Annotated in this window: 54 protein-coding genes and 2 pseudogenes (2 of these 56 only partly in view); 19 read left to right on the top strand and 37 right to left on the bottom strand. The window is 37.0% G+C overall.

What is annotated here, in order from left to right:
- Window positions 1-523: the 5' portion of a peptidoglycan release complex CPBP-like subunit SdpC gene (sdpC, locus tag EL101_RS02695; RefSeq protein WP_096597197.1), read on the bottom strand. 362 nt of this gene lie to the left of the window's left edge; only the first 523 of its 885 coding nucleotides appear in the window; the start codon lies at window positions 521-523; its stop codon lies beyond the left edge, outside the window.
- A gap of 382 nt (window positions 524-905) precedes the next feature.
- Here sdpC and hutG point away from each other — a divergent pair, with 382 nt between their 5' ends.
- Window positions 906-1,835 (top strand): formimidoylglutamase, encoded by a 930-nt coding sequence (gene hutG / locus EL101_RS02690; RefSeq protein ID WP_096597195.1) that lies wholly within the window; start codon window positions 906-908, stop codon window positions 1,833-1,835.
- A gap of 103 nt (window positions 1,836-1,938) precedes the next feature.
- Here hutG and EL101_RS02685 read toward each other — a convergent pair whose 3' ends face one another.
- On the bottom strand, window positions 1,939-2,634 hold the full coding sequence (locus tag EL101_RS02685) for a ribose 5-phosphate isomerase A (protein ID WP_096597193.1): 696 nt from the start codon (window positions 2,632-2,634) through the stop codon (window positions 1,939-1,941).
- A 125-nt stretch (window positions 2,635-2,759) separates the two neighbouring features.
- Here EL101_RS02685 and EL101_RS02680 point away from each other — a divergent pair, with 125 nt between their 5' ends.
- Window positions 2,760-3,416, top strand: coding sequence for an MOSC domain-containing protein (locus EL101_RS02680; RefSeq protein WP_096597191.1), 657 nt, complete (start codon window positions 2,760-2,762; stop codon window positions 3,414-3,416).
- Between the two features lie 60 nt (window positions 3,417-3,476).
- On the opposite strand, the gene EL101_RS02675 is transcribed toward EL101_RS02680, so the two are convergent.
- From EL101_RS02675 to EL101_RS02655, 5 genes are all read right to left on the bottom strand, one after another.
- Complete coding sequence (locus EL101_RS02675) at window positions 3,477-4,502, bottom strand: aldose epimerase family protein (protein ID WP_096597189.1); 1,026 nt, start codon at window positions 4,500-4,502, stop codon at window positions 3,477-3,479.
- 34 nt (window positions 4,503-4,536) lie between these two features.
- Window positions 4,537-4,869, bottom strand: a complete 333-nt coding sequence (locus EL101_RS02670) for a YnfA family protein (RefSeq protein WP_096597187.1) — start codon at window positions 4,867-4,869, stop codon at window positions 4,537-4,539.
- A gap of 151 nt (window positions 4,870-5,020) precedes the next feature.
- Window positions 5,021-6,265, bottom strand: a complete 1,245-nt coding sequence (locus EL101_RS02665; RefSeq protein ID WP_096597185.1) for an ABC transporter permease — start codon at window positions 6,263-6,265, stop codon at window positions 5,021-5,023.
- A complete protein-coding gene (locus EL101_RS02660) occupies window positions 6,258-7,157 on the bottom strand; it encodes an ABC transporter ATP-binding protein (RefSeq protein WP_096597183.1) in 900 nt (299 codons plus the stop codon). The genes EL101_RS02665 and EL101_RS02660 overlap by 8 nt, the downstream gene beginning before the upstream one ends.
- A 333-nt stretch (window positions 7,158-7,490) precedes the next feature.
- Window positions 7,491-8,177, bottom strand: a complete 687-nt coding sequence (locus EL101_RS02655) for a DUF805 domain-containing protein (protein WP_096597181.1) — start codon at window positions 8,175-8,177, stop codon at window positions 7,491-7,493.
- Between the two features lie 179 nt (window positions 8,178-8,356).
- Here EL101_RS02655 and EL101_RS02650 point away from each other — a divergent pair, with 179 nt between their 5' ends.
- Window positions 8,357-8,965: a DNA-3-methyladenine glycosylase gene (locus tag EL101_RS02650; protein ID WP_096597179.1), complete on the top strand. Its 609-nt coding sequence runs from the start codon at window positions 8,357-8,359 to the stop codon at window positions 8,963-8,965.
- 571 nt (window positions 8,966-9,536) lie between these two features.
- Here EL101_RS02650 and EL101_RS02645 read toward each other — a convergent pair.
- The 5 genes from EL101_RS02645 to EL101_RS02625 form a co-directional block, all read right to left on the bottom strand.
- Window positions 9,537-10,877 (bottom strand): Na+/H+ antiporter NhaC family protein, encoded by a 1,341-nt coding sequence (locus EL101_RS02645; protein ID WP_096597177.1) that lies wholly within the window; start codon window positions 10,875-10,877, stop codon window positions 9,537-9,539.
- 172 nt (window positions 10,878-11,049) lie between these two features.
- A complete protein-coding gene (locus EL101_RS02640) occupies window positions 11,050-11,865 on the bottom strand; it encodes a DUF4097 family beta strand repeat-containing protein (protein ID WP_096597175.1) in 816 nt (271 codons plus the stop codon).
- Window positions 11,862-12,419, bottom strand: coding sequence for an HAAS signaling domain-containing protein (locus EL101_RS02635; RefSeq protein WP_096597173.1), 558 nt, complete (start codon window positions 12,417-12,419; stop codon window positions 11,862-11,864). The genes EL101_RS02640 and EL101_RS02635 overlap by 4 nt, the downstream gene beginning before the upstream one ends.
- Window positions 12,416-12,736 (bottom strand): PadR family transcriptional regulator, encoded by a 321-nt coding sequence (locus EL101_RS02630; RefSeq protein ID WP_096597171.1) that lies wholly within the window; start codon window positions 12,734-12,736, stop codon window positions 12,416-12,418. The genes EL101_RS02635 and EL101_RS02630 overlap by 4 nt, the downstream gene beginning before the upstream one ends.
- A gap of 190 nt (window positions 12,737-12,926) precedes the next feature.
- Complete coding sequence (locus EL101_RS02625; RefSeq protein WP_096597169.1) at window positions 12,927-13,712, bottom strand: hypothetical protein; 786 nt, start codon at window positions 13,710-13,712, stop codon at window positions 12,927-12,929.
- Between the two features lie 134 nt (window positions 13,713-13,846).
- On the opposite strand from EL101_RS02625, the gene EL101_RS02620 reads away from it, so the two are divergent.
- Entirely contained in the window at window positions 13,847-14,671 is an 825-nt protein-coding gene (locus tag EL101_RS02620) for an AraC family transcriptional regulator (protein ID WP_096597167.1), read from the top strand.
- A 207-nt stretch (window positions 14,672-14,878) separates the two neighbouring features.
- Window positions 14,879-16,090, top strand: a complete 1,212-nt coding sequence (gene gltS, locus EL101_RS02615) for a sodium/glutamate symporter (protein ID WP_096597165.1) — start codon at window positions 14,879-14,881, stop codon at window positions 16,088-16,090.
- Window positions 16,091-16,126: 36 nt separating this feature from the next.
- Here gltS and EL101_RS02610 read toward each other — a convergent pair whose 3' ends face one another.
- Both EL101_RS02610 and fni read right to left on the bottom strand, forming a co-directional pair.
- On the bottom strand, window positions 16,127-17,332 hold the full coding sequence (locus tag EL101_RS02610) for a GTP-binding protein (protein ID WP_096597163.1): 1,206 nt from the start codon (window positions 17,330-17,332) through the stop codon (window positions 16,127-16,129).
- Window positions 17,333-17,504: 172 nt separating this feature from the next.
- The gene (gene fni / locus EL101_RS02605; RefSeq protein WP_096597161.1) at window positions 17,505-18,536 is read right to left on the bottom strand and encodes a type 2 isopentenyl-diphosphate Delta-isomerase; all 1,032 of its coding nucleotides are present in this window, start codon (window positions 18,534-18,536) and stop codon (window positions 17,505-17,507) included.
- 179 nt (window positions 18,537-18,715) lie between these two features.
- On the opposite strand from fni, the gene EL101_RS02600 reads away from it, so the two are divergent.
- On the top strand, window positions 18,716-19,192 hold the full coding sequence (locus EL101_RS02600) for a thioesterase family protein (RefSeq protein ID WP_096597159.1): 477 nt from the start codon (window positions 18,716-18,718) through the stop codon (window positions 19,190-19,192).
- 58 nt (window positions 19,193-19,250) lie between these two features.
- Here the strand turns inward: EL101_RS02600 and EL101_RS02595 are convergent, their stop codons facing one another.
- On the bottom strand, window positions 19,251-20,237 hold the full coding sequence (locus tag EL101_RS02595; RefSeq protein ID WP_224398531.1) for a PTS sugar transporter subunit IIC: 987 nt from the start codon (window positions 20,235-20,237) through the stop codon (window positions 19,251-19,253).
- Here EL101_RS02595 and EL101_RS13445 point away from each other — a divergent pair.
- Window positions 20,200-20,283, top strand: a pseudogene (locus EL101_RS13445) (hypothetical protein); the annotation flags it as partial. The gene EL101_RS02595 and the pseudogene EL101_RS13445 overlap by 38 nt on opposite strands.
- Before the next feature lie 725 nt (window positions 20,284-21,008).
- Here EL101_RS13445 and EL101_RS02590 read toward each other — a convergent pair.
- A complete protein-coding gene (locus tag EL101_RS02590) occupies window positions 21,009-21,911 on the bottom strand; it encodes an alpha/beta hydrolase fold domain-containing protein (protein WP_096597155.1) in 903 nt (300 codons plus the stop codon).
- Window positions 21,912-22,033: 122 nt separating this feature from the next.
- Window positions 22,034-22,369 (bottom strand): thioredoxin family protein, encoded by a 336-nt coding sequence (locus EL101_RS02585; protein ID WP_014613101.1) that lies wholly within the window; start codon window positions 22,367-22,369, stop codon window positions 22,034-22,036.
- A 160-nt stretch (window positions 22,370-22,529) separates the two neighbouring features.
- On the opposite strand from EL101_RS02585, the gene EL101_RS02580 reads away from it, so the two are divergent.
- Window positions 22,530-23,162, top strand: coding sequence for a hypothetical protein (locus EL101_RS02580; RefSeq protein WP_096597153.1), 633 nt, complete (start codon window positions 22,530-22,532; stop codon window positions 23,160-23,162).
- Window positions 23,163-23,348: 186 nt separating this feature from the next.
- On the opposite strand, the gene EL101_RS02575 is transcribed toward EL101_RS02580, so the two are convergent.
- From EL101_RS02575 to EL101_RS02535, 9 genes are all read right to left on the bottom strand, one after another.
- Complete coding sequence (locus EL101_RS02575) at window positions 23,349-23,945, bottom strand: hypothetical protein (protein ID WP_096597151.1); 597 nt, start codon at window positions 23,943-23,945, stop codon at window positions 23,349-23,351.
- Between the two features lie 15 nt (window positions 23,946-23,960).
- Window positions 23,961-24,602, bottom strand: coding sequence for an ABC transporter ATP-binding protein (locus tag EL101_RS02570; RefSeq protein WP_164715563.1), 642 nt, complete (start codon window positions 24,600-24,602; stop codon window positions 23,961-23,963).
- An 11-nt stretch (window positions 24,603-24,613) separates the two neighbouring features.
- The gene (locus EL101_RS02565) at window positions 24,614-25,168 is read right to left on the bottom strand and encodes a stage II sporulation protein M (protein ID WP_096597147.1); all 555 of its coding nucleotides are present in this window, start codon (window positions 25,166-25,168) and stop codon (window positions 24,614-24,616) included.
- 69 nt (window positions 25,169-25,237) lie between these two features.
- Window positions 25,238-26,626, bottom strand: a complete 1,389-nt coding sequence (locus EL101_RS02560; RefSeq protein WP_096597145.1) for a hypothetical protein — start codon at window positions 26,624-26,626, stop codon at window positions 25,238-25,240.
- A 78-nt stretch (window positions 26,627-26,704) separates the two neighbouring features.
- Window positions 26,705-27,028: a hypothetical protein gene (locus tag EL101_RS02555; RefSeq protein ID WP_096597143.1), complete on the bottom strand. Its 324-nt coding sequence runs from the start codon at window positions 27,026-27,028 to the stop codon at window positions 26,705-26,707.
- A gap of 739 nt (window positions 27,029-27,767) precedes the next feature.
- Window positions 27,768-28,442 carry a thiaminase II gene (tenA, locus tag EL101_RS02550; RefSeq protein WP_096597139.1) on the bottom strand — a complete coding sequence of 225 codons (675 nt, stop codon included), beginning with the start codon at window positions 28,440-28,442 and terminating at the stop codon, window positions 27,768-27,770.
- Between the two features lie 93 nt (window positions 28,443-28,535).
- Window positions 28,536-28,889 carry a hypothetical protein gene (locus tag EL101_RS02545; RefSeq protein ID WP_240622723.1) on the bottom strand — a complete coding sequence of 118 codons (354 nt, stop codon included), beginning with the start codon at window positions 28,887-28,889 and terminating at the stop codon, window positions 28,536-28,538.
- Between the two features lie 661 nt (window positions 28,890-29,550).
- Window positions 29,551-30,945, bottom strand: a complete 1,395-nt coding sequence (locus tag EL101_RS02540) for a membrane-associated protein TcaA (protein WP_096597137.1) — start codon at window positions 30,943-30,945, stop codon at window positions 29,551-29,553.
- Between the two features lie 114 nt (window positions 30,946-31,059).
- Window positions 31,060-31,524 carry a MarR family transcriptional regulator TcaR gene (locus tag EL101_RS02535; protein ID WP_096543182.1) on the bottom strand — a complete coding sequence of 155 codons (465 nt, stop codon included), beginning with the start codon at window positions 31,522-31,524 and terminating at the stop codon, window positions 31,060-31,062.
- Window positions 31,525-31,859: 335 nt separating this feature from the next.
- Between EL101_RS02535 and EL101_RS02530 the strand changes: the two genes are divergently transcribed.
- Both EL101_RS02530 and EL101_RS02525 read left to right on the top strand, forming a co-directional pair.
- Window positions 31,860-32,618: a YdcF family protein gene (locus EL101_RS02530; protein ID WP_096597135.1), complete on the top strand. Its 759-nt coding sequence runs from the start codon at window positions 31,860-31,862 to the stop codon at window positions 32,616-32,618.
- A gap of 140 nt (window positions 32,619-32,758) precedes the next feature.
- Window positions 32,759-34,294: pseudogene (locus EL101_RS02525) on the top strand (AbgT family transporter).
- A 120-nt stretch (window positions 34,295-34,414) separates the two neighbouring features.
- Here the strand turns inward: EL101_RS02525 and EL101_RS02520 are convergent.
- Window positions 34,415-35,104: an ABC transporter ATP-binding protein gene (locus EL101_RS02520; RefSeq protein ID WP_096597133.1), complete on the bottom strand. Its 690-nt coding sequence runs from the start codon at window positions 35,102-35,104 to the stop codon at window positions 34,415-34,417.
- Window positions 35,101-36,165, bottom strand: coding sequence for an ABC transporter permease (locus EL101_RS02515; RefSeq protein ID WP_096597131.1), 1,065 nt, complete (start codon window positions 36,163-36,165; stop codon window positions 35,101-35,103). The genes EL101_RS02520 and EL101_RS02515 overlap by 4 nt, the downstream gene beginning before the upstream one ends.
- A 358-nt stretch (window positions 36,166-36,523) precedes the next feature.
- Between EL101_RS02515 and EL101_RS02510 the strand changes: the two genes are divergently transcribed.
- Together EL101_RS02510 and EL101_RS02505 are read left to right on the top strand one after the other, a co-directional pair.
- Window positions 36,524-37,201: a response regulator transcription factor gene (locus tag EL101_RS02510; RefSeq protein ID WP_096597129.1), complete on the top strand. Its 678-nt coding sequence runs from the start codon at window positions 36,524-36,526 to the stop codon at window positions 37,199-37,201.
- Complete coding sequence (locus tag EL101_RS02505) at window positions 37,194-38,585, top strand: HAMP domain-containing sensor histidine kinase (protein WP_096597127.1); 1,392 nt, start codon at window positions 37,194-37,196, stop codon at window positions 38,583-38,585. The genes EL101_RS02510 and EL101_RS02505 overlap by 8 nt, the downstream gene beginning before the upstream one ends.
- 98 nt (window positions 38,586-38,683) lie before the next feature.
- On the opposite strand, the gene mqo is transcribed toward EL101_RS02505, so the two are convergent.
- Window positions 38,684-40,189, bottom strand: coding sequence for a malate dehydrogenase (quinone) (gene mqo, locus EL101_RS02500; protein WP_096597125.1), 1,506 nt, complete (start codon window positions 40,187-40,189; stop codon window positions 38,684-38,686).
- A 427-nt stretch (window positions 40,190-40,616) separates the two neighbouring features.
- Between mqo and EL101_RS02495 the strand changes: the two genes are divergently transcribed.
- Window positions 40,617-41,792, top strand: a complete 1,176-nt coding sequence (locus tag EL101_RS02495) for a glycosyltransferase family 4 protein (protein WP_096597123.1) — start codon at window positions 40,617-40,619, stop codon at window positions 41,790-41,792.
- A gap of 244 nt (window positions 41,793-42,036) precedes the next feature.
- On the opposite strand, the gene EL101_RS02490 is transcribed toward EL101_RS02495, so the two are convergent.
- From EL101_RS02490 to EL101_RS02480, 3 genes are all read right to left on the bottom strand, one after another.
- Window positions 42,037-43,641, bottom strand: a complete 1,605-nt coding sequence (locus tag EL101_RS02490) for an L-lactate permease (protein WP_096597121.1) — start codon at window positions 43,639-43,641, stop codon at window positions 42,037-42,039.
- 458 nt (window positions 43,642-44,099) lie between these two features.
- Window positions 44,100-44,810, bottom strand: coding sequence for a hypothetical protein (locus tag EL101_RS02485; protein ID WP_096597119.1), 711 nt, complete (start codon window positions 44,808-44,810; stop codon window positions 44,100-44,102).
- Window positions 44,811-44,914: 104 nt separating this feature from the next.
- Window positions 44,915-45,301: a GNAT family N-acetyltransferase gene (locus EL101_RS02480; RefSeq protein ID WP_240622722.1), complete on the bottom strand. Its 387-nt coding sequence runs from the start codon at window positions 45,299-45,301 to the stop codon at window positions 44,915-44,917.
- A 263-nt stretch (window positions 45,302-45,564) separates the two neighbouring features.
- On the opposite strand from EL101_RS02480, the gene EL101_RS02475 reads away from it, so the two are divergent.
- On the top strand, window positions 45,565-46,560 hold the full coding sequence (locus EL101_RS02475; protein WP_096597117.1) for an oxidoreductase: 996 nt from the start codon (window positions 45,565-45,567) through the stop codon (window positions 46,558-46,560).
- Between the two features lie 232 nt (window positions 46,561-46,792).
- The gene (glcP, locus tag EL101_RS02470; protein ID WP_096597115.1) at window positions 46,793-48,136 is read left to right on the top strand and encodes a glucose transporter GlcP; all 1,344 of its coding nucleotides are present in this window, start codon (window positions 46,793-46,795) and stop codon (window positions 48,134-48,136) included.
- Window positions 48,137-48,701: 565 nt separating this feature from the next.
- On the opposite strand, the gene EL101_RS02465 is transcribed toward glcP, so the two are convergent.
- Window positions 48,702-49,901, bottom strand: a complete 1,200-nt coding sequence (locus tag EL101_RS02465) for an IS110 family RNA-guided transposase (RefSeq protein ID WP_338419000.1) — start codon at window positions 49,899-49,901, stop codon at window positions 48,702-48,704.
- Between the two features lie 409 nt (window positions 49,902-50,310).
- Between EL101_RS02465 and EL101_RS02460 the strand changes: the two genes are divergently transcribed.
- Both EL101_RS02460 and EL101_RS02455 read left to right on the top strand, forming a co-directional pair.
- Window positions 50,311-51,339, top strand: coding sequence for an NAD(P)/FAD-dependent oxidoreductase (locus EL101_RS02460; RefSeq protein ID WP_096598701.1), 1,029 nt, complete (start codon window positions 50,311-50,313; stop codon window positions 51,337-51,339).
- 20 nt (window positions 51,340-51,359) lie between these two features.
- Window positions 51,360-51,776 (top strand): GNAT family N-acetyltransferase, encoded by a 417-nt coding sequence (locus EL101_RS02455; RefSeq protein WP_096598699.1) that lies wholly within the window; start codon window positions 51,360-51,362, stop codon window positions 51,774-51,776.
- 480 nt (window positions 51,777-52,256) lie between these two features.
- On the opposite strand, the gene EL101_RS02450 is transcribed toward EL101_RS02455, so the two are convergent.
- The 4 genes from EL101_RS02450 to EL101_RS02435 all read right to left on the bottom strand — a co-directional run bounded on the left by EL101_RS02450 (window position 52,257) and on the right by EL101_RS02435 (window position 56,352).
- Window positions 52,257-52,715, bottom strand: a complete 459-nt coding sequence (locus tag EL101_RS02450) for a DUF2871 domain-containing protein (RefSeq protein ID WP_096598697.1) — start codon at window positions 52,713-52,715, stop codon at window positions 52,257-52,259.
- Between the two features lie 239 nt (window positions 52,716-52,954).
- Window positions 52,955-53,536: a YcnI family copper-binding membrane protein gene (locus tag EL101_RS02445; RefSeq protein WP_240622776.1), complete on the bottom strand. Its 582-nt coding sequence runs from the start codon at window positions 53,534-53,536 to the stop codon at window positions 52,955-52,957.
- 19 nt (window positions 53,537-53,555) lie between these two features.
- On the bottom strand, window positions 53,556-54,287 hold the full coding sequence (locus EL101_RS02440; protein ID WP_240622775.1) for a hypothetical protein: 732 nt from the start codon (window positions 54,285-54,287) through the stop codon (window positions 53,556-53,558).
- A 409-nt stretch (window positions 54,288-54,696) separates the two neighbouring features.
- Window positions 54,697-56,352: a Na/Pi cotransporter family protein gene (locus EL101_RS02435; RefSeq protein WP_096598703.1), complete on the bottom strand. Its 1,656-nt coding sequence runs from the start codon at window positions 56,350-56,352 to the stop codon at window positions 54,697-54,699.
- A 409-nt stretch (window positions 56,353-56,761) separates the two neighbouring features.
- Here EL101_RS02435 and EL101_RS02430 point away from each other — a divergent pair, with 409 nt between their 5' ends.
- Entirely contained in the window at window positions 56,762-57,226 is a 465-nt protein-coding gene (locus EL101_RS02430) for a MarR family winged helix-turn-helix transcriptional regulator (protein ID WP_096598695.1), read from the top strand.
- Window positions 57,223-57,671: the beginning of a magnesium transporter CorA family protein gene (locus tag EL101_RS02425; protein ID WP_096555373.1), read on the top strand. It continues 490 nt past the right edge of the window; 449 of the gene's 939 nt are visible here — the first part of the coding sequence; the start codon lies at window positions 57,223-57,225; its stop codon lies beyond the right edge, outside the window. Before EL101_RS02430 ends, EL101_RS02425 begins: the two co-directional genes overlap by 4 nt.

Genomic DNA, 57,671 nt, shown 5'->3' with positions numbered 1-57,671 from the left:
GCATACCAAAAGCTGTATTGACATCCCAAACTAAATACAACACACTCACGACAATATTTGAGAAAAAGTGCGGTAATTTAGTTTCAACCATGTTCAAAAGATAAGAACGAAAGCCAAATTCAATAAAAAAAGCCATGAGAAGATGACCTATTAAAATCGTCCAAATCGTTTCAGATAAATCTTTAGACTGTAATAAAATAAAACTGTCGGCATATGTGTTGAAACTATACATGCCAATCATAAATATAACGAGTGGTAACGTAAATGCAATCAACAATCGCTCAATCACTTTTAAATTGATTGTAAGTTTTAAACCAGCGACTTGTTCTTTTTTATTTTTAAATATTAATATACATAATACTGCTGCGATAAATGGGCCCAATGAATTTAAAGAAAATACAAATGATTTGAATCCCGACGCTTTTTGAAAATCCTGTAATATGATAGGCGTTGCATAGGATAAGATAAAAAACACAAAAATCGTCAATGCCCACTGAAAGCCAGAGATACGCGTTCGATTCATAATTAATCCTCCATATTAAACAATCACTATTAATGTTCGTATGCATGAGGTGGTCCAGTTAAAGTTCGTATTGCTAATGTCTGTTGGACGAATATCAAGTCATAGAATCTAAAGTACATTATAACCATTTATGGAATGGAAATAAATTAGTAGCTGTTAAATATCATTGAATTGTAATATAAGCGAGATGATTTGTTGAAAGTTTTGAAGAAAAAAACTATAAAATAAAACATAGGATTGCATTGAAACTTCTTTAAGAAAGTCGATATAATGACGTTAAAGCGCTTACTTTTTCCTTGGAATTTCTGTTTTAAAAATAGTAGCATGGAAGTGACACATGGGTTATCACTAAATGTTAGTGAATATGAAAGGGGTCCGATTTATGTATCAAAAACCAAATCAAAAGTTGTGGACAGGCCGTCTAGACAGTGAGACAGACCGCCAAGCATTTCGTCATTTTCAAACTGTTCAATTTGTCGACCTTGAAAATGAAGCGCCTCAAGATGGAGACATTGCGTTATTGGGATATGCAATCGATGAAGGCGTGCGATTAAATAAAGGTCGTGTGGGCGCAAAAGAAGGTCCGGATGCGATTAAAAGTGCATTTGCCGGTTTGCCCGCTTCAACAGATTTAAACATTATCGAATATGGTAACTGGACACACTCGGCCGAAGATTTAATCACCTCTCAACAAGCGTTCGGTCACTATGTCGCACAATTATTACGTCATCATCACCGCACATTTCTACTCGGAGGCGGACATGATATTGCGTACGCACAATATCTCGGTGTTCGCGAAGCTTACCAAGAGCAATCAATCGGTTTGATTAACATTGACGCGCATTTTGACAACCGACAAGAAGGCTATTCTACATCTGGGACAAGTTTTCATCAAATGTTAACAGAAGATGCGCATTTAGACTATTTCGTGTTAGGCATTCAGCGTACAAGCAATACACAAGCATTGTTCGATTACGCTAACAAAACGAATACGCAATATGTCCTTGCAGAAGAATTAATGGGTCAAATTTGTCCGCCAGTCAAAGATAAACTTGATCATTTTATCAATGAACATGACGTCATTTTATTCACAATTTGTATGGATGTCATTGATAGTGCTTATGCCCCAGGTGTCAGTGCGAATGCGGTTCTTGGGCTCACACCTTACACTGTTTTAGAACTGGGACGCCGTATTTTACAATCTGACAAAGTCACTTCAATTAGTATTGCAGAAACCAATCCAAAATATGATATCGACCAACGTACAGCAAAGTTGGCCGCACACTTTTTAGGTCATTTCATCCACTGTTAATGAAATGATGAAGCCATCGTTATTCAATGCGATGTACACAACATTGAAAATACCTATAGTAAAGACTGGGATAGCATGACGTTATCCCAGACTTTCTTATGATTTATTTAATATCTGACAGTTTAATCAGTTTCACACCTTGTTCCGTACCTACGATAGCTTCTTCTACTGTATCTAAAAAGTAACCTGTCTCCAATACACCAACGAGATGAATTAAAAACTCATGCACCAGATACGGATCAATTTCTCGATTCAAAGCACAATCTAAAATATAGTTGCCGTTATCTGTAATAAACGGTGTATCTTCCACCATTCGACGTGTCACTTCAATATCGAATTCTTTTTCGATTAACTGTGCCACTTGTTTCCAATTAAAGCGGTCTACTTCAACTGGCAATTTAAAAGTTTGACCTAAATAATCGACCAGTTTCGATTGGTCGGCAATGACGATAAATCGGTCAGCGAAAGTGTCCACGACTTTTTCACGGAACAATGCACCGCCGCCACCTTTAATTAAGTTCAGTTTTGGATCGATTTCGTCAGCACCATCTATCGCGATATCAATATGTTGTACGTCGTTAATATGTGCAATCGGAATGTTCAATGATTTCGCTTGATTTTCCGTGCGTTCTGATGTGCACACACCAATCAATTGATACCCCTTTTCATGAATCAATTCCGCAATTTTAGGCACAAGTAACTCTACTGTACTGCCTGTGCCAATCCCAACCGTCATGCCGTCTTCAATACGACTGACAGCTTCATCTAGCGTCATTAGTTTAAGTTGTTTATTACTCATGAGCCCACTCCTTCATTGTGACTTATTATATTAACATTATTGTACAACATTTACGCCGAAAAACCATGACGAACACAACAAATTAGGCTAAAATTAAAGTAAGACAAGGATGGAGGGTGATTTCAATGAATTATGCAATTTATGCGATATCGACTGGCAAAATCGAATCATTGCAATACGAAGACAGACGTCCTATGAAAAGTGCTTTGAATAAAAAGCCCATCCAAGCAAAAATGTGGCTTTCTCGGACAGGTTTTGTAGAAGACGAGCAAGAGTACAAAGATCATGGCGGTCCTGACAAAGCGGTTTGTTTATACAGTAAATCGAACTACGCCATGTGGCAAGACGTGATTCACCCCTTACCTGATTCAGCGCTATTTCGCGAGAACATTACTGTGTACGCCATTGATGAAACGGAGCTCTTTTTCGGAGATCAATATCGTTTAGGTGAAGCGATTATCGAAGTGTCAGAAATTCGCGAGCCTTGTTGGAAACTTCAAAGCAAATATGGTTATCCTCAACTCGTTAAAGACATGTCAAAATCAGGGAAAACTGGCTGTTATTTCCGTGTGATTAAAGAAGGCTTCGTTTCCCCAAACAGTAATTTAGCGTTAGTCAAACATGCACCTGAATCTACGCGTTTATCTGTGCAAGCGTTGAATGACATTTATTACAATGACAGAAAAAACAAAGTACGTATTGCTTATGCGCTCAACAACCCTTATCTCACAGAAAAACGTAAAAGCGTATTAGAAAAAATGCTCGCACAATGCTCAAAATAATCAGCATGAAAAGCTAGGGCAACGTAGCATCCCTAGCTTTTCATGCTGATTAACAATCATTTATGCATCTTTTGGCTTTAATTCCACTTGATAACTTGTTTTAGAGTAAAAAGGTGTATGCGCTTTTAACACTGAATGTGCTGATGCCCCGAAAAGATTAATATCATTCGGTATGCTTTGCGTTTCTACTGTAATCCCTGAATGTGGTTTGAAAATATTCATACGACTTTTCCAATCTTCAGAATCATTCAACGTGTACATCACAATTTGCGGTGTAGCCGTCTCAACATGTAAGACTAAATCACGGTTTGAAATCGTCATCTTGCCATCTTTGACTTCAAATGGATGATCGAGGCCTCCACGCGTTGTGACTTGTTGTTGAATACGGGTATCGTCCGTATCGAATAATGTCGCAAGTTCAATTTCATGACTGCCCATTGTTGCTACTAAGTCAATCGGCTCTAATACTGGCATGCCCGACGCGTCCAAAGGAAACATCTGTAGTTTTTCGCTTGCAATGACGTGATTGTCCACGACTTTGTTGTCACGATTCAAATTAAAGTAAACGTGATTCATCGGGTTGAACAATGTATCCGCATCAGACTCCGCAAAATATTCCACTGTCCACGTTTTCGAAGCATCATACGTAAAGACGACTTTAATGTCTATATTTCCCGGGTAATGATCTTCATCTTGCTTCACTGTAGTCGTAAAATGAACTTGCACGTTTTCTTCGGTTTCGTTTTCAATGATTTCATAATCAAATAAGCGGTCAGATAATCCTTGTAGTCCACCATGTAAATGATTGTCACCATCATTTTGTTCTAATTGATATGTTTGTCCATTTAATTCAAATTGACCTTTCGCAATACGTCCCCCAAAACGTCCGACTGTTGCACCGAAATAAAATGGATTGTGTGGATAAAATTCATCCGCTTCCACTTCATTTCCAAGTACAATATTATTATCTCCAATTTTCCAACTGACAATGCGCGCACCATAATTCATGAAAACAATTTTACTTTCCTTATTCTCAATTTTAATGAGTTCAATTCCGTTAGATTGTTGTTCAATGTTAATATTCATTGCGATTCTTTACTCCTTTACGCTCTCCCAAGGTTTACCCTCTTGCCGGCAGCACCATGATTAAAACCCCTATGATACAAACCACGCCGCCGATGATATCAAATTTATCTGGTGGCTCTTTATCAATCCAATACGCCCATAATAGACTCATGACAATAAAAACGCCGCCATAAGCTGCATACACACGTCCAAAAGTAGGAAATGATTGGAAGGTCGCAACGATACCGTATAAAATCAAAACGATACCCCCTATCCATCCAAGCCAAAATGGACGATCCGCACGTAGCCATAGCCATATGAGATAACCACCGCCAATTTCACACAACCCCGCTATGATAAAAATTGCTGTGGGATATAAAAAGTTCACTTCTTCACCTCATATTACTTTTACTCTATTGTATCAGTTTCCGACAAACAAGGGGTAATAATTTCTTATTGTGTCACGCAAACCCTATCTCTATCCATTAAAAAAGACTACCGACACAAGTTACATCGATAGTCTGTCATCACTTCAATTTTTAATCTTCACGTTGAAACGCGCGCTTTAATACATTTTTCCAACCTTTTTCAAACGATAATACTGCATTTTTATATGATTTCGCTGCAAGGAAAAGTAATACACCGATAAGCACAATGTGGATAATGACTGCGATAACCGCTTCAAAGGTAGGTGTCGTCGTTAACGCTAATCTTGAGAACGTCACGAATGGCGAAAAGAACGGTACATAACTCATAATGTTAATAAAAATATTGTCCGGATTGAATGAGCCAAAATAGCCTGCATAGAACGCTGCCATGATTAAGAACGTCATCGGCATTAACGATTGTGCTAAATCTTCAATACGGGCAGTTAAATTACCGAGTATCGCTGCTAAAATAACAAAACTCAAAATGCCCAAAATTAAGAAAATGACACCGAAAACAATCAATCTTGTTAAGTGTGGTGTGAGCGATAAATTCACTGAACCGAACATCGATTGCAAATCAAAAATAAAGTAATTCGCGACAAAAGTTAGGCATAAAATGACGATTTGTGTGAATGCAAGTGCTAGTACGCCTGCAATTTTTGCCATAATATGTGTCGTCGGCTTCACACTTGTAATAATCATTTCTGACACACGTGACGTTTTTTCCGTAGCCACTTCTGTAGCGATTTGCTGTGCATAGTTAAAGACGATAAAGAACATTAAAAATGTGCCTAACATCGTAATAATTTTCGCAAAACCTTGTTCATCCTCAGACGCACTACTATTTTCTTGTCCTGACTTTTGAATGATTGTATTGTCGATTTGACTTTGACTTTGTAATCGTTGCAAATCATTTCCTTGTAAGCCGAGATTTTGTGCGATTTTTTGCGTTTGAAGTTGCGTCAATACAGCTTGTAATGTTCCTTTATCATTATCAGAAGGTGACGATGTACTTAAAATCGTCCCTGTTAAAGCATGTTGCTTATCTTCATGAATGACATACGCTTGATCAATTTCTTCTTGTTTGATCTGCTTTTTAGCCTCATCTTCTGACAATTTTTCATAATGGACCTCTTTATTAATCACCGACAATTGCCCTTTAACTTGTTGGTACAATGTATGGTCTTGTGTCACAATCGCGACATTTTCACTGCCACCATCGAATAGCTTTATAATTTTATCGAAATTCGCGGCGCCTGTGATGAGCAACATCATAATAATCGTTGAAACTATAAACGACCTTGCTTTTAACTTTTTAAAATACGTCAATTTAAACGTAGCAGCAAACTTACGCATCTAAATCACCCACTTTCTCGATAAAGATTTCGTTCATCGTCGGTTCCATCAATTGAAATCTCTTCGTGTAACCTTTTTGTTGTACGACTTCAAAGATAGCTTCAGCCACCGTTTCATCCGACACTGTGAAGAAGTTTTCAGTTTTAACAACTTTATGATGTAATACACCTGGTAATGACGCAACTTCTGATAAATCATACGGTGCATCCACAACGACACGTTTATAACCGACACTTTCCTTGACAGATGGAATGTCACCTTGAACGACCATCTCACCACGATTTAAAATGCACACCGCATCACACAGTTCTTCAATATGCTCCATACGATGCGAACTAAAAATAATTGTTGTCCCTTGCGCATTCAAATCTTTCACCGCTTGCTTCAACAACTCGACGTTCACTGGATCGAGTCCACTAAATGGTTCATCTAAAATCAACAATTCAGGTTCGTGCAACATACTCGCCAACAATTGCACTTTTTGTTGATTCCCTTTTGAAAGTGCTTCAATTTTTTTATGACGATTTTCAGTAATTTTAAAGCGTTCCAACCAATAATCAATCGCTTTACGAATCGCGGCTTTATCCATGCCTTTTAATGTCGCTAAATACGTCAACTCTTCAGTAACTGTTAATTTTGGATGTAAGCCGCGTTCTTCTGGTAAATAGCCGATATGATTGTACATCGTGTGATCAATCACCCGACCGTTATATGTAATACGTCCTTCAGTAGGCTCAGACAATCCTAAAATCATACGGAAAGTTGTTGTTTTGCCCGCTCCATTGCGTCCTAAAAATCCTAACATTTTCCCTTTTTCAAGTTCAAAAGAAATCTGATTCACTGCGGTAAATTGACCGAACTTCTTCGTGACTTGCTCAATTTTCAATGTCATAACTGCACACTCCTTCTTTATTTCGCTTACATTGAATATAGCTTATCCCCATCGATTTGACAAGTATATTTGTCAAAATGACGTAAATACATTACAAAATGAGTGGGATGATTGGTTCAAAAGATAAAGCATCGGGCGTCAAACACCATGCCTTAATGTATGTCTTGTAATTTCAAGCAAACATACGACGCCATAGCTACAGACATGGCTATCATCGCAATATTTGCCATTTTGATCGCTTGTACATCACAATGTTGAGCATTTCTTTGCTGACTCCATATAATAGAAGACTTTTACAGCATCATCACTGCAAAAGTCTTTATCTTCAGTTCATTAATAACGATATGGATCGTCTTTCTTTTCTGTTTCTTCAATATCACGCAGTCCATCTTGTTGCGTCATTGTGTCATTGCGATAATCATGTTGGTACGCCATGCCGGCATGATTTCGATCACCACCTACATATTGGCGACCATATTTTGGTGAAGGACCATATTGATTATCTTGTTCCTTACTGTCTAATAAACAAACAATAAGCGTTACTAAACTTAAAATGATGCTAATAGCCATCAATGTGAATGCAACCCAGCTAGGCAAGAAAGCAAATTCATTCACAACGCTGACATTTGTCGATGTTGCTTCATCCTCGAATAACGTCTCTTTTTGCGTAAATGCACTAGCGATGTTATAAATAATGCCTAAAATAAACGATAAAATCGGAATCAACATCGAAAAGCCGACATCATGAAACCGTCTCACTGTTAATGCGAGATTCGGAATAATGGTTGCTAACGAATATAAACCAATAGCAATAAACAAAATGACTGCAACGATCCAACCTAAAATCGGAATAAACATTAAAACCACGCCTAAAAATAACGCTGGTATCATAATGATGAGATGCCATAACATAACCCACCAATACTCACTCCGACGACTTCTCCCTTTGAAATTCACATAGTTTGTCCAATATAATTTAAATGCTTCAACAAATCCTACTTTAGGTGTCTCCAAATTCAATGACCTCCTTAAATAAGTTGTAGTTCTCTTCTAGTCTACCATAATCCATTTTTATTGCTATAGTATATTAATCATTTTTTTATCGTTTTCCCGTCAAGTTAAATCGTATGACACGTTTGGAATGTCATAGCGATTTCCGGTAAAATAGCATCATATCCTAAAACTAAATGGAGGCGACTATGGATTTTATTCACCCACCGACGATTCAAACCGCCCAAAACTTACTCGGGGTTCAATTGATTTATGAAACACCAGAAATCACCTATAGTGGCTATATTGTCGAAACAGAAGCCTATTTAGGTTTTAAAGATCAAGCTGCACATGGCTATCAAGGACGTCGCACACCGAAAGTCGAATCTCTTTATCGACAGGGCGGGACCATTTATGCACATGTCATGCACCGTCACTTGCTCATCAATTTTGTGACACAAGAACAAGGCGTGCCAGAAGGTGTACTCATCCGTGCCATTCAACCTGAAGCAGGCATTGAAATGATGCAACGTAATCGTGGTCGACAAGGCTATGCGTTAACGAATGGGCCAGGAAAGTTAACCGCTGCAATGCAAATCCCTCGTTCTATTGATGGCAGTCAGTTGAATATGGGGCGTTTAAAAATTGATACGAAAAATCGAAAGTTTCCGCGAGAGATCGAAGTTGGACCGCGTATCGGGATTCCGAATAAAGGCGATTGGACAGCTGCCCATTTACGTTATAGTGTTAAAGGGAATCCGTATGTATCACATCGACGAAAAAGTGAGATGTGGCCTGTTGAGGAAACGTGGCGGTAGAGTTTAAAGGAAATGGGACACAAAAATTTTTGATGCTCATGATACGGTATTTTGTTTAACTTGCCCTCAATAATTTTGGCTTTGATTGCCTTCATGGCTTCCCTTTCCTAGAGGCTGGCCCTTCAACTAAATTCGGCTTGATTAAATCATACATGATATGGAAGCCAAATTGGATTTTGGGAGCAGTACAGAAATCTCATGTGTAACAAAGATTTCGTCGTACTGCCCCCGCAAGGCTGACTAGACTTCTCAAAAGTGCTAACATTGAGAAGTCAGACAGCTACTGCGATAAACGGTAGCCACTTTTAAAGTTAAATGACGTTATTTAGCCTTTAACTTATCCCTCAGGAGTGTCAGCCTTCTGGGCAATCTAAAATCAAATACAGGAAACTGAGGGCAAGTTTATGAAATTAAGAAAACTAATAGCATCAATTTTTTGCATCCCATTTCGCCTTCATTTTTATACTGTTTTATCATCAATAATGGATATAAGTCCATAAATAGGATAGGGACTGGGAAATCTCAATGTCCTAGCCCTTGCTATGCGTATCATTACAACGACGCGGCACCGTTATGCTTGTTCATCAACAGCATTATTTTTCTGTTTTCTAAACATGCCGATATGAATTGAAATGACCGCACATAAAATTAAAATGAGTGGATAATATGAAAACTTCAATACTTCAAAATAAGAAACATGGCCGAACTGTTCAGCCATTAACATCCCGCTGTCATGAGGCAACACCATTAATGCACTAGCAGCAAAAATGTCTAACAAGCTGGCCATTCGTTTTGGTGCAATTTTATACATTTGGCCGAGTTCTTTAGCGATAGGCGCTGAAATAATAATTGCGACGACATTGTGCACTAAAGCTGCTGACAACAGCCCCGATAGAAAGCTCATCGCATATTCAGCGCTTTTCGGTCCATTTGCACGTTTTTTCATTGTTTCTACAATCCAGTCAATACCGCCATAGTATCGAATTAAAGCGACTAAACCTGAAATTAAGAAAGCGATAAGGAAAATGGAGAACGTGCCTTCCATTCCTTCCCCAATTTTAGAAGTCCATTCAAAGACGCCAATATTTCCTCGTGCGACACCAATCATACCTGTCAAAGCCGTCCCCGAAATTAACACGAGCATGACATTCATCCCCGCAATAGCCGCAATGAGGACGAATAAATATGGAATCACATCAATAAAATTAAAACTTAAATCACCTTTAATATGCCCTGTCCCACCAACAATGGCATAAATAATAAAAGTGATGATCGCTGCAGGCAGTGCGATAAGAAAATTCGCTTTAAACTTATCTTTCATCTTCGCACCTACACCTGTTGTTGCTGCAATCGTCGTATCAGAAATAATAGATAAGTTATCGCCGAAGTAAGCGCCTGCAATGACCGCAGCCGCAGCAGCCGCTACATTTAAGTCTGCCGCTTGAGCAACAGCAACCCCAATCGGAATAAAAGCAGCTTGTGTGCCTGTTGATGTCCCTATTGATGTTGCGACAAAAGCACTCATCACAAAAATACCAGGAATCAGCAAACTTGGTGGAATAATAGATAAGCCCAAGTTAACCATCGCTTCTTGACCACCCATTGCTGATGCCGCGCTCGCAAAACCACCTGCTAATAGTAAAATCAATCCAAGTTCTGCAATCCCCGAAGAACCTGCATTTTCTGTAAATATTTTAACTTTTTGCGTGATGGGCGTTTTACGATCGTAGCACGTCCATGCAATGACAATCGCAATAAAAATCGCCACATGTCGCGGTAATAGTTGAAATGCATCTTTTGTGCCGAGCATTGTAAAGACGAGCCCCACACCAATGTACAATACTAAAAAGATGACTAATGGTAATAAAGCAAGTGCACCATATTGTTTTTGACTTCTTAATTCTTTAGACATGTCTTTCCCCTCAATATCTTATTATCATGATAAGGATTATACACTTTTATCTCACTTTGACAAGTCTCGCGTATTATTTTTTATGAAAAGATACGTTTTTTATGCTTAGTCATCTGTTTTTTACTTTTATAAATGTAATCATACCGCTTCACCTTTTCCATTAAATGGCCAGCTATTCATATGCTGAAAATGTCGCATCACCGTCATTTTCAACTTTAATATCGACTTGATGCTCACCACGACCGACTTTATTATTGTTCAGTCCTTCAACACCGTCTAAGTTGACATCCCCTTCATCCCCATCGATATGAAATGCTGTATTCGAAAGTTGACCTACGTAAGTAACCTCCACAGTACTGTCATTAATTTCCCAAGACATCGGGATATCTTGTGGCACATCTTCTAAGCTGACATCGCTAGCACCTACTTTTGCAGTCACCTTTTTAAAATCAGTATGTTCCGTATACAAAGCACTGTCCTTCATAGCTGTAGCGAGTTGTTGAATATGACTGTCATCTACATACAAATCTGCTCTCGTTAGGTTCAAAGTTAAATGTGCGAGTTCAAGGTCATCTACAGTCATAGTTGTATCTGTCCCATTCAACGTCACTTGATCCATTTGTGAAGTAGGTAGAGTAATGATAAGTTGCTTTTTATCTAAAGGACGAAACGGATTAAGATGAATTGAGATATTTTGACGTTTCTCACTGGAAATAGATACGTTCATTTGAGACCCATTTTTCTCAACTTTAAGGTGATCTTCATTTGAGATGTCACCTTTAATTTTCAATGTATCGCCTTTGACAAATGTTACATCTCTACCTTTAGTATCTAGCGCTAACTTTTTTATGCCATTCGTCTTATAAGTTTTTTGTGTCATCTCATGATCTTGCTGGTCATGAAAAAATGTGTAATAAACCGTGCCGGCAAGTCCAACGATAAACATCACACATCCGATTAAAAACACAATGAACAATGCACGTTTCATGCACTTACACCTCTTTTCACCAATTTAACGTTCCATTTTAAATATTTTACAAATCCGATATAACTCCATTTGAGGATAAAAAATAATAATACAATCAAGATGAGCCCCAATCCGAACCAACCCACTGTCGCAAACACGTCATCAATGAGGATGACTTCTGATAAAACGTAATATTTAAACACTAAAGCAAATGGTGTCATGAGAAAGGCAACACTCATTAATACAATACTCAAAAGGATGCCCAGTACAATCATTAATGGTCCCGTAATCAAAATAAAATTCAACAAACTCAACCCTATCACAGTAACAAGCGCTTTTGTGATATTCGATGTTTTTTGACTCTCTTTAGCTTGGTTCACCGCACTTTGTGCATTGATAGCCCGTGCCATCTCTTTCGGCGCACCTAACATCCCGATGATTTCTTGTTCAGATTTGCCATCACGTAACCCTTCAATAAAATGATTTTCATATTCAGCCACAATGTCTCGTTTTTCTGATTCAGGCATGCCCTTTAAGTATTGATAAAGGGTGTTCAAATATTCTGCTTTCGTCATTCGCATTCACTCTCCTCGATAAAAATTTTCACGATACTGACAAATTCATGCCATTCTGATTTCAATTGTTGTAACCGCTGAGCCCCTTCACGTGTGAGTTCATAATATTTACGCGCAGGTCCTTCCGTTGACGGTTCGTAATACGTCGTCAAGCAGCTTTCTTTAACAAGCCGACGTAACAACGGATAAACCGTACCTTCAGCAATCATCATATGCTTAGAAATATTTTGTACGAGTGAGTAGCCATACTGCGGCTCCTTTTTAATAATCAACAGTACAATCATTTCTAACGCACCTTTTTTGAATTGGATGTTCATTGTTGCACCTCCATGAATACATTAATCAGTACTAATCAATGTATAATACTCAAATATAAAATAGCACACACTATTATACATTGCAAGGTACTGTGTTAAATTCTTTCGTATGTCTATTGTCCTCTACTTAAAACTAAATAAAAATGCGTACCAGGGGCTTTTATCACCTTGATACGCTTTCAAATGAATTTTAAACTGTTTTGACATTAATCGGCTCATGTTCGCCATTTGAGTCAATATCATGTGCAATCGTTTCATCTTCAGTCTCTAAAAACAATGTAAAATGTTTCCCTTGCTGTCCGACTAAATGTGCCGGAATAACTAAATGGTAACTACTGTCGATGTCCATTAACCCTTTAGCGAATGTGACGTGCTGCTCGTTTTGTAATAAATAGCTGATTAACGGGGCGCCTTCGATATCTTGAATTTGAATACGTACACTTATATCGCCACGTGCATTTTGGCTCACATCGACAGAATAATCTACAATTCGATCGTTTGCCCTTTCAAGTACGTACATATCGTTAAACAGGTTTTGTTGGGGGGACATCATCGTTTCTGTGGGCACCAGTTCAATGACATTCATTTCACCATGAATAGCATGTGTGATATCAAACTCGATATGCCCTTCATTGCCTTCTACCGTTCCAACAACACTTTGATTGATATAAATCATAAAAGATTGCCGTATCCCTTCAACATTTAAATGATAATCTTTACTGTCATCAAAATCTTCTATCATAAAAGAACGTACAATGTGCAAATCCGACATTTCATTTTTATCCGTTAATGGATGCATGATGCCAGTTTCAGTTTCATAGTGCCATTGTTGATTTAAAGGGGTTACTGCATGACTTAAAAATTTGATATATGGAATCGCAAATACATGACGGCTCATGTACGGAATATAACGCGTTCTTTTCGTTAATTGGTATTGATTAATTCGCATTTCTATCTTTTTCAAATGCTGGTTCATCTCATCACCTCAGTATTAAAATATATATTTTTTTGTGTTTTTAATTTAACACTTTAGACCACAAGATAATATATACCAATCGTCACTGTATATGTTAAAATGTTTCCATATTTAAAGTTATCGGGGTGGGATAAATGCAATTACTCTGGAAGATGTTTAAAAAGAATCAATTCGAAGCCAATATTGATGAATGTGGGATTGAAATTGGAACGCCTCAAGGGGGTTATCAATATGAGGTGACCAAACCAGCAGTGCTCCATGTGGTTATGTCTGGCACGGGTACACTCACATACAATCAAAAAAAGTATACATTGAAACCGGGTGACCTCTTCTTACTTTGTCGCGGCATGAACGTACACTATGAATCCACTTTGGACGAGCCGTGGACATATTATTGGGTGGGTTTTAGCGGAAAACTCGTTTTTGATTATTTAAACCGTACGTCTTTATATGAAACACGCGTCATTCAAAATCAACCAACGAACGCCATTCGCCAAATCATATATCGGATGTGTCACCGTTCCATTGAATACGCCACAGAAAGCTCTGATGATATTCAACATATGCGCGATTTATACGAACTCCTATATGAACTGCATCAACATTTTCCCAAACCGTTTCATGTCGTTAAAAATGAAAAATATTCTAACGTCAGAGAAGCGATTCGTTATATGAATGACAATTATATGCATGCGATTTCGATTAATGATGTCGCCAAACACGTCAATGTCAGCCGTAGCTATCTATATAAAATGTTTATAAAGCACATCGATCAATCCCCGCAACATTATTTAATTCACATTCGGATGTATCACGCATCACAATTATTCAAGGAAACAGATTTGCAAAGCCAGGAAATTGCAGATCGTGTGGGTTATAAAGACCCATTGCTATTTTCGAGAGCATTTAAAAAACATTTTGGTGTCACGGCGACCCAATATCGCGAAGAACATCAGTAAAGCATTGAAAGTACATGGAACACTCAAAAATGGTGATACAACCCAATTATCAACTACTTACTATTTAAAGGCATATATCCACCAATTCCGAACAATCACACTCGATTTTATTTTTATATAGATTTTTGTCTTTAAAAAAAGTATAATAGTTTAGTATGGGATTGAAAGCCCTTTCTATTTTACTAACTCAAAGGGGGGAGTGTAACAATGTTAGAGCTCAACAGTATTACAACATTGTTTCTTGCCTGTCTATTATTAATTGTGGGGCAAGCTATTGTAAATAAAGTAGAAATATTTAATCGTCTCAGTATTCCATCTCCCGTCATAGGTGGACTTATATTTGCGATTATCTCTGCAATATTAACTTCTACTGGGGTATTACACATCAAAATCGATGGCAAATTTTTCCAAGACTTTTTTATGTTAGCCTTTTTCACAACAATTGGTTTAGGGGCATCATTTAAATTATTAAAACTCGGTGGTAAAGTGTTAATCGTCTACTGGGTGCTCTGTGGTGTGTTAGCGACATTCCAAAACGTCATTGGTGTATCCATGGCAAAAGTGTTAAACATTGATCCGTTATTAGGTTTAACAGCAGGTGCCATGTCAATGGAAGGTGGACACGGGAATGCAGCGGCATACGGTCAAACGATCCAAGATTTCGGTATTGATTCAGCTGTGACAGCCGCACTTGCAGCAGCGACACTAGGTCTTGTAGCAGGTGGCCTATTAGGTGGACCAGTCGTACGTTACTTAATTAAAAAGCATGACTTAACACCAAGTAATCCAGAATCATTTCAAAAAGATTATTCAAATGTAGAGATTAACCGACGTCTCCATAAACACTTTACTGTGAATGAAGTGTTTTTTATTCAAGCGACAGTCATATTATTCTGTATGGGACTCGGCTCATATTTAGGTCAATTGTTCAGTGATTGGTCAGGATTCAATATTCCATTATATGTTGCTTCAATGTTTATTGCGGTAATTATTCGAAACATTTCAGAATTTGCAAATCTTTACTTAATCGACTTAAAACTTACAAATCAAATTGGCGATATTTCATTAAGTATTTTCTTATCACTTGCATTGATGAGTATTAAGTTAACGGAAGTATACAACCTAGCATTACCACTGATTGTGATCGTGATTTGTCAAATTATTTTCGTCGCACTATTCTCTATTTTCATCGTCTTCCGCTTGCTCGGTAAAAACTATGATGCAGCCGTGATGATCGGTGGTTTCATCGGACACGGACTTGGTGCGACACCGAATGCGATGGCCAATTTAGATGCCATTACGAAAAAGTTTGGTAATTCACCACGTGCCTATTTGGTCGTTCCAATTGTGGGCGCATTCTTAGTCGATTTACTTGGATTCCCAATTATTACGACATTCATTAACATCTTTAAACCATAAAAAAAGAGGTGCGCTTCACGCGCACCTCTTTTTTTATTATGCTTCTTGACGGCGGATTTCCCAACCGTACGGATCAGACAACTGTGACCAGTCGGCATCAATTTCTTGACTGTTCAATAAGCATTCATCTAATTCGGCAGTAATCGCTGCTTCATCTAAATCAATTCCAATAATGACGAGTTGCGTATGGCGGTCACCATATTCAGGGTCCCAATCCGCACGCACATCCGGTCTTTCTTGCAAAATGGCCGCACGTTCAGCTTTTGGCATGCTGGCTACCCAAAATGTCACAGGATGAATATCGACAGCCGTTCCTGCTTGAGAAACAAGACACGCAACATCATTGTATTGTGCTAACCAAGCAATTCCTTTCGCACGGACAATGGATTCAGACATATTTTCAAGAAAAGCGTTAAAGCGTTCTGCGTGAAATGGCAAACGTCTGCGATAAACAAATGACGAAATACCATATTCTTCAGTTTCAGGAGTATGTGTCGCATGTCCACCTGCTTCAAGTTCTTGTAACCACCCCGCTGATTGACTCGCCGCTTCAAAATTAAAGCGCCCTGTTTCTAATACTTCATCAATGTTCACTTCTGCATTGACCGTGCGGATAAACTTCGCAGTCGGTTGTAATTTACGCAACATCGCTTCTAAACGATTCGCCTCTTCTTCACTCACTAAGTCGATTTTGTTCAAGATGAGCACATCACAAAATTCAATTTGATCAATGAGTAAATCTGCAATCGTACGTTCGTCATCTTCACCCACCGCTTGATCTCGATCTAACAACATGTCTCCAGATTGATAGTCTTTAATAAATCGGTTTGCATCGACAACGGTTACCATCGTGTCGAGACGACAAATTTCCGTTAAATCAATCCCTAGCGCTTCGTCCACGTAAGAAAATGTTTGCGCTACAGGAACCGGTTCAGAAATCCCTGTCGATTCAATAACGATTTGATCAATGCCGCCACGCTTAACGATACGTTCAACCTCTTTTAATAAATCATCGCGCAATGTACAACAAATACAACCGTTCGAAAGTTCAACGAGTTTTTCATCTGTACGCGAAAGGCCCCCTCCTTCAGCGACAAGATCTTTATCAATATTTACCTCACTCATATCGTTCACAATGACAGCAATTCTTCTTCCCTCGCGATTGTTTAAAATATGATTCAGCAAAGTCGTCTTACCTGATCCTAAATACCCACTTAATACCGTTACTGGGATTTTCCCCATATATAGCCCTCCTCAATTCATCACAAATCGTAATGATTACGTTTTACAGTATATAATAAATCCTTCCATCAACGCAATGAAAATTTAAAATGATTTTTGGACTGGCCTGTTAACTGCATTAAAAAGGAACAGATGACGGCGTGATGACACCCTCATGCGTTCCTAAGTTCGATTACAATTGACGCTGTTGTATCCAGTTTTTTAAATACGGATCAAACACAATCGCGGCTTGACGTAATTCTGTAATATTTTTGGCATTCAATAAAGTCATAATGTAAGCCATTTGTGTTTTAAAATCTTCTACATATTCAATCGTCGCTTCCACGCCCACTTCATGAAGCATCTTTAAAATCGGCCGTGACATGCCCACCGCTTCTGCACCTAAACGTAATGCTTTAATCGCATCAAGTGGGTGACGTACCCCTCCACTTGCGAGTACATGAACGCGACTGCTTAAATTTCGGGCTTCTAATAATGAAACGACTGTCGATTGCCCCCAGTCTTTCAAATAATCCATATCTTTAAATTGACGACGTTCATTTTCTATTGAGATAAAGTTCGTGCCACCGTGACCACTAATGTCAACAAAAGAGACGCCTACATCGATAAGTTGTTGTATCGTGTCATAGCTCATCCCAAAGCCCACTTCTTTCACAATGACAGGCACCTTGACGCCTTTAACAATTTCACTGATTCGCGATAACCAATGTTTGAATTGTCGATTCCCTTCTGGCATGACTAGCTCTTGTGGTGCGTTAACATGAATTTGTAGCGCATTGGCTTGAATCATCTCAATCGCTGCTTGTGCTTCTTCTAACGCCACGTCCGCACTGACATTCGCCCAAATTTGACCCTCTGGATATTGTTCACGAGCCACTGCATAAGAATGTCGTACAGCTGGATTTTTTAACGCGGCATGCATACTCCCTACAGCCATTGGAATTTGTGTAGCTTTAGCGACTTGAGCCAATTGTTCATTCGTTTTTGCCGTCCATTCAGAACCACCTGTCATCGCATTAATATAGAGGACGTGTGACATTTGGAGCGCTTTAAAGTTAGGCAACAGCGTCACCTCTTCTACATCCATTTCAGGTATTGCATGATGAACAAATTGAATGCGATCAAAATCGGATTGTAGCGTATCACTTTGCGCGAGTGCTAATCGTACATGTTCATTTTTTCTTTGTTCTCTTTTATTCGTCATTACCTTTAAAACCCCTCATCATTGGTTGATTAATTTGACTATATCATATTCAGTGCCGACATAAAGTATTTTCTTGAAATCAACATATTGTAAACGTCAAATATGGAAATGTCACACTGTTTCACCTCTTCAACTTTTTGCGGTATACTGATGAACAAATAAAACAAAGAGGTGTCCTTATGTTAACTTACCCTTTTTTTGATACCTATCGCGTTGAAAATGATTGGATTGATCGCAATGGTCATATGAATGATGCTGTTTATGCAAGACTTTTCAGTTTAGCCATCGATCATTTTCATGATGCCATAGGTTTAACGACAGCAGAACGCGACCGTCGAAACTACACTGTTTTCACTTTAGAAACGCATATTACGTACCTTAAAGAACTAAAGCGCGATACACCCTTTCACATTAAAGTCCAAATTTATGATTTTGATGTCAAACGCACACATTTCTTTTTAGAGCTGATTCACCAAGAAACAGAAACTGTCATGGCCACTGCAGAAACGATGATGATGGGCATGGACCGAAATACAGAACGTCCAGCAGTATTTCCTGACGATATTTTTCACGCGATACAACACTATACTAACGCACAAGGAACGATTCAGTGGCCAAAACAATTGGGACATCGAATCGGCATTCCTCGCGCATAAATTCAAAAAACACTACAAGTCCTCGTCACAGCTTGTAGTGTTTTGTCATGTGATTCAATTATGCGTCTGTTGCGCCACGTTTAATCATCTCTGCTTTAGTGACAATTGGATATTTCTTAAAGACAATAGAGCCGATATAGCCCCAAATGAGTCCAATAATTCCCATGATGACACCATACACGACAACAGTCACCCAAGAATTAAAACCAAACATTACGATAAACCCGGCAATCGGAGTCGCTGTCCCAGTCGCATCGTTAATCAAACCGGAAAGCGCAATGACAAGACCTGCCGTCGCACCTCCAAAAAAGTTCGTAATATAAATTGGAATCGGATTGGCCGAAACGATATCGGCTTGTGATAACGGTTCAATACTCACTGAAATCGTCGCTTTACGGTCACCTAATTTTAAACGGTGGAAAAGTGTGCCGTTCATAAACGCAGAACTAAACGCAGCCATCGCACCAATAGCCATTGGCACCCCTGTTAAACCGAGCAGTGCTGTCAATGCCATCGAACTCAGTGGCGCTGTACCAACAACGGTAATGATACCACCTAAAATAATCCCCATAATGACCGGGCTTGTATCTGTCGAACTTTGAATAATGTCACCAATTCTAACGAGTGTATTGTTGACAACAGGTGTTAAAGCAACCGCAATCGCTCTTGATAATGGTGCAACGATTAACACAGCAACAATAAGATCCACACCGTCTGGCACGTATTTCTCAGTATATTTCATTAAATAACCGATGAGATAACCCGCAAAAAATCCTGGTAATAAATCCATTCCCCCACAAGCTGCCGCAATCACTAAGGCGTAAACGGGCGAAACACCAATGGCTAAAGCCGTCAGACCCGCTGCGGCAACACCACCTAAGTCACCCGCTGCAGCACCCACTTGTTCTAAAAAGTCATTGTGGAACACGCGGCCACCGACGTATTTATTAAAGGCTTCAACTAAAAATGTCGCAATCGCTGCATTCGCAAGTGCTCCCATTGCGCGCATACCATTAGGTGCTTTATATGTAAATAATGTGAAAATGACGAGTACTAAAACTAAAAATGCTGTACCGATAAGTAAGTCCATGATGCCCCCCTCTTGTTATTCGAAAAAGGCCCCTTGTTTATCATTTCAATTTCTGAATAACTGTGTAATTTTTATAGTTTGTTTTTTTATGTATTTCATTTTACTAAAGTTTTATGTTTTTTGCACGCCGGTTTGATTTTGAACTTTTTTAAAATGAATCGTCATGTTCGATTGACTGACCGTCATTTCATTTTTTGTAAACAATAGTCTCCATTTTTCACACTCAATCAAGCGAACTATACGAATCACTTTAAGGGCAGCAATGGATATAAAACAATAAAATGTTATAAAAATAATGCCATCATCCTTTAGCATATTTTAAAACAAATCAAAAAGGCACACCCAATCAATCATTTGAGAGTACCCTTTGTTCATACGTATTTATTTTCCTTTTCACATCAGCGTCATGATAAACAAAACTGAATCAAAAACTCATGATGCATATTGGTTTAATAAATCAGTCATAACATGCCTTTAGATTGCCAAAAACCGTGCAAGACTCCTGAGGGAATGCATTAAAGGCAACATAACAGCATTTAACTTTAAAAGTGCCTATCGTTTAACGCAGTAGCTGTCTGGGATTGGAACATAGAAAATTTTTGATGCTATATTTTAGTTAAACTTGCCCTCCCTGTGATTTGTGGTTTTTGATTGCCTTCATGGCTGCGCTTTCCCAGGGGCTGATCCCCTGGGAACGCGAGGACATGTTCAGTAATTTGAAACCCATCACGAATCAATCGTTTTTCGAATCTGCTTCAACACTTTCCTCGACTCTACAATGGGATACAACGGAAAGGCTGTCACCATATCGCGATACTCATAAAAATGAATCGGCTGTTGTTCCGCTTCAAAATAATCCGCTAACTTTCGCATATCAGGATAAAACACTTCGCACGTGCCTCCAAACATGTACACAGGTGGCAATCCTCTCACAGGTCCATACATCGGTGAAATACGTGGGTTTTTACGCTCCAAATCATCGGCCCACACTTTAGCAATCGACTGTAAACTGAAAATATTTTGAATCGGATCTTTTTTCTGCACTTGTTCAGTGATTTCCGGATTGGATAGCGAAATATCTAACCATGGCGAAATGAGATAAAGTTTTCCAGGCAGTGGCAATTCTTCTTGTTCCATTAATTTTTGGGCAAAACTAAGCGCCATATTTCCGCCTGAAGCATCCCCCATAATGACGATATTTTCAGGTTCTGTTTCTTTTAATAAGCGACGATAAGCTTGCTCGATCGCCTCGTGGGTTTCACGATATGTAAATTCAGGCGCCTTAGGATAAATCGGCAGCACAATTTCGTGTAACGTTTCATACGCCAACTTATCCATAAATCGCCAATGAAAAACAGAGGGTTGAAAGACGAAAGTGCCTCCATAAATATATAAGATTTTATTTTTAATATGGTGACCAAAATTAAAGCGAAACACCTGCATATCATCAAACATATCTTTGACTAAATTCGATTTCACATTAATTTGATCCGGCTGTTTATGCTTGGATTGATTTAACACACGTCTCTTTTCTATAAACGCATCCACTTCTGCTTGGGTTTTAAATTTGAGATGACGTTGTTGCGACAAGTATCTCCCCATTAAATTACTCATGACATTTCGTTTCAATTGTATCCCTCACTTTTCCTCAACAATCATAGTGTATCACTTGAAAACTTTACTTATATATTTATTTTATAGGTTATCCCTCATAGCGCAATAACTGTTTTCAACAAATCATCTTCATATTATCATAAATTTGAGCCTTTGACGCCTTCATAAATGGTATTCAGTTGTGATTCGATACGTTCTAAATCAATAAATCGACCTTCACGATGCATTTCTTTACCTTCAAGGAATATAATGTCGACAGGCACAGTAAAAATTGACAGCGCACCTGCAATTTCAGGGACGTCATCTGCACTGACATTGCCTAACGCAACACCTTCATAGCGTGCAACTAATTCTTGAATCCGTGGTAAAACGGCATGACAGACTGAACAATTGTCTCTCGAAACGTGAACGACTGCGATTTGATGATTGGCCACAAACGCTTCATATGCATCCAATGTTTTTAATACTTCCATCTTTCAACCTCCTTTTTCATTTCCCATTATGAACTTACATCAGTTCTATCATATTTTATAAAAAAGCACTATGAATATGATTCTAGGTGTACTATAATGCATAATTGTATTAGCGAAAGATTTTAACACAGCTTGTTCAATGATATAGGAGGCGTTACATATGAAAGAGACCACACGACAACACCCCCAGTTTCAACAACAGTTTGAAAACCAACCTATCCACCGTAGTCCATATTTTGGTAAAAAGCGACGTTCATGGGTGAGCTTTATTTTAACACTGATCGCTATGGTACTCGTTGCGATTGCTGCATATAGTATGTATAGCGAAACTTTATTTAAAATGAGCTTTCTTGATGAAAATGTCACATTTGATAAACTTAAAGTGATTGCCGATCAACTGACAGCGCAATCATTCATCGATACATCAAATATTGAACAAACCCTCAATTATGTGATTTTGGGACTCAATTTTTTCTTCATTTTAGTACTGGTTAATATCATTATTGCGATTTTGACACTCGTCTTTAACCGCACCATTTTGAAAGTCATCAATTGGTTCATCTCTATTTGGATTGTTCTCATTCCTGTTGCTTTCTTATTTTATATTAATCGTGCTGCTGAAGAAATCACAAAAAAACTTGCACCATACATCGGCAACGTAGATCCTGCTACTGTTTTTTCACCATCGAATGCACTTCACAATGCGATTATTTTTACCGCTATTGCCACAGTTCTTTATTTTATTAGTCTATTTTTCAGAAACAGACGTTCAAAAATCCGCAAACAACTTTAAATGACCCAAATTAAAGAAGTCACTATAGAGAAAACCACATCCTCCATAGCGACTTTTTTTTAATTGCGTTTCAATTGTTAAACATGAAGCCTACAAACAAATAAAGAATGTAAGCAAATTTTAGATCTAAGTTGTGTCAAAAAGATCATCTCTTAAACTAAAGTGGTACTTGTAAGTTTATTTCATTTATAAACTGCTAATTATTATATTAGTTAATAAATATACTGACGAAATAAATATACATGTTTTTGCACTCATTTCTATATTTTTGAAAAGGATAACAAAAACTAAATAGCTTTGCATAAAAAGAGTAAAATTTATATTACCTAAAAACGAATTTCCTTTATCAAAAATATTTAGACTTAATAAATTGTAATCTTCAATAGAAATATCAAAAACAAATTGAAAAACAATACCTATAAGACTTAAAAGTACAATAACTAACTGCATTGAGATTGTCAAAGATATAATACTCAATGGCTTTAATTTATTATGAGTTAGGCGTGCAAGTATTAAAAAAAAGAAATAATGAAAAACAATCGAAAACAATACGGTAAACAAACTAATAAATATAATAAAAATTTTAGCGAACAAGACAACGGAATTCTCTTCACTAGCATTCAAATCTGTACTTTTATTTAATTCGGTAAAATCCATCATACTTACTGTTAATATGCTTGATAATAACACAATAGTTAATACCATTAATAATTTTAAGCCCCATCTTTTTTTATTAGCAACAGTTTCAAAATAATCTCCAAAAATTAAGTGATTAGTCTTCATTAAATACACCCCCCTTTAAATTTTATTGAAAATCACATTACTTAATTCTTCCTCAGTTATTGTATTCTTTATATTAGTAATCATTCTACTTTTCAATATCAAGATTTCATCTGATAATTGATATGCTATGGGTATAATATGAGTCGAAATTACTACTGTTTTATTTTTCGAGGAGAATTCTTTTATGTACATTTTAAAATTCTCAATATTTATTGGATCTAAAGACGTTAAAGGCTCATCCAATAATAATACGTCCGGATTTATTAAAAATGCTGATATTAATGATAATTGATGCTTCATTCCCTGTGAATAGTTTACAACCAACTCATAGACAAAAGACTTTATCCCATATCTTTCAATCATTTTATTTAGTTCGTTTTTTGATATATTATATACATCACATATTAAACACAGATTGTCATAGCCACTTAAAAAATCTAAAAAATAAGTATGCTCCGGAATATATAATACAGACTTATTATTTTTTTCTATTTTGCCATTATTAGGACTTACCAATCCCGCAAGTATTTTTAACAATGTAGTTTTTCCAACACCATTTCTTCCTAAAAGTGTGTATATTTTTTTCTCTTCCAACTCAAAAGTAACATTTTCCAAAATGCTTTTTTTATACTTTTTATTTAGATTTTCTATTTTCAATGAAATCCCCCCTACATACTTAATAGATGATTCAAAATTGATGGAGTTATAAATGTCTCAATTAAACTTGATATAAGAAATAAAGCAACCATTAACAATATTAATTTTACAAAACTTGTTAAAGATTCAACTCTTACTTTTTTGAAAGAATAAATATTGTTTATTAACTTTCTTAAAGAAAAAGTGGATAAGTAAAATGCTAAACTCATAGCTAATATTTCTAAAATGCCATGTGTAGATATAATTAAAAATCCATAGAAAAAGTCATCACTTATTTTAAAAATATAATCAAAACTAATATATAATAGATAAAAATTTAAAATTACTATTAAAGCCGAAAGAAAGCCAAAAGAAATAATTCCAACTCCTACTATCAATAATGCTAGCCCTAAATTGTGTAAAAATAGTTCTATCCACACTAGCTTTTTAGGTGATAAATTCATATTATCTGTCGCTATTGAACTATCACGAATATAATAACTACTTACTAACAACATAAAATATACAATAATAAAAAATATGGAATTTATTATTAAAAATTTACGGTGAATTAAATGTTTAACCAATAATTAACCCCCCCTGATTTCTATCCTATATATTTGCTAAAGATAACAGTGACAATAGGTGAACAACATTTAGAATAGCATTTTATAAAAAGCACTTGTTGTAGTTAAAATTATAAATCCACAAAAAACAATACCGTATCTTATGATTTTATTTGGTACGTTCTCAGAATATAAATTAAATAATTTCCGATATATAAATACTCCCATCAGACTAGATAGATACAGTACAAAGGTTCCCAACAGAAAAAAATGAATCATAAAATAAAATGTAGATACATTTAAACTAAAATATATAAATATACTTACTATAGAGAACTGACAAAAAACAAACAAAAAAATAAAATGCGTTGTTTGTTTCACAGCAATTTTCAAAAAAAACATATAATTAAAAAAACTTCTATTTTTAATATTAAAAACTCCATTTACAATCCCTATTGATGTTACAATTGTTATGATATAAATATTTTCTTCCAAATACGGAAAAAATGATAAAGTTAGCAAAATTATGCTTGCTAGCACAAACAAATTACTATTTATTAGAGAGTTATTTCTCAACAAATATTTCATTATTAGGATATGCTTATTTGAGCTATTTATTAAATTAAAGCTTCTAATTTTGCAATCATAATTATCTTTTAAAAATGATTTTATACAAATATCAGTTGAAAAATAAATTATTGAGATTAATATTATTAAATATAAATATTGCATAGTTCCCAGTTCGATATGGTAAAAATCATAGTTTTCAAATATACTCGCTATATTATTTGATATACTATCTCCTAATATCCACTCTTTTAAGTACAATATTGAATCTTTTATAACATCTAATTTTAACTTCATAAAAAATATCATAATAAGTAGCATAATTTGCTTAAAATAATATACTATTAAATTATTATAATTATTAAATTTAAAATCTATAAATGTGTTTATAAATACAACTAACATTAGTGATGTAGTTATTATTGCTGTATAATTAATAATAAAATACAATCCATCTTTGCCATTTAAAATAGGTTGTACTATGTATATTGGTGTACTTAACAAGTATATTAATGTTAATGTTGATATTAAAAAGCAATGGTTGTTTAAAAATAATAATTTTTTCTTCCTATCAAAAGTAAAGTTACCATTTAAAAAGAAATAATTAAATTCTTTATTTGTGTAGCTACCTATACCAAAAGATATACTGATTAAAACATAAACTAAGATGAAAATATTGATTTTCGATTGTTGCAAATGAATAGTATGAATAAACACTTGGGTCATAATAATAATAACTAACCAAAATAAATAAATGAGTATCACTAAGGTAATAGTATTGCTCCTATTAATGAATTTTTTATTTTTAATATTACTATGTAAATCAAAACCCAAAAAAGATTGCCCCATGTGAAAAAACATATTGAATATATATTTTATGTTTAATATCGTCAATTTTAAAATCAATTTCATTTAAATTCCCCTATTGATAAAAGAGCCATACCATTAACAATAATAGTATAGCTCTGTGTATCGATAATATCTCAAAAATTACCAACTAGCCAATGTATAAATATGGTGATCTAATAAATATCCTACAGCTGCGTCTCCAAGTACTGAAATAACTAAACTCACTCCACTCCAACCAGTAACAATTTTTAGTGCTGTTCTTAATCGTTTAGTAGTTTTGTAAACTTCTCTAGCTTTTCTTATACCATGTAAAGCTGCAGCAAAGGATAGACCTGGCACTAACTTTGAAAAATCAAAAGTCAGTCCTTGTGCTAAAATTAAGCCAACTGACAATGTGAACACACCTAATAAAACAATTTTGACAACTTGAGAAAAATTCTCCTTAAGATATGCTGAGTTATTCATCGGAAACTACCTCCTAATATAAATATATTAAATAAAACCATCCATACGTATAAAAACATAATGTATACTATATGTTTAGTATATATTTTATTTGAATTTTTAAACATTATAAATATAGTAAATATTAGCCATAAAATTATTACTGGATTGAAAAATGCTGATACCAAGTGGTTTGATTTAATATTAAAAAAATAATTTTCCAACAATATAACTCCTATATTTATTAAATATATATATGGAATTATTTTTATATTATTGACTTTGCTCAGACGAAAAATATTAAATGTAACCCAATGTAAAAAAACAATTGAAACTATGTATATAAAAGTTACTGAAATCAGTAATAAAACGAGTAACAAACCAAAAAATGAATATGCCCTAATTCCATCTGTAAGTAGTAAGTTTTGTATATTTTGTATTTCATTTGGAGGTAGTTTAGAACTAATATACAGAACAGAACATAAAGTAATAAACAGAATTATAACTATAGATAGAAAGTTAATTTTTGCATTCAAACTCCCAACCCCTCTTCGACAACTTTGTTTGTATAATTACATTATAATTAACAACTTATATTTTGTAAATATTAAATTTACATTAGTATACACTAAACTTTAACTTTAACATCCTAGTCCTTATTTATTTTCACGTGGTGATGCGTGCTCAATTTTATGAAATCATATTACAACTAAAAAAGGACTGATGCCACAAAATTACATCAATCCTCTTACCTCTTCATTTATCTTTGGATTGGCCACGTTTCCAAATATTCTGCCATATCCCAAAACATATATTCATAATAGCTCGTATGGACGACAATCTCTTCTAATGCGTCCAATGCTTCTTCCGACATCCCTTCAGCCACACGATCCATCATCGCAATGACATCATCTTTAAACGCCGTAAATTCAGATGAACTGTACATTTTTATCCATTCACCATAAAAAGGGTGTTCTGCAGCGCCTTTAATTTGATTTAACGCCTCTCCGATATAGTGATAACTCCATGTACAAGTGAGCACTGCGGCAATCACATTTTCTACACCACCACGTTGGGCTAAATTCAGCATATAACTCGTATAAGCCAATGTCGTACTCGCGGGTGGGGTTGCTTCTAATTCTTGTTCACTAATGCCAAATTGCGCGGCATATTGACGATGGAGTTGCATTTCTGTATTCAATGTCCCAGAAACTAAATTGCCAAAAGTGGACATCATTTCTAAATCTGTCGCTTTTGTTGCACCTATCGCAAATAATCGCGCATAATCTATCAAATAAATATAGTCCTGCTTCATCCAATGTTTAAACTTTTCTTTCTCTAACGTCCCGTCACCCATCCCTTTGACAAACGGATGTTCCAGATAGCTCTCCCATATCGGTTGAACACGTTGCCATAATCGCTCAGTAAATTTCATCATCTACACACCTTTCAAATTATAGTTTCCTTCCTTATCATCATAAAGGTGTGTTCGGACACTATGCAATCATCTACATCATACACACAGATTCTATTTTTGATGAAAATTCATTAAATTGCGATAAATTTCATCGCGATAGTACGCATCTAATTGTAGATCATAGTCGCTACACCACTGATTAATCGAACGGACTGTGGAAGCATAAACATAACTAAAAACTTCTATTGGGAAAGGGAATTTGGTAGGCAATTCTGCTTCATAGCGCTGGAGTTCCTTTTGAAAATAATCGTAGAAACTTGTGGTCACCACTTGATAAAACTTCGGATCGCCTTTTTGTGTATGTAAAATTTTTAATATTTGTTGATTAATCGTCCTATCGATGCTACTGAATGGTTCTCGTAAACGGACGTCTAAAGCCAAGGCGAAATAAGGTTTCAATGCCATTCGACTCACATAATAAAGTAATTCGTATTTGTCTTTAAAATGTTTATAAAAAGTCGTTCTATGGACGTTCGCTCTTTAGCATATTTGGTTAATGGTAATTTTGGTGAGCCAATAATCTTCTAACAAGGCTAAAAATACTTCTGATAATTTCAAATTCGTTTTCTGTACACGTATATCTCTTTCATTCATAAACTCATGCGCACCTTTCTTTTCTTCTATGGTGATGCTTATCAATGAGGTGTAAATTCGAAATATTCATCAATTCATATCATTGGAGACGTCTGCCCTCCAACAACACAAAATTTTTCTCACAATATTATTTTACACCGTTTTTTATTAAATTATTAACAATTGTACTTCAACTTTCGACACAACTCAATAGAAACCAAAATTTATTCAAATAACTTTTATGAAACAAAAAACATTATTGTTCCAATTAATTTGTAAGTTGCTTTAACGCATTGGTGATTTAAATTCTTTGTGCTCATTAATTAGAATGGATTATGCAAAATGTTAACGCTTCTTGTATCACCTTTCATGCCCCCCAACTACCTCAACACATTTTTGAATCATCAATGGGAAATTTGCCGACACTCAAAAAATGAAGCTCCAATCCTACAACGGACTAGAACTTCATAGGTATGTTATTCACTTTTCACCTTTAATAATTTTGATAGTTCACAATTTTTAAGTGGTTGCCATTTTGATCGCCATCTAATAAATAATGGGATTGAATCGTACGTCCTTGTGCGTCTTCTTTTTCGACTGTCACTGCGTAATAATCGTCGTTGCGCGAAACATCTGTCACCTCAGGATTTTTAAATTCATACTGATTTTGACTTTTCACGTTCGAACGCATCGCCTCATAATTTGTTGTATTTTCCTTTAAATATTTGGAAATTAAATCAAAATCATGGCTTTCATATGCTTCATTTAATGACGACGTATACTTTTTGAAAAAGTCCTTAATCTTATTCAACGTATCTTTTTCTTTAGATTGGCGATGTTTTTCAATCTCATCTTTATCAAATGACACAGTGATTTCGTTTTCAGATTGGACATCATCTTTTTTAATTAATTCGGTATTTGTTTTAAATGTATGATCGTAAGCTTCACCTTCAGCATAGACTTTAATGTCCTGATTGACTGGAAAAGGCCCATAAGTATCGTCTTTATTTTGAGCTATTTTTTCGTCATTGATGACCACTTTAATGTCTTTTAAATCACTCGCATTTTTAAGTGACACTTTTACTTGAGCTTCTTTAAAGTCTTCGGTCACTGAAATGGTTTCATTTTTACTGTTCACAAAATCAAACTTCAATTGGCCTTCATATGTACCGCGATCCGTTGTTTTGACTGTATCAATCGCATAACTTCCCGGTATGAATTGACCTAGCGATACGGATTGTCCTGCTTCAGCGACCACTTTCTTTTGTGTGCCATCAGAATCAAACTCAAATGTCGCCTTGTCTTTCGGCTTCACGATCGCCTGTTTCGTCGGTGCTAAGAAACTTAAATTATCAAAAATTAAATATCGACGGCCATTTTTACTAATTCTCAACACATCTTGACCTTCACGTGTTTTAATATAAGAGGCTACAGCGGTTTCATGGTTCAGCCCGTCCACTGTGTCGTATACTTCTTTTTCGAACAGTTTCATGCCCACTTCTTTTTTTATAAATTTAATGTAAGTTGACGCTTCTTGTCGACCTACTTTGTTTTCTTTTGAACTTAACAGGTTGGATACTTTTGCAGCATCTTCGTTATTCACTGCATTGATCAAGATTTTCGCTTGCGCTTCAGGAGAATTAAAGTTTCTGAGCAGCAAAAATAAAATAATGAGTAAAATAATAATAAAACTTACAATAGCAATAGGGATGACTTTTTTTAATGAAGGTGGTCTTTTATTGTTATTGGAAGATGATGACTGTGCTGCCTCTCGTTGTTTAGGTGACTGTGGACTAGGTGTTTTAGAATACAATATTTGACTTTGACAATTTGGACAGACGCTTTGATGTAGTAACTTTTCATGGTGACATACCGCGCATTGACCCATACGTACACCTCCTATTCTATACTTTGAGCGCATTCGTCATATTTTTCTATCATAAAGGTTAACGATAAAAACTGCATCAGACGCGAGTAGTAGCGCACATTTTCACATGATGCATTACAGTTGATTCAATTGACCTTGTATCCGTTCGTCAATCAATTCAAGCATGTCTCGTGTTTGTTCAATTTTTTCTAATGGGATGTCCGACAACATTTCGTTTGCTAAATCTGCAATTAAATTTCTTGAAGCACGAACATAACCACTACCCGCTTCAGTCAGAGCAACATATTTCAATCGTTTGTCAGATTCATATGCCATATTTACCCATTTGACTAACCCTAAATCTACTAATTTTTTAATTCTTCTACTGACTGCCGCTTTATTCACACCTTGACGTAATGTAATCTCGGTTAATGTAAGTGACTTGTCATTAGAAAGCATTAATAACACACTCGATTGTTCATTCGAAATGCCGTATCGAGATCTTAAATCTTTTAGCAATCCCGTTGTGAGTGCATTCATATTCGTCATAAACTCACCCATAAACGTCACATGTTGATTCATTAAATTTGAATGGGTCATTTTTCTTCACCGCCTTCATTACAAACAACTATCTTTACCATCGTACCAACAATTATTTTATAAGGGAACCTCATTTTTTGACATTTTTTGTAAAGAATTTAGTATCATTACCGTAAATGATAAAATAAAGGACTTAAAAAATGAATTTACTTCAAATTTTGCTCTTAACAAGCTACATTATAATCTTAACATTGATAAAGATAAAGCCACATCTTTTTTTGCGCATCCGTTCCTTTACAGCGGTTCTCTACATTCACATGCTCTTCATCACGTTCAGCTACATCACGCATGCCGATCGCCTTATATGGTTGATCATCACTTTAGTCATAGGGTTGATGATACTTACGTTATCGCTATATCGGCACATTCAAACATATTGGCACATCATCGGGCGTGTCATTACTTACCACTTAGCGATTGTCGCGCTGATTATCGGAAGTTTATTAGTTATTCCTTTAATACCACCCGTTTTGACGATTCCTTTTCAATTGTTAGTTCAATTAGCCATCGTCTTTGTCACAGCTTGGCAAACTTATTTGTTCATGACCTTTACATTTTTACATCGCATGCCACCGGTGACACGTGCCAACCTTCTCGTTCTCGGTGCAGGCATCTATACAGAAGCTGTGACACCGATGTTAAAAGCACGGTTAGATCGCGCCATCGCATTGAGTCGCCAATTAGAACAGTTTCATATCATCGTGAGTGGTGGACAAGGCCCAGATGAACCGATATCTGAAGCACTCGCGATGCAACGGTATTTAATACAACATGGGATAGCACCGAAGCAAATTACTATGGAAGACCAGTCGACCAATACGCGCCAAAACATTTACTATTCAAAACGTTACTTAGCGTTACATCAACAACCACATACCATCATAGTGACGAGTTCATTTCACATTTTGCGTGCATTACGACTCGCTGAACGCCAACACGTACATGCATTCGGTTATGGTGCCCCAACACCACATCATTGGGTCAGTCGTGAACTGATACGTGATTACAGCGGCCTACTTTTTCAATATCCACGGGTCTGGGCGCTCTTTAGTATCGTGCAAGTCGGTATTTGTATTGTAAATCTATTTTCTTAAATTTCAGATAACTTAGTGCATTACTCAGATATATTGGGTATACTCGGTTTTAAACATTCATTAATATGTGCTTAAAGATGGATGGACTGCTGAGACAGAACTTCTCAAATACGGTCTCGAGTATTCAGATAGGATGTGATGTGATGAAGAATAAAAGCGAAAAGCAACCCGTAATTTCATTATTTTTAAATCAAGTCGAAAAGTTAGGCAATCGTTTACCTGACCCGATCATGCTCTTCTTTTCGTTATGTATTGTGCTTGCCATTGCGACTGCGATAGTGTCAAAATTTGATATCGCTGTAAAACATCCAGGTACTGGCAAAACGATTGCAGTGCGCAGTATTTTAAGTCATGACGGCTTTGTGATGTTTTTGAATGATGCGATTAAAAACTTTTCACAATTTCCTGCACTCGGTGTCGTTCTTTCTATCATGATCGGTATCGGTATTGCTGAAAAAAGTGGCTACTTTGATAAATTGATGATTTACGTTGTTTCCATCACACCCGAACGCATCATAATACCGATGATAACGTTTATCGGTATTATGGGCAGTATTACAGGAGACGCCGCACCGATCGTGATGCCGCCTCTTGTCGCAATGATTTTTATGAAGCTCGGTTATCATCCTGTTGCTGGACTTGCACTCGCGTACGCCGCAACATGAGGTGGATTTGCTGCGAATCTCTTTATTGGTGTGCAGGATGCGTTAATTTATGCTTTCACTGAACCCTCTGCCCATTTAATCAATAAAGACATCGAGCTCAACGTCGCTATGAATTGGTACTTTATTGCTGCAAGTGTATTTGTATTAGTGTTCGTCTTATGGTATGTCACTCAAAAAATTGTTTTTCCACATTTAGGTACATATGCTCATACGCAAATTACAGCCTCAAATAAAGAGGGTATAGCTGAAGTTACACCTCAAGAAAAGCGGGCACTGTTTTGGGCAAACGTCAGTGTTGTTGTCACATTATGCATCATTGTACTCGCCGCCATCCCTGAAACGAGTTGGTTGCGTAATTCAGAAACGCACAGTCTAATTGAAAATGCACCGTTAATGAAAGGTATGGGATTACTCATTATTCTTACTTTCCTCGTACCTGGATTAGTTTATGGCATATTAGCAAAAACGATTCAGTCGTCAAAAGATATCGGACGTATGTTAACTGAGTCGATGGAAGCTATGGGTGGTTTTATTGTGATTGTCTTCTTTGCCGCTCAGCTCCTCGCTTTCTTAACTTGGAGTCATTTGGGAATCATCATTGCGGTCAAAGGGGCTGAATTGCTTCAAAACCAAAACGGCATCGTGCTCATCGTCGGGCTTTTACTATTAAGCAGTCTCATTAACATGCTGATCGGTAGTGCATCCGCAAAATGGGCACTGTTAGGACCTATCTTTGTTCCAATGCTCTTATTGTTAGGTTTTCACCCTGCCTTTACACAAATGATTTACCGTGTAGGTGACTCTATTACGAATCCGATTACGCCGATGATGCCCTACTTACCTTTATTATTAACGTACGCACAAAAATATGATCCGAAAATAAAATTAGGTTCACTTATCGCAAGTTTAATGCCGTACTCTATTTTTCTCGGCATCTTTTGGACGCTTTTTCTCATTATTTGGTATTTATTCGGCATTCCTGTTGGACCAGGTGGACCAATACACATATAAATGTGACAAAAAGGACTTGGATACCATAACGTCCAAGTCCTTACAATTTATGAAAAGATAACACCAGAGTAAAATTGATATCTCAGTTCCTTCTACTCAAATGTGCTCAAGCGCTTATTATCAAACTGTCATGGCAGTCGCTGTTTCCATCAATTCACCATCATTAAGGTAAATGATACGGTCTGCATAATCAAACAAGCGTTGATCATGTGTGACCATAATACCGATTGCCCCTTCTTGACGTACTTGTTGTTTAATCATTTCGACCACTTCTGTCGCACGTTGAGCATCTAGGCTCGCAGTAGGTTCATCGGCAAGTAGCAGTTTCGGCTGATTCATCCATGCACGCATAATGGCAACACGCTGTTTTTCACCGCCGGATAACATATGTGGATAAACATTTTCTCTATGGCTCAATCCGATTTCATTTAATAACATTTTTGCACGCTGTTGTGCCGATTGACGGTCCATGCCCGCTTCTTTACCCACGAGTTCTAATTGTTCATGTACTTTTAAATAAGGAACTAAATGAGAAGCTTGGAAAATAAAACCAATGTCTTTCAAACGTTTGTCAGTTAATGCTTTTTGAGACAAACCGCCCAAATCTTCACCGTCTAACAGGACTTTGCCTTCTGTAGGAGATAGCAGTCCACCGATAATCGTCAACAATGTAGATTTACCAGAACCTGACATCCCATTTAAAATAACGAATTCGCCTGGTTGCACTTCAAAGTTAATGCCTTTTAACACTTTTGTGGCAGCATCACCTTTACCGAATGTTTTCACTAAATCTTTGACGACTAAACTCATACTTGTCCCCCTCCAATCGCTTCAATAGGATCAATTTTAAAGACGCGCACTAATGAAAGTAATGCGCCGACGATAGCTACAATAATGAAGACAACGACGACGAGTAACATCATGCCACTATTGATAAAGAATGGCATTGTGACAGGTAACGCCGCTTTTAATCCTGTAATGAGTAATAATGCGATGATGACCCCTAACATCGTCACGAATAAAATTTGGAATAATAAACTCCATAATAAATGTGACGTTTTCACTCCGATTGCTTTTAAAATCCCAATCTCTGACGTTTTTTGAATGGTCATCACATAGAAAAATGCTGTCAATACTATCGCTGTAATAACAAATAAACTCACAATCATCATATTCAGTGGTGCTTGCTCAGCTTGGTAGCTCGGAATCGCATCCGTTAAATCTTGCTTGTTAACGATTTCGATTCCAGAAATGCCCTCAATATTTTTAAGTTGTTTTGCTGTGACATCATTTAAAAAGTAAAGTGACGTTGCGACATGTTGACCAGCAATATCTTTCAGCCCTTCATCTGTAGTCATAGCAATATTTGTATGTGCATACATCGCATCATCAAAGAAACCGACAACCTTTAAAGTGACGTCTTTACCCTCGATATTGACTTGGTCCCCGATTTGGACACCTTCCCCCGCTAATTTCTGATTCAAAACGACTTCATTTGCTTTTTCTGGTAAGTGCCCTGTTTTTAATGCCGGTCGTTCTTCTTTTGGCATCGTCGCAAAAAGCATATCCGTCTTGTTATCTTGATGTTTCATCGTAGCCATTGCTAATTTTAATGGCGCTGATTTAACATTTTTTTCAATGTCTTGTTGTGTGTTCGAATCGATATTTGATTTTTCAAGTTGTTGATCGACATCTTTTTGAATGACAAAGCGTTCAGACTTGAATTGGTCGATCAGCGCAATGTTTTCTCTTGCTAAACCTTGTGCTAATCCCGTAATAAAAAGCACCATACTTACAAGAAGAATGACGATAAATGTAATTAATAAATATTTGAACTTGTAAAATTTAAGTTCGTTCAATGCAAGTTTCATACTCGTATCTCCCTTTCAATTTCATCTTGGGTATACTTTATCGCCTATTTATGAACTGAATATGAACAAGCTACATTTTTCGACTGCTTTAAAGTCATTCATAGCTGAAAAAGTGAAAATGGCACTTACAACTTCTCAGCCGCTTCGCTCATGGATGTACGATTTATTTATTCATTATTAGAGGACGAATAGGATATCAAAATTTTTATGCCCCATCACATTTTGCGACATGACTTATACTTTTCATTTCCAATTGCAACTTTGAATAAAAACATTTATGATAGCTTCAACAGCTCCACAACGTCATTTGCGTATGCACCGTAAAAGCTGAAATTGTACATCAAGGAGGACGGTCAACGTGTCAGTCACATGTTTAATTGTTGATGATGATCCGGAAATTTTGAATTATGTCGCAACACACTTGCAGCGAAAAGGCTATCAAGCTGTCACTGTCGCAAGTGGTGAAGCGGCTCTTGCATATCTTGAAAAACATACGATTGATATCGCTATCGTGGACGTGATGATGGATGGGATGGACGGTTTTGAACTGTGCGAAACATTAAAATATGACTATGAATACCCCGTCATTATGCTGACTGCTCGGGATGCTTTGAGCGATAAAGAGCGCGCTTTTTTAGCTGGAACGGATGATTATGTTACGAAACCATTCGAAGTCGCTGAGCTTATCTTCCGCATTCAAGCTGTGCTCAGACGCTATCAAATTGCGACTGAAACCCTGTTGACACTCGGTAACTTGACGATCGATCAAACACAGCTCGAAGTAAAGGTGGAGACGAAAGGTATGATTTTACCGCATAAAGAATTCGAATTGTTAAGTTTGCTCGTCGCTTATCCGAAGCAAGTCTTTCCGCGTGAACAATTAATAGAAAAAATTTGGGGGATCGATTATGAAGGAGATGAACGCACAGTGGACGTCCATATTAAACGTTTAAGAGCGCGCTTAAAAAAACTGGGGGCGAATGTCCATATTGAAACAGTACGCGGCATCGGTTATAAGGTGACGCAAGATGCTTAAATCATTGTACTCTCGTTTCGCACTGTATACCTTCACTGTGATGCTCATCAGTTCGTTACTCAGCTTTGAGATTGCTAATATTTACTACCATTTTCAATTAAAAGAGAAAAATGACGCAAAAATTATGGCGACTTTAAAACGTGCCGAAGCGTATAAAGATGCGCAACACAGTCAAAACTTAGACCGTTATTTAGCGTTATTAGGCGATTTGAATTATCAAGTCGTTGCCTATGATGAACAAGGTCATGCGACATATTATGGTGAACCGTTTCGGAAACAAAATTTAACGCCTGCCGATATTCAACGGGTAAAGTCAGGAAAAGATTATCATGGTATCGGGGAGAGACCTTTCAATCCAGTTATTACAGGCTTTTTTGATAATGAAACACGTAATACAGTCGGCACGCATTTCGCAACTTCCAATGGCAACGTCGCAGTTTTTATAAGACCTGACATTGGCCATGCTTTTGGTGAATTTCGTATCTTTTTACTCGTGCTATTGGTATTACTTGTGCTTTTCTCCATTGCACTCGTCACATGGTCCACATACGCATTAGTGAAGCCAGTCAAACAGTTAAAACATGCCACTGAACGGTTAATGGCTGGTGATTTTGCAACACCTATTGCCGTCACACGACGCGACGAACTAGGTGTCCTGCAACAACATTTCGACACGATGCGACTGGAATTAAAACAACTCGACGATATGAGACAACACTTTGTTCAAAACGTCTCACACGAAATTAAAACACCTTTAACACATATTCATCATTTATTGACGCAATTGCAACAAGAACATACAACATCCCAGCAATCACGCTATATTGAACGCATTTATGATGAAACACACCGCTTGAGCCAACTCGTTCGTCAACTGTTGTTATTATCAGAACTAGACAATGATACACATTTACAATTTGATGATACGTTTTTAGCTAACGATTGCATTTTAGACATTTTAAAACATGAAAATTATGCCATCGATCAGAAAAATCAAGTCCTTCTCTATGATTTAGAAGCCGTCACCATTCGAGGCAATGCGCGTTTAATCGCTCAAGCTTTCGAAAATGTGATACGTAATGCCATTAAATATACAGAGACTTTCGGTACTATTGAAATTGACCTCACTGCTGAAGACGATCAAATGATTTTAAAAGTACAAGACGACGGCCCTGGCATGAATGATAGTGTGAAACAACGAATTTTTGAACGCTTTTATAAATCTTCTAGCCATACAGACAGCAATGGACTCGGACTCGCGATTTCCAAATCCATTATTGAACGTCATGGCGGTCGTATCGAAGTAGAGAGCGAAATGAATCATGGAACGACGTTTACCATTACCCTCCCACGCGTCGAAGCATCTCAACCTGCTCAATCATAGTGGGTGAGCCAAAAGGTATTAAGAAAGCACACAATGGTTCAGCAATTACCGCAAAAAAGCAGTGAAGCCATATCGCCTCACTGCTTTTTATCTACAAATTAACTTAACAACGCACCCGATTCATCCAACTTCAAGTTTTCCGAAATCTCATGATTCAATTGCTTAAACAACGCAATGTCATCCGTCAAGCGGACACCAAACGACGGTACCATCTCTTTCACTTGTGGTTCCCATTGCTCAAACTTATCTTTGAACGCGCGTTGTAAAATATCTAACATGACTGCAACCGCTGTAGATGCCCCTGGTGAAGCACCTAACAATGCCGCTAATGTACCATCTTGAGACGTAATGACTTCCGTCCCAAATTGTAATGTCCCTTTGCCTTTATCTTCTGTGTCTTTAATCACTTGAACACGTTGGCCAGCCACAACCACTTGCCAATCTTCATCTTTCGCTGTTGGCACAAATTTTCTTAAATCATTCATTCTTTCTTCATTAGATAACAACACTTGTTGAATTAAATATTTCGTCAGACCCATTTCTTTTGCACCTGCTGCTAACATCGTTGCAACGTTATTCGGTTTCACAGACTTAATTAAATCAAAATATGATCCTCTTTTTAAGAACTTTGGTGAAAAACCTGCAAACGGTCCAAATAATAAAGCACGTTCTCCGTCAATATAACGCGTATCCAAATGAGGTACAGACATCGGTGGCGCGCCCACTTCTGCTTTACCATATACTTTCGCCTTATGTTGTTGCGTAATTTCTGGTTTTTTACATACTAAAAACATACCACTCACTGGGAAACCACCGATACGTTTTGACTCGGGTAACCCTGTTTTTTGAAGCAACGGTAAACTTGCACCGCCTGCACCAATAAATACAAATTTAGAAACGACGGTAAAGACACGATTTTCTTTTAAGTCTTTAATTTTAACCGTCCACATGCCATCACGATGTTGTTTTAAGTCGAGTACTTCGTGTTCGTAATATAATGAACCGCCTTTCGCTTCTAGATTGCTTAACAATTTATGTGTCAATGCCCCAAAATTTACATCTGTTCCTGACTCATCACGTGTCGCAGCAATCGGTTCACCGTTTTGTTGTCGACCTTCCATCATTAAAGGCACCCATTTTTTCAACGTTTCTTCATTATCTGTAATATCCATACCTTGGAATAATACATTTTCACGCAATGCTTTCACACGCGCTTTTAAGAAGTTCACGTTTTTCTCCCCTGTAACGAAACTCATATGTGGTACCGTGCGAATGAAGCCCTCTGGTTGGTTAAGCTGACCATTTTTCACGAGGTATGACCAAAATTGTTTCGAAACTTGAAACTGTTCATTAATTTTAATGGCTTTTGTAATGTCGACTGAGCCATCTTCTTTTTCACTTGTATAGTTCAACTCACATAGTGCAGAATGTCCTGTGCCCGCATTATTCCACACGTTAGAACTCTCTTGTGCACATTTATCTAAACGTTCAAAAACATTAATATCCCATTCAGGCTCTAATTCTTTTAATAATGTTCCTAATGTTGCACTCATGATTCCGCCACCAATAAGTACAACATCTGTCTTGTTATGTAAGTTTTTCATAACAATACAGACCCCCTTTTTCGTTTTAAATCGTTCACAGCATCCTATGTTGTCAAATCCATCTGTTACATTCATGAAGTATAAAAATATTTCGACTATTTTAGCTGATCATACCTCATATGAACTGTTACCCTTTGCCTTATCCTCACATTTCATAGCGATACAAAAAATCATTCGTATGACATGAAAATGCTATCCGATAACACAATAGGCCAATAATTTAATTATATACCTTAATCATGTAAGAAAAAAGCGATTCCGTCTAATTTGTGAAATTTTCATTAAATGCATTTGAAGAAATTTTTGTGCCTATTTTCATTTCTAACAGCTTCATCAAATTAATTACATATTACGTTCACAATTCATTAACACTCCACATTTCAGCAGTGCTATAATGAAGAAAAAGTAACTAATCGAGGGATGCGTCATGAAGTCTATCACGTTTTTAATGCACAATATTTTTGCTGTTGGCGGTACAGTTAAGACGATTACCAACCTTGCCAATCAATTGGTTCATCAAGGACATCAAGTCACGATTATTTCAATTTTCAAATCGAAGCAACAGCCGTATTTCGAGCTTGATTCACGCGTCACAGTTAAGTCATTAGTTCATTATCAACTTGGCTTACGAAATCTCATCCCACTCGCAGCAAATCGCATTCGTAAGTTTACGCCATTGTTAAAACCCAAATATTTAACACCTTACGAACCTGGTTTTCGTCAATATTCGAGTTATATTGAAAAAAAGATGATTCGCGCCATCCAAAATGACACGTCAGATATTTTTGTCGGTACACGTGCGAGCCACAATCTTCTCATTGCACGATTTGCGAAAAGTCATCAATTAACTATCGGGATGGAGCATATGAACTTGGATGCACATCGCCAAGAGTTGAAAGAAGAGATATTGACTTATTATCCACATCTCAATGCAATCACGACTTTAACTGAAGCGGATAAACAGCGCTATACACAATATTTAGATGCACCGATTTTTGTCGTTCCAAATATGATTGATGAAAAGCGCCATCATATTATGAAGAAAAACCAAATTATCGCAGCAGGTCGCTTTGAATATGAAAAAGGATTTGATCTCCTTATTCAAGCAGTTTATGAAATACAAGAAGATTTGCGTGACTTTGGATATACTGTATCGATTTTTGGAGATGGTAGTGAGAAGGAAGCATTACAACAACAGATCAACTTTTTACGGTTACAAGATCTTGTCTTTTTACGACCAACAACACAACATCTCAGCACGTATATTGCAGAAAGTAAGATTACATGTATCCCCTCACGTAATGAAGGCTTCGGCATGACGATTTTAGAAGCGATGAACCAAGGCAGTATCGTCGTGAGTTTTGATGGCAATACCGGTCCGAAATCACTGATTCAACATAACCGTAATGGTTTCTTAGTGCCACACCTTCAAACGTCAGCACTCGCTATGCAGCTCTTAGAAATTGTGGAATATGGACATTCAAAATATTTAAACCCGATTATTCAAAGTGGCTATCAAACGGTAGAACAGTATCAGCCTGAAGCCATTTATAATCAGTTTAGAACAGCCGTGGATTATGTGATGACAACACATCCATCATGACTGGTTGAAAAAGAGGCTGGGAGCACTTTAATCTCTCATCCTCTTTTTTATGCGAATGAATAGTAGAATTATTCGCATTACCTTGTGAACTGTAGGTAATCCATAAAATAGCCCCTGTGAAAGGGAGAATTTTTCAAACAATCGATAAATTCCAAGCAATCCAAGAATCTACAAACAACTTAATTATCTCCAAAACAAAAAAGACTAACACAGCCTGAAATCAGCCATGTCAGCCCTTCAATCATTAACCTAAAATTAACGATAAAATAAACGTCCAAATACACCAGAAAATCAATAAACCAACACTATATTTTAAAGTCATCTTCAACAACTCTGACTCTCTACCGACTTGTTTTACGGCTGCAGTCGCAATCGCAATAGATTGTGGAGAAATCAATTTCGCAATCGCACCCCCTGCAGTGTTAGCGCCAACAAGTAATGCACCACTTGTACCGACTTGAGGAGCAACTGACGCTTGAATTGGTGCGAATAATGCGTTGTTGTTTGTTACTGAACCTGTCATAAACACGCCGACCCAGCCGAGAATTGGTGATAAGAATGGGAAGGCTGCTCCAGTTTTTGAAATACCTTCACCCATCGCACTTGTTAAACCACCATATGTTGTCACTTTCGCAATAGCTAAGATGAAACAAATCGTTAAGATCGGTAACCATAATTCTTTAAATGCTTCTACAAACAATGCACCGGCACGTTTGAAGTTGACTTTTGAAGAAATTAAAATCGTAATAATACCGGCAATCAATAATGCAGTACCTGTTTGATTTAAAATATTGAATGTTAACATAATCGGTTGACCCGAAATATCATTCATTGTTCCTGGAATACCAAATTTAATATTCATAAATGACAATGCGCCATCTTCCAAAAAGAGACCTTTAAATGCTTTTGAGCTCCAAATTAATACAAGAATCGTTAAAATAATGAATGGGCTCCATGCAAACACAACTTCTTTGAAAGAATGATGTTTGACTTCCATTTTTTCTTCGCCTGCGTTCAAACGGAAAATATTTTTCGGTTGGAATTTTTTAGAGAATAATGCTAATGCACCCATTGATGCAAGTGGTGGAAGAATATCCACTAATTCAGGACCGAAAAATTGGTTAAAGAATACTTGTAATACTACGAATGGCACGATTGTTACAATAATTGCTGGTAATGTTTCTTTAATGCCTTTAAATCCGTCGATAATAAAGACTAATAAGAAAGGAACAATGACACTTAAAATTGGTAAACTTAAGTTTGTCGCTTGAGCAACGTCTAATGCTGATACGTCACCTTTTAATGCTAATGTATCGATAACAGAAACTGGTAAACCAATGGCACCAAATGCACCTGCTGCACCGTTACCTACTAAACATAGCATTGCGGCTTGTAATGGTTTAAATCCAAGTTGAATCAGTAATACCGCACAGATTGCGATTGGTACACCGAATCCGGCTACACCTTCTAAAAATGCATTGAACGCAAAACCAATTAATAACAATTGAATACGTTGGTCTTCAGAAATTGTCGTGATACTATCTTGTACAATAGCAAACTGACCAGTCGCCACTGTTACTTTGTATAACCATACGGCCATCATAACGATAAAGCCAATTGGTAAAATACCTTGATAGAAACCTTCTAAAATACCACCAGAAGCAATGCCTACTGGTAATTTAAATACAGCTAATGCAATCACAAGTGTGACGACGAGTGTTGTAATTGCAGCATAAACCCCTTTCATTTTAAACACTGTTAAACATAACAAGAATAAAATGATTGGAATACTTGCAACCAATGCAGAAATTGCAAGATTGTGAAATGGATCAAAATTCTCTACTAACATCTCTTTTCATCTACCTTCAATATTTATTTTTTATGCGTCAATCTCCATGAGGGGACATGTGATTGATTTCACATAAAATATACCATGCTAAACCAATTAATTCAATAGTGATTGTGAATATTTTCTCAATAATTGTAGAATACTATTTATTCGTGTCATCAACATTTAAAAAGTGTATTTATTGCCATACAATGACGTTTATTCTAGATTATATAAGTTGTTTTTTCTAATTGCAATGATAGATTTCAATATCATAAAAATGCAAAGTTAAAAAATGCTTATTCATTTTATACTATATGTTTATTTTTCACTTTTCACTATCATATCAAATCTCTAAATACTAAAATTCTATTGCGATAATCATGAAGGGCAATTCACATGTCATCTCATCATTTTTATGTAGAAAAATTAAAGAAGGTTAAGCCGCTCATGTGCCTAACCTTTTTGCGCAAAATTCATTATTGACGATACGCTGGGTCTACAATTTTCGCTTGGCCAGTCCCATCTACTGTCACGATTGTATATGTACCCGGCTGTGATTGATTAATAAAACTAAACATGTAACTGTAACGGTTACCATCACCTTGCAATGCATAGTCATTATAAGGATTGTTTTGACCATTTAATCGATTCACTTCTGCTTGTGCACTGTCGAGTGATGTTTGGAAGTTCGGAAGATGTCTCAATGCTTGTTGACGATCAACTTGTTGACGCACGATATTTTGAGCTACAGGTATCACATTTTGTCCTTGATATGGTGCGACGTATTTCAGTTGTGATTGTGAAGATGATTGAGATGTTTGATTTTGTCCATTTCCGTTACTATTTGATGCATTGTTTTGCCGACCTTGTGCTGATGATTGACCTTGGTCCGCCTGATTTTGATTTTGTTGTGACTCAGTTGTACTTTGTCCATCATGAGCACCTTGATTGTTGTCTGATGATGACGCACCGTTGTCGTTAGATTCCTCATCTTTTGCTTTGTCGTCCTTCTCTTTCTTCTCTTTTGCTTTGTTGTCTTTTTCTTTTTGCTTGTCTTGATCTGTTTTCTTATCTTTTTGTGTTGTTTGATCTTTGTTCGACGACTGATCTTTGTCCTTACCTTCGTCGTCAGAACATGCTACGAGTAATAACGGTACAATCATCAAGCTTGCCAATAATCTTTTCATGATGCTTCCTCCTCATTCAGTCAATAATATAGAAAAGCTCTATCACTTTTTTATACACTTCACACTGAATACTAAACATTTCCGGCAAAATTTTCAAATAATTTTTATAAATCTTTCTCCATAATCCAATCTTCGTCGATATGTCCTCCCATCTTAAATGGGTGTACGCCTGTTTTAACAAGCCCTTGTTTCAAATAAAATTTAAGTGCCGGACTATTCTCTTCCCACACGCCTAACCATAACTTGGGCTTTCCTAGTTCATTTTTTACAAAGTTACATACAAAATCGAACAGCCGTTGTCCCAATCCTTGCCCTTGATAATCAGGATACAAATAAATCCGTTGAAGTTCTGCATACTGTATCCCTTTTGCTACCGTTTGTGCCGCTTCAACATTCACTTTCACGTAACCGACTATTGCATCATCGTGATATAAAAAGAAAAAGTGCATATCCGGATCTTCTAATTCAGACGTTAACTTTTCTATAGACATCTCTTCTACAAAGTAACTGTCAAATAATGCTTGTTCATAATCATCCCGATACGCCGCATAAAACGTATCTTTACTTATCTGTTATAATGTGGCGACCTCTGTCAAAGTCACCTTTCTCAATTCATATCCCAACGTCTCAACTCCCCACTTTTTCTTTTATTGTACACGAGACACTATACTTCAACGAGCAAAAGCAATCTAATTGTCTTTCATGAGCGTTTTTGGTAAAGTGTGAACGAAAAAATTTGAGGAGGCATATGCATATGACAGCAACATTTAAAGCTTTTCGCGTGAATCATGATAAAGACGCATTGTCTGCGGATTACACAGAGCTTACGTTAGATGACTTGTCTGAAGGTGATGTCACAATTCGTGTACATTATTCAAGTATTAACTATAAAGATGTACTCGCTACAAAATCGAACAATAAAATCATTCGCAATTATCCGATTGTACCCGGCATTGATTTGGCTGGTGTCGTGATGGCGTCAGACCACCCATCATTTAAAGAAGGCGACAAAGTCATTGCCACGGGTTATGATCTCGGTGTGAATCATGACGGCGGTTTTAGTGAAGTCGCACGTGTGAAAGGTGATTGGTTAGTTCATCTGCCTGAAGACTTAACATTGGAAGAAGCAATGATTATTGGTACTGCAGGTTTTACAGCAGCAATTTCTATTCAATTGTTAGAAGACAATAAAATAACAAGTACAAATGGTCCGGTACTCGTCCGTGGCGCTACAGGTGGTGTCGGCGTGATGTCGGTCATGATGTTGAATGCAATTGGCTATAAAGTTATCGCAAGTTCTGGTCAATCCGAACATCATGAGCAATTAAAAGCGTTAGGTGCACGTACGGTTATCCCTAGAATGGATGAAGTGACTGACAAAGCACTCGCTTCAACAGAATGGCAAGCGGCAATCGATCCTGTCGGTGGCGAAACTTTAACTGAAGTGTTAAAACGTATTCAACGTCACGGTGCAGTTGCCGTTAGTGGTAATTTAAGTGGTGCTACATTCACAAGCACAGTCTATCCATTTATTTTACGTGGCATCCGACTTTTAGGTGCAGATTCAGTCGCTTTTCCAATGCAACGTAGACAGCATTTATGGCGACGTCTTTCTAAAGATTTAAAACCTGAAAAGTTGCATGACATTAAAACCGTGGTTCCTTTTAGTGAATTGAAAACGTATTTAGTACAAGCAGAAAAACATGACTTTTTAGGTCGTATTGTCGTTGATTTACGTCCTGAAGCTTAAATAACATGAGTTGCTTCAGAAATGTGATATCCGTCACACTTTTGAAGCAACATCGTAAAAATTATTGGAAGACAAACTTTGTCGAATCAAAGCGTATGACGAATAGTTTACAAATATTTTGCAATGACAAGTTATTATCGATTACAAAGCTTTAAACTTGCAAAATTTTATAATTTACTATTATCTTATGAAAGCGTATACTTGAATACAGAAAAATATTGGAGGTTGCACAATGAAAATAAATAAAAAGATGATCTTCTTCATTGGTGCTTTAGGTGGTTTATTATACGGTTATGACATGGGGGTTATTTCCGGTGCATTACTTTATTTAAAGGATGACATCCCACTTAACGCATATACTGAAGGGCTTGTTGTTTCATCCATGTTGGTCGGCGCGATTATCGGTGCCGGGTTAAGTGGCCCATTATCTGAAAAATTGGGTCGCCGTCGTTTAGTCTTTATGATCTCTATCGTCTTTATTATCGGTGCATTAATTTTAGCGCTCGCACCAACGATGGAAATTTTAGTTTTAGGTCGTGCTATTATCGGTTTAGCTGTCGGCGGTTCTACTGCGATTGTTCCAGTTTATCTATCTGAGCTTGCACCGACAGACGCACGTGGCTCATTAAGTTCACTCAACCAATTAATGATCACAATCGGTATTTTAGCATCTTACCTTGTGAACTATGCATTTGCACCGATTGAAGGATGGCGTTGGATGCTTGGCTTAGCAGTAGTGCCATCTCTTATTTTGATGATTGGGGTTATTTTCATGCCTGAAAGCCCACGTTGGTTACTTGAAAAACGTGGTGAAAAAGCAGCACGTGACGTCATGAAGTTGACTTACCCAGCTTCGGAAATCGATCATGAAATCGAAAACATGAAGAAAATCAATCAAATTGCTGATAACACTTGGACTGTTCTTAAATCGCCTTGGTTGTTGTCGACAATCATTATCGGTAGTATTTTTGCATTACTCCAACAATTGATTGGGATTAATGCCATTATTTATTACGCACCGAAAATTTTCGCAACAGCGGGTCTAGGTGAATCAACAGCTATTTTAAGTACAGTCGGCATCGGTGTTGTAAATGTGCTTGTAACTATTTTCGCAATTTCAATTATCGACAAAATTGACCGTAAAAAATTACTTGTCATTGGCAACATCGGCATGGTCGCTTCGTTACTGATTATGAGTGCATTAATTTGGCTTATCGGGGTCAATAGTGCCGCTTGGATTATTATGCTTTGTTTAACAACATTCATTATTTTCTTCGGTGTGTCATGGGGCCCTGTATTATGGGTGATGTTACCAGAATTATTCCCAATGCGTGCGCGTGGTGCAGCAACAGGTATTGCAGCACTCGTACTGTCAATTGGTAGTTTACTCGTAGCACAATTTTTCCCAGTGCTTACTGACGTGCTTGAAGTTCAACAAGTCTTTTTAATCTTCGCAGTCATTGGTATCATCGCAATGATTTTCGTTATGAAATTCCTGCCTGAAACACGTGGTCGTAGCCTTGAACAAATCGAACAAGATTTACGTGCACGTACGAATGCGAAAAATATCGAATAAAATATAGTGATAGGGGATGGGACATAAAAAATTTCAAGTCTCAATCCATTCATATATTTTTGACTGATTAAATGATTTTAAAGTAGTTGGAAAATGAAGATGAATGAATAAAACATTGATGCTATTGATTTATTGATTTCATAAACTTGCCCTCAGTTTCGCTGTGTTTAATATAAGATTGCCCAAAAGGCTGAGACTCCTGAGGGATCAGCTGGTCCGGAAAATCTAATTCGGCATCGATCAAGTGTTCATTTCAATCAAGCCGAATTTAGTTGAAGGGCCAGCCCCTAGGAAACGCGAAGCCATGAAGGCAATCTAAAGCCACAAGACATAGGGAGGGCAAGTTTAACAAAAATATTGCATCAATAGCATCAAAAGTTTTCAAGCCCATCCCTCGGTATACACAACAAAATATAGTAAAGGAGCTGAGGAATCTTAATGTCTCAGCTCCTTATCCTACGATTTGTCAAGGGCGTGTTAATTAAAAATGACATTACTGAACTAGACCGTCCAATTTTTACTTTTTTGAATAAGGTGTTATGATGTATATGATTATATGGTTTCGTTAGTGGGGTGCTTTCTGATAATCATATAATTTATCATTGACTATCAAGTAGTGAATGGTCTTTAATAAGCGATTGATACTCGCTATTACGGCAGTCTTGTGGGGTTTCCCATGAGGCTGCTCTCTTAATTTGTAATAATAATCCACAATATGGCTTTGATAATGATTTCTTCCCCTAATAATGTTCATAATGATCAAATACAATAAACGTCTCGCTTTTTTATTTCCTCTTTTGTTGATTGTATCTCTACTTTTTGAAGTTCCTGATTGATAACGTTTAATATCAATACCTACAAATGCATTCAGTTGTTTATTTGTTTTAAAATTTCTAATATCACCAAGCTCCCCAATAAGCAATGCAGCTGTGAGTTCTCCGATGCCAGGAATTGAAATAATGTTTTCAAACTCAGTCGTTTTTTTTGCTAGATCAATCATTTCCTGATCAAATACTTTCTTTTCTTCTATCGCAATAAGCAGTTTGTCACATAGGTATTGGACTTTTTTTATTAGAAAAGAAGACTTGTCCACATTCGGAAAACTATTATTCTTGATCTCAATTAATTTTTGGGCATACTTGTGAGCTTTATTAACTGAAATGCCTTTATCAGTTGAATGAAGCACTTTTTCGACTAATTCATCATCAGACAACATGCTTACATAATCAGGATGAGGAAATGTTTTAGCTATATTTAATGCGATTTTTGAATATCTGTTAGTAAATAACTTTTCTAACCCTGGAAATGTTTGATGTAGTGTTTCGACTAACTCAACTTTGAGACGATTTTGGTTCGTCTCCATTTCTAAGTGAAAGCGTGCACGTTCTCTCAGTTCAAAGTATATCTCTTCAGACTGACGTTGTACCTTTGAATCTTTCATTCTAAAGGCAAGAAGTGCAAGTTTATGTGCGTCTGATTTATCTGTTTTCCATGACCTTAATGAACTCATTTTGAACTTGGCTTCTAGGGGATTCATTTCTAAGTAATCTATTTTGTGAACTGCACAGAAGCGTTTCATGCCCCTTGAATAAATACCTGTTGATTCAAAGAGGATAAATAGGGAATCAAGATGCTTGATATAATTTTCAAGATGACGATAGCCATTTTGATTATTTTGAATGACCAATTCTTTAACCAAAACTTCATCCTTATAATGTGCGACCACACTTTCTGACTTACTTACATCAATGCCTAAACAGTTGATAAAAATCATACCTTTCTTTATTGAATTGAGAAGATTTTAACTTTACTTAGCCTTTTTCATTTCATTTTCCTATACACGGTTTCTAGAACCCAACATACTTCAATCGAATTTCAAAAGGAGAGTAAAGCTGATCAGTTTATTTTACGGATTCAAAGATCCACGGAGCTGCTCGATCTACTTCTCTCTACAACTATAAAAAATAGCTGTGAAGAAATCTATCGTCATAAATTTCTTCACAGCTAATCTTAGTATGTTTTTTTTTATGTTTATGCCCCCTTATCGACCGCATTCAGTACTGCCATGTGTATATTTCAAAATATATTTTAGACATTTACGGCGATTCAATTGATAATTATTCTCATTTATATGATAATAGAAAGCATCAGATTAACTCGAGGGAGCGTAAAAAATGAAAGATGTAACAATTATCGGCGGTGGCCCGGCAGGTTTATATGCGAGTTTTTATGCAGGCCTTAGAGGGATGGACGTACGCATTGTAGATGTCCAACGCGAATTAGGTGGTAAAATGCAAATTTATCCCGAAAAAATCATTTGGGATATTGGCGGTGTGGCACCTCAATCCTGTTATGACATCTTAAAAAATATTATTCAACAAGGCCTTCATTTTAACCCTGAAGTTTTGCTCGAAACGAAAGTCACAAATATTATCAAACATGATGAACATCATTTTGAAGTCATTACAGCTGACGGGCAGTCTTTAACGTCACGGGCCATCATTCTTGCGATAGGCGCTGGCATCATCAAACCGTTACCACTCAAAATTGAAGGTGCAGAACGATTTGAACTAACGAACTTACATTATGTCGTGCAACAATATCAAAAATTCAAAGATAAACACGTTCTTATTTCAGGAGCGGGCAATTCTGCGTTAGACTGGGCACGTGATTTATCCGGTTATGCGAAAAGTGTTAAACTCGTTTATCGCAAAAAAGATATTTCTGGTCATGAAGCGATGCAAAATATTTTGGATACGTTAAATGTCCAAAAGTTTCCGAATAGCAAAATTGTACAGTTGCAGAGTACTGCGGATGACGCGAACAAAATTAACGAAGTCGTCCTTGAAAATAGTGAAACGGGCGAAACAACGCGCCATCGTGTAGATGACGTCATTATTAGTCATGGCTTCGAACGCGAATTGACACTTTTAAACGATTCAGATGTTACAATTCAAACTGTGAACGACGATTATGTGTATGGTGAGAAAAACACATGTACTTCTGTCCCAGGTATTTATGCTTGTGGCGACATTGTCCAACATCCCGCAAAAGTACATTTAATCGCGAGTGCTTTCAGCGATGCGGCTCATGCGGCAAACAGTGCAAAACAATACATTGATCCTTCAGCACCAAAAGAAGGATACGTATCAAGTCATAACGATGTCTTTAAAGAAGCGAATCGTCAATTTTTACCACACTAGATTGAAAGGAACGTGATGTCATGACAATGGAAGTAAAATATGAAATTCCAACCCCAGCCGACTATTGTGAACTCCGTCGTATCGCGGGGCTAAGTGCCAAATCAGAAGCTGCTGCTCTTATTGGATTGCCGAATGCGTGTTTTACAGTGACGCTTTATGACGACCATCAACTGATCGGTATGGGACGTGTCATTGGAGATGGTGCTACCGCATTTCAAATTATCGATATTGCAGTACGTCCAGAATACCAAGGTCAAGGTCACGGCAAAACGATTATGCAACAGATTATGGAGTACATTGAGTCCGTGCGACAACCCGGAACATATGTCAGTCTTATCGCGGAATATCCTGCCGACCAACTTTATGCGCAATTCGGTTTTATCTCAACAGAACCGCATTCAGGTGGGATGTACCGCCACTATCCCGTTGAAAAGTGACACGCATACAAAAAGCCATTCGGAGCTGGGGCATTAAGATTCCTCAGCTCCTTTACTATATTTTGTTGTGTATACCAAGGGATGGGGCTTGAAAAAATTAAGCTTCAAGCCATACATAGATTGCATATTCATTAATGACTTTAAAACGGTCAGAAAATGAGCGTGAATGGGATAAAAATTGATGCTATTGTTTTCTTGATTTCAGAAACTTGCCCTAATCGACTGTATTTGATGTAAGATTGCCCAGAAGGCTGAGACTCCTGAGGGATCAAGCTGGTCCGGAAAATCCACTAACGCCTCTAGAAATGTAACAGTTTAATCAAGCGTTAGTTAGTTGAAGGGCCAGCCCCTAGAACGCGAAGCCATGAAGGCAATCTAAAGCCACAAATCATAGGGAGGGCAAGTTTAACAAAAATATTGCATCAATAGCATCAAAAATTTTTATGCCCCATCCCCGAATGGCTTTTTGTTTTCATCGTTTTATTCAACAGATGTTTCGTCTTTCACTTCATCTTTGGCAACAGCACCATCTCGTGGTGACACTAGAATGGCTTGTCTTAATAAGAAAAATAACAGAATGAATCCGGCCGTTATCGTCACATGCCCAATACCGGCAAATCCTGCAAACGACGCTGGAATCGTACCACCTGAAATTTCCTTAAACCCTTTCATAAACTGCATTGATACCGTCGTCAACACACCCATATTGTAAATAATAAAATACCAGTTAAATAAATAGTAGCTGCTAATCTTGAATAATTTTTCTATCGGAATCAACATTAAAAACATAAACATACCGAGCGTCAATAAGTGTGTATGCATTACGCTCATTTGGGTAGAACCCGTAAATTCATAATGTACTGTTAATTCTCTGTAAGCAAATCCACTCAATAGTCCCAACACGGTATAAGTCATAAATGCATATAAAATACGTCTCATTGTTTTCACGCTCCGTTGTTTTAGTTCCGTTAATGCTCAAACTTGTTGTCATGCGTCGATACAATAAGGAAATTGACGTTCTCCGCCTTTTTCAAACCAGTCGATGCACTATCCATAAAATCATAATGAATGGAAGGTAAAAATGGTGAACCTTCATCTTCTATACTACTGATTATAGCGGTAAGCATAGACATCGTGTCAATAACAATTATTTGTCAGATTTCGTAAAGTTTCGTCGTTTAAACAATGCAACGATTGCTACAATTAAAGCTGCAATACTGATCACCCATAACCATGGCGATACAACTGCTGTCGTTGCCCCCCGCTTCTCCACTATTCGTTGCTGCTCCACCTGTTTTAAGTTCTATCAATGGTGCAGGATTTTCGCTATCTTCGCCCTCTTGTGTCCATTTTACCACTTTGCCATCTTTATAAGTTTGTAGTGCATTCCATTTGAACGTGCCTTCTTTATCCGGGTTAGCTACCATAATCGGGAAATTTTGATACTCATTTTCACCGATGCCATCACCTGTTGCTGTCCAAGTGATTTTCGTAATTTCGCCCGCTTTATTTTTCTCTTGTTGATGTTTAAAGCCCGGCACAGGTTGAATGGCTGACACTGTTACACCTTGAGGCACTTCGAGTTCAACTTTTGTCGTTTGGCTATCACGCTCAACTGGAACACGAACGTTATATTGTTGGAAAGATCCAGGCTCGCTCACTTGTAGATCGAGTTTGACATGGGCTTCAGCTGCAGTCGTTAACGTCGCAAACATCACAATCAACGCAGCGAGACTCATTAAAAATTTAGGCATTTTCATTCTTTTACTCCCTTTCTATCTATAATGGAATTTGACTCATGATGACACCGGCTAAAATTAAAAATAGGCCGACGATCATCTCAATATAAAGTAACGGTTGATGGATTCGACGTTTTTGACGCATCGCCCAAAACGTTTGTAACGCACCTAAAACCATCATCACTATCGTTAACCCAATTTTGGCGAACCACAGACTACTATACATTGATGAAGCCCTTACTATAGTCGACAAGGATGTGACATCAATTGATATTAAAAAGCCTGTCACCACAATCAGTACGACAGCACCCATATTCGTTTTGAACAGTACGTCTTTAATCATTAATACACAAGAATGACATTGTTTCGAAAACAGGTAAGCCGTTAAATAGGCAAAACTGCCGAGCCATGTTGCGATACCAATTAAATGAATCATTCGCAAAACAATAGAGAAAATCGGTACAGATTGTGTCCAAACGTGCCCAGAAATCGCTAAACTAATAAAAATGAGTAGCGGCATGATTTTATACCAAAATGATTCCATATTCCGCAGTGTGAATATACCTAGGACGATGATTAAAATTGTCATGGATAGTATAAACGGAAATTGTATCCAAACAGAGAAATCAAGTTTTAATATCGACGTAATGACTTCTTCTGGTAACGTCATTAAATAAACAATCGCTGCACCAACAGCTGTCATCATTAATAACACGACGGCACTACGGTGATGTGGAATGATATGATATGTAGGTGCTTCTTGACGTGCCATAAACAAATTCACAATGTAAAGGCCTGTTAATATGAGTAAGGCAGATTGTAATAAAAAGCAAACGAGTCCGAACCAGAAAAAGGCATCTGTATAAAATGAACCCGACGTATCAATGACATCTGTCGTTTTCTTACCAACAGAGAAATAATACTGCCCATCGACTTCAGCCCATCAATGGAGATCGTTTCCCATGAGATTTGATATGTCCCTTTCTCAACTTCCGAAGCATCAAAGTTCAGCTTTTGTGATTTTCCAGACTCTTGTGGCTTCAATATCTCTCCTTTATTCCGATAGTTTTTAATGAAATATTATCATTTTTCTTAAGTTTTATTTTGTTTTCACTTTCATTTAAAAAGGCGTAGTGTTTGATAAAAATACAAACACTACACCTCATTCAATTCAAAACAAACTATACATTCACAACTTCTTCTTCTGTTGAGACATCTTCATTTAAACCCACCATGGCTTCAGAAATATTACGTGAGTTATAACCAATACGCTCTAGTACGGCAATAATATCGACATAAAGCAAGCCACCATCAGTCGAACATTCACCACGATTCAAACGTTTAATATGACCTTTACGGAGCTGATGTTCAATGTTAAATGCTTCACGACTCCGCTCAACCACTTCATCCTTCTTCGTTGTATCGTACACATCTAATGTTTCAATCGCTTTCGTAAATGATTCATCCACAAAGCGATACAGTTTATCAATGCCACGTTCAGCATCTTCTGTTAACGTAATCTCTTTCGCTTTTTTACGGTTCACTTGATCAATATATGCTTCGATTAATTCGGATACTTTCAAAATGGAGCGATTCACATCAAACATGACAGCCAATCGTTCAACATCTTTTCGAGTAATATTTTTAGTCGAAATACGCACGAGATAATTGCGTATACTGTCACTAATCGTCACGACAGCTTGATGTTTTTGTTGCACATTTTTAATCATTTTTTTATCCATTTGAGACGGATGGTGCACATCATCAAGCATAGAGCGTACGATATTCCCAACATTTTGTAGCTCTTTTTGTGTCTCTTGTAACGCAACACCCGGTGCATGATACACTAAATCTTTGTTTAAATGTTGCGGTTTATAATCTTCTGTGACGTCTTTACCTGGCACAATTTTCGTGACAATCCAAGCTAAAACGCCGACAAATGGCAATTGAATGAGTGTGTTCGTCACGTTAAAGGCGCCATGTGCAAAGGCAATCGTCATCACGGGTTTTAAATGCCATGCGTCTTGAATTGTCGCTATCAATGGGATGACGACAGGTAAGAGTAACGCAAAAATCAGCACACCGATGACATTAAAAATGACATGAACAAATGCCGCTCGTTTTGCAGCAAGTGAGCCTGCCAAACTTGCTAATATGGCAGTAATGGTCGTTCCGATATTATCACCTAACAGGACCGGAATCGCACCTTGTAAACTGATTAAATCTTGACTATAAAATTCTTGTAAAATCCCAATTGTCGCACTCGAACTTTGTACAAGTGCCGTTAAACCTATTCCAGCTAAAATTCCATAAATCGTATGTGAGGACATATCGAGCATCAACTGTCTAAAGCCTTCCAATTCGGCTAATGGTTTCACTGCACCTCCCATAAACTCCAGACCGAAAAAGAGTGAACCGAAGCCGAATAATACACGTCCGATATTATTGATTTTCGAACGTTTGAAAAAGAAGATAAGAAACGCACCTAATGCTAAAATCGGCATCGCATACTCCCCTAAATCAATACCGATAATAAACGCGGTCACCGTCGTCCCAATGTTGGCACCCATAATGACACCAATTGCTTGTTTCAATGTCATAAAGCCAGCTGTGACCAAACCAATTGTGATGACCGTCGTACCTGAGCTACTTTGAATTAATATTGTCACAATCATCCCTGCTAACACACCGAGTACTGGGTTAGAGGTATATTTATTTAAAATGTTACGCAAACGATCTCCAGCAGAAGCTTGAAGACCATCCCCCATTACTTTCAAACCATACAGGAAAATACCTAAGCCACCTAAAAACGAAAAGATGACTTCAGTTACCGACATTTCCATTTTTCCACCTCAATATAAAGTTTGTAAAAAACATCAAAAAAGACATGAAATAGGTTACTTTTCAATATCTTAGCCATACTATCCAAGTATGATTCACTCTGATTATCTCTTATCTTTGTAAATTTAATGTTAAGATTTCATGAAGATTCGATTTAAATTCATGATTTTTTAAAAAAATAACAACAGATTTAACGTCACATTCCAAATTCTGTATGATTTATGTCACATTAAACACTTAACATTCACGATACAAACTTCACATTTGCATGTGTAGGCCTGCAGCATGGTTCATCTTCTCATAGGTCCATGTGTGAACTGTGCTTCAAATTTCATCAGCATATCCATGACAGATGTAAAATTCTTTACTATAATGAAAAAGACTTTTCAGAAAAGGAAGTTTACTATGACTCAAAATAATGATTATGAACTATTTCTTTTTTATTACGCTTATCAAACATTTACTAAAACAGCTGATGATCTCATCGCTGAATATGATATGAGTCGTCAACACCATCGCTTTCTCTTTTTTATTAATAAACTACCAGGTATTACGACAAAAAAATTGTTGGAGAATCTAGAAATTTCAAAACAAGGCTCACATGCGACACTCAAATTATTAAAAACAAAAGGTTTAATTTATGATGAACCTGATTTAACGGATCGTCGTTTGAAGCGACTTTATCCAACGCCAGAAGGTAAAGCACTTATCAAAAAGTTAAATCGCGCACAAAGTGATTTATTTAATCAAATTAAGTCAGAGTTTGGTGAAGATTGGTATGCGATTATGGAAGGTTTTGCCTCCTATAGACAAGGCTACAAAGACATCAGACATTTAAAACAAGATATAGAAGAAGGTGACGCAACATGATTCGTGCCTATCGTAATGACGCGGACCTCCGTGTAGTAGAAAGTGAAGACTGGGAACATGCACAATGGCTTAATGTCGTCAAACCGACTCAAGATGAAATTCAGCGTCTCATTGATGTGTATGGTTTCCCTCAAGATTTCCTTGAAGATGCTTTAGATAGCGAAGAAAGTTCACGTATTGAGTACGATGATGATAGTGACTATTCATTAATCATTAGTGACTTTCCTATTACTAAATCAGGTCAATACAAGCTTAAAAGTTTTACAACATTGCCGTTAGGTATCATTATCGGTAAAGATATTATTGTGACGGTTTGTGCAAAATCATTTCATTATTTTGATCACTTAATTCAAAAGCCGATTAACTTGAAGTATAAAAGTCAATTTGCCTTGAAAGTGATGTATGATATGGCAGCACAATATAATAGAAGTTTACGCTTACTCAA

Origin of the sequence: Staphylococcus delphini (assembly GCF_900636325.1) — a bacterium.
Taxonomy (GTDB): Bacteria; Bacillota; Bacilli; order Staphylococcales; family Staphylococcaceae; genus Staphylococcus; species Staphylococcus delphini.
Note: the sequence above shows the minus strand (reverse complement) of the source record. Positions and strands in the feature narration are given on the sequence as shown.

Excerpts from the sequence above, each read along its gene's own strand:
- EL101_RS02560 (WP_096597145.1), bottom strand. The coding sequence starts at position 26,626 with ATGAAATTGATTTTAAAATTGACGATATTAAACATAAAATATATATTC.
- EL101_RS02545 (WP_240622723.1), bottom strand. The coding sequence starts at position 28,889 with ATGGCATTGAAACCTTATTTCGCCTTGGCTTTAGACGTCCGTTTACGA.
- EL101_RS02630 (WP_096597171.1), bottom strand. The coding sequence starts at position 12,736 with ATGAACATCCAATTCAAAAAAGGTGCGTTAGAAATGATTGTACTGTTG.
- EL101_RS02435 (WP_096598703.1), bottom strand. The coding sequence starts at position 56,352 with ATGTCGGTAACTGAAGTCATCTTTTCGTTTTTAGGTGGCTTAGGTATT.
- EL101_RS02445 (WP_240622776.1), bottom strand. The coding sequence starts at position 53,536 with ATGAAAATGCCTAAATTTTTAATGAGTCTCGCTGCGTTGATTGTGATG.
- EL101_RS02515 (WP_096597131.1), bottom strand. The coding sequence starts at position 36,165 with ATGAAACTTGCATTGAACGAACTTAAATTTTACAAGTTCAAATATTTA.
- mqo (WP_096597125.1), bottom strand. The coding sequence starts at position 40,189 with ATGAAAAACTTACATAACAAGACAGATGTTGTACTTATTGGTGGCGGA.
- hutG (WP_096597195.1), top strand. The coding sequence starts at position 906 with ATGTATCAAAAACCAAATCAAAAGTTGTGGACAGGCCGTCTAGACAGT.
- EL101_RS02625 (WP_096597169.1), bottom strand. The coding sequence starts at position 13,712 with ATGAACCAGCATTTGAAAAAGATAGAAATGCGAATTAATCAATACCAA.
- EL101_RS02475 (WP_096597117.1), top strand. The coding sequence starts at position 45,565 with ATGACAGCAACATTTAAAGCTTTTCGCGTGAATCATGATAAAGACGCA.
- EL101_RS02600 (WP_096597159.1), top strand. The coding sequence starts at position 18,716 with ATGTTAACTTACCCTTTTTTTGATACCTATCGCGTTGAAAATGATTGG.
- EL101_RS02660 (WP_096597183.1), bottom strand. The coding sequence starts at position 7,157 with ATGACATTGAAAATTGAGCAAGTCACGAAGAAGTTCGGTCAATTTACC.
- EL101_RS02535 (WP_096543182.1), bottom strand. The coding sequence starts at position 31,524 with ATGACCCATTCAAATTTAATGAATCAACATGTGACGTTTATGGGTGAG.
- EL101_RS02640 (WP_096597175.1), bottom strand. The coding sequence starts at position 11,865 with ATGAAACGTGCATTGTTCATTGTGTTTTTAATCGGATGTGTGATGTTT.
- EL101_RS02680 (WP_096597191.1), top strand. The coding sequence starts at position 2,760 with ATGAATTATGCAATTTATGCGATATCGACTGGCAAAATCGAATCATTG.
- EL101_RS02440 (WP_240622775.1), bottom strand. The coding sequence starts at position 54,287 with ATGGCACGTCAAGAAGCACCTACATATCATATCATTCCACATCACCGT.
- EL101_RS02505 (WP_096597127.1), top strand. The coding sequence starts at position 37,194 with ATGCTTAAATCATTGTACTCTCGTTTCGCACTGTATACCTTCACTGTG.
- EL101_RS02575 (WP_096597151.1), bottom strand. The coding sequence starts at position 23,945 with ATGAAGACTAATCACTTAATTTTTGGAGATTATTTTGAAACTGTTGCT.
- EL101_RS02665 (WP_096597185.1), bottom strand. The coding sequence starts at position 6,265 with ATGCGTAAGTTTGCTGCTACGTTTAAATTGACGTATTTTAAAAAGTTA.
- EL101_RS02455 (WP_096598699.1), top strand. The coding sequence starts at position 51,360 with ATGACAATGGAAGTAAAATATGAAATTCCAACCCCAGCCGACTATTGT.
- tenA (WP_096597139.1), bottom strand. The coding sequence starts at position 28,442 with ATGAAATTTACTGAGCGATTATGGCAACGTGTTCAACCGATATGGGAG.
- EL101_RS02460 (WP_096598701.1), top strand. The coding sequence starts at position 50,311 with ATGAAAGATGTAACAATTATCGGCGGTGGCCCGGCAGGTTTATATGCG.
- EL101_RS02555 (WP_096597143.1), bottom strand. The coding sequence starts at position 27,028 with ATGAATAACTCAGCATATCTTAAGGAGAATTTTTCTCAAGTTGTCAAA.
- EL101_RS02685 (WP_096597193.1), bottom strand. The coding sequence starts at position 2,634 with ATGAGTAATAAACAACTTAAACTAATGACGCTAGATGAAGCTGTCAGT.
- fni (WP_096597161.1), bottom strand. The coding sequence starts at position 18,536 with ATGACGAATAAAAGAGAACAAAGAAAAAATGAACATGTACGATTAGCA.
- EL101_RS02675 (WP_096597189.1), bottom strand. The coding sequence starts at position 4,502 with ATGAATATTAACATTGAACAACAATCTAACGGAATTGAACTCATTAAA.
- EL101_RS02620 (WP_096597167.1), top strand. The coding sequence starts at position 13,847 with ATGCAATTACTCTGGAAGATGTTTAAAAAGAATCAATTCGAAGCCAAT.
- EL101_RS02635 (WP_096597173.1), bottom strand. The coding sequence starts at position 12,419 with ATGACGAAAGCAGAATATTTGAACACCCTTTATCAATACTTAAAGGGC.
- EL101_RS02530 (WP_096597135.1), top strand. The coding sequence starts at position 31,860 with ATGATACTTACGTTATCGCTATATCGGCACATTCAAACATATTGGCAC.
- EL101_RS02480 (WP_240622722.1), bottom strand. The coding sequence starts at position 45,301 with ATGTCTATAGAAAAGTTAACGTCTGAATTAGAAGATCCGGATATGCAC.
- EL101_RS02430 (WP_096598695.1), top strand. The coding sequence starts at position 56,762 with ATGACTCAAAATAATGATTATGAACTATTTCTTTTTTATTACGCTTAT.
- EL101_RS02650 (WP_096597179.1), top strand. The coding sequence starts at position 8,357 with ATGGATTTTATTCACCCACCGACGATTCAAACCGCCCAAAACTTACTC.
- EL101_RS02490 (WP_096597121.1), bottom strand. The coding sequence starts at position 43,641 with ATGTTAGTAGAGAATTTTGATCCATTTCACAATCTTGCAATTTCTGCA.
- EL101_RS02585 (WP_014613101.1), bottom strand. The coding sequence starts at position 22,369 with ATGGAAGTATTAAAAACATTGGATGCATATGAAGCGTTTGTGGCCAAT.
- EL101_RS02645 (WP_096597177.1), bottom strand. The coding sequence starts at position 10,877 with ATGTCTAAAGAATTAAGAAGTCAAAAACAATATGGTGCACTTGCTTTA.
- EL101_RS02520 (WP_096597133.1), bottom strand. The coding sequence starts at position 35,104 with ATGAGTTTAGTCGTCAAAGATTTAGTGAAAACATTCGGTAAAGGTGAT.
- EL101_RS02540 (WP_096597137.1), bottom strand. The coding sequence starts at position 30,945 with ATGGGTCAATGCGCGGTATGTCACCATGAAAAGTTACTACATCAAAGC.
- glcP (WP_096597115.1), top strand. The coding sequence starts at position 46,793 with ATGAAAATAAATAAAAAGATGATCTTCTTCATTGGTGCTTTAGGTGGT.
- EL101_RS02610 (WP_096597163.1), bottom strand. The coding sequence starts at position 17,332 with ATGGGGAAAATCCCAGTAACGGTATTAAGTGGGTATTTAGGATCAGGT.
- gltS (WP_096597165.1), top strand. The coding sequence starts at position 14,879 with ATGTTAGAGCTCAACAGTATTACAACATTGTTTCTTGCCTGTCTATTA.
- EL101_RS02485 (WP_096597119.1), bottom strand. The coding sequence starts at position 44,810 with ATGAAAAGATTATTGGCAAGCTTGATGATTGTACCGTTATTACTCGTA.
- EL101_RS02450 (WP_096598697.1), bottom strand. The coding sequence starts at position 52,715 with ATGAGACGTATTTTATATGCATTTATGACTTATACCGTGTTGGGACTA.
- EL101_RS02495 (WP_096597123.1), top strand. The coding sequence starts at position 40,617 with ATGAAGTCTATCACGTTTTTAATGCACAATATTTTTGCTGTTGGCGGT.
- EL101_RS02580 (WP_096597153.1), top strand. The coding sequence starts at position 22,530 with ATGAAAGAGACCACACGACAACACCCCCAGTTTCAACAACAGTTTGAA.